This window comes from Micromonospora marincola (genome assembly GCF_056150385.1).
Genome location: NZ_JAXCFT010000012.1, coordinates 1 through 54919, shown reverse-complemented (window position 1 = coordinate 54919; position 54919 = coordinate 1). Strand labels below are relative to the sequence as shown.

Annotated in this window: 58 protein-coding genes (1 of these 58 cut by a window edge); 23 read left to right on the top strand and 35 right to left on the bottom strand. The window is 73.6% G+C overall.

Features of this window, described 5'->3' with window-relative positions:
• Window positions 1–1080 carry the end of an ABC transporter permease gene (locus tag SM450_RS22725; RefSeq protein ID WP_474621775.1) on the top strand. The gene continues 1470 nt to the left of window position 1, outside the view, so 1080 of the gene's 2550 nt are visible here — the last part of the coding sequence; its start codon lies beyond the left edge, outside the window; its stop codon occupies window positions 1078–1080.
• Window positions 1081–1132: 52 nt separating this feature from the next.
• On the opposite strand, the gene SM450_RS22720 is transcribed toward SM450_RS22725, so the two are convergent.
• The 3 genes from SM450_RS22720 to SM450_RS22710 form a co-directional block, all read right to left on the bottom strand.
• A complete protein-coding gene (locus SM450_RS22720; RefSeq protein ID WP_474621774.1) occupies window positions 1133–1771 on the bottom strand; it encodes an HAD family hydrolase in 639 nt (212 codons plus the stop codon).
• A gap of 115 nt (window positions 1772–1886) precedes the next feature.
• Complete coding sequence (locus SM450_RS22715) at window positions 1887–2636, bottom strand: neutral zinc metallopeptidase (RefSeq protein ID WP_474621773.1); 750 nt, start codon at window positions 2634–2636, stop codon at window positions 1887–1889.
• Between the two features lie 164 nt (window positions 2637–2800).
• Window positions 2801–3004 carry a hypothetical protein gene (locus SM450_RS22710; RefSeq protein ID WP_474621772.1) on the bottom strand — a complete coding sequence of 68 codons (204 nt, stop codon included), beginning with the start codon at window positions 3002–3004 and terminating at the stop codon, window positions 2801–2803.
• A gap of 251 nt (window positions 3005–3255) precedes the next feature.
• Here SM450_RS22710 and SM450_RS22705 point away from each other — a divergent pair, with 251 nt between their 5' ends.
• The 3 genes from SM450_RS22705 to SM450_RS22695 are packed head-to-tail and all read left to right on the top strand — an operon-like array spanning window position 3256 to window position 4929.
• Window positions 3256–3915: an HNH endonuclease family protein gene (locus SM450_RS22705; protein WP_474621771.1), complete on the top strand. Its 660-nt coding sequence runs from the start codon at window positions 3256–3258 to the stop codon at window positions 3913–3915.
• A 29-nt stretch (window positions 3916–3944) separates the two neighbouring features.
• Window positions 3945–4541 carry a GNAT family N-acetyltransferase gene (locus tag SM450_RS22700; protein ID WP_474621770.1) on the top strand — a complete coding sequence of 199 codons (597 nt, stop codon included), beginning with the start codon at window positions 3945–3947 and terminating at the stop codon, window positions 4539–4541.
• Window positions 4542–4593: 52 nt separating this feature from the next.
• Window positions 4594–4929, top strand: coding sequence for a YnfA family protein (locus SM450_RS22695; protein WP_474621769.1), 336 nt, complete (start codon window positions 4594–4596; stop codon window positions 4927–4929).
• 42 nt (window positions 4930–4971) lie between these two features.
• Here SM450_RS22695 and SM450_RS22690 read toward each other — a convergent pair whose 3' ends face one another.
• Window positions 4972–5772: an alpha/beta fold hydrolase gene (locus SM450_RS22690; RefSeq protein WP_474621768.1), complete on the bottom strand. Its 801-nt coding sequence runs from the start codon at window positions 5770–5772 to the stop codon at window positions 4972–4974.
• Between the two features lie 34 nt (window positions 5773–5806).
• Window positions 5807–6166: a DUF4097 family beta strand repeat-containing protein gene (locus SM450_RS22685; protein WP_474621767.1), complete on the bottom strand. Its 360-nt coding sequence runs from the start codon at window positions 6164–6166 to the stop codon at window positions 5807–5809.
• Between the two features lie 226 nt (window positions 6167–6392).
• Between SM450_RS22685 and SM450_RS22680 the strand changes: the two genes are divergently transcribed.
• On the top strand, window positions 6393–7091 hold the full coding sequence (locus SM450_RS22680) for a GbsR/MarR family transcriptional regulator (protein WP_474621766.1): 699 nt from the start codon (window positions 6393–6395) through the stop codon (window positions 7089–7091).
• A gap of 1 nt (window position 7092) precedes the next feature.
• Here the strand turns inward: SM450_RS22680 and SM450_RS22675 are convergent, their stop codons facing one another.
• On the bottom strand, window positions 7093–8601 hold the full coding sequence (locus SM450_RS22675) for an FAD-binding oxidoreductase (RefSeq protein WP_474621765.1): 1509 nt from the start codon (window positions 8599–8601) through the stop codon (window positions 7093–7095).
• A gap of 433 nt (window positions 8602–9034) precedes the next feature.
• A complete protein-coding gene (gene metH, locus SM450_RS22670; protein WP_474621851.1) occupies window positions 9035–12538 on the bottom strand; it encodes a methionine synthase in 3504 nt (1167 codons plus the stop codon).
• 252 nt (window positions 12539–12790) lie between these two features.
• Here metH and SM450_RS22665 point away from each other — a divergent pair, with 252 nt between their 5' ends.
• Window positions 12791–13660 (top strand): PAC2 family protein, encoded by an 870-nt coding sequence (locus SM450_RS22665; protein WP_281589820.1) that lies wholly within the window; start codon window positions 12791–12793, stop codon window positions 13658–13660.
• A gap of 113 nt (window positions 13661–13773) precedes the next feature.
• On the top strand, window positions 13774–14565 hold the full coding sequence (locus SM450_RS22660) for a GntR family transcriptional regulator (protein ID WP_474621764.1): 792 nt from the start codon (window positions 13774–13776) through the stop codon (window positions 14563–14565).
• A 62-nt stretch (window positions 14566–14627) separates the two neighbouring features.
• Here the strand turns inward: SM450_RS22660 and mshC are convergent, their stop codons facing one another.
• From mshC to SM450_RS22640, 4 genes are all read right to left on the bottom strand, one after another.
• Window positions 14628–15866, bottom strand: coding sequence for a cysteine--1-D-myo-inosityl 2-amino-2-deoxy-alpha-D-glucopyranoside ligase (gene mshC, locus SM450_RS22655; protein WP_474621763.1), 1239 nt, complete (start codon window positions 15864–15866; stop codon window positions 14628–14630).
• Between the two features lie 67 nt (window positions 15867–15933).
• A complete protein-coding gene (locus tag SM450_RS22650; RefSeq protein ID WP_474621762.1) occupies window positions 15934–16752 on the bottom strand; it encodes an SCO1664 family protein in 819 nt (272 codons plus the stop codon).
• Window positions 16749–17348: a DUF3090 domain-containing protein gene (locus tag SM450_RS22645; protein WP_474621761.1), complete on the bottom strand. Its 600-nt coding sequence runs from the start codon at window positions 17346–17348 to the stop codon at window positions 16749–16751. The genes SM450_RS22650 and SM450_RS22645 overlap by 4 nt, the downstream gene beginning before the upstream one ends.
• Before the next feature lie 112 nt (window positions 17349–17460).
• Entirely contained in the window at window positions 17461–18165 is a 705-nt protein-coding gene (locus SM450_RS22640; protein WP_474621760.1) for a histidine phosphatase family protein, read from the bottom strand.
• A gap of 1153 nt (window positions 18166–19318) precedes the next feature.
• On the opposite strand from SM450_RS22640, the gene SM450_RS22635 reads away from it, so the two are divergent.
• Window positions 19319–19894, top strand: a complete 576-nt coding sequence (locus tag SM450_RS22635; protein ID WP_474621759.1) for a hypothetical protein — start codon at window positions 19319–19321, stop codon at window positions 19892–19894.
• A gap of 55 nt (window positions 19895–19949) precedes the next feature.
• Here the strand turns inward: SM450_RS22635 and SM450_RS22630 are convergent, their stop codons facing one another.
• Both SM450_RS22630 and SM450_RS22625 read right to left on the bottom strand, forming a co-directional pair.
• A complete protein-coding gene (locus SM450_RS22630) occupies window positions 19950–20786 on the bottom strand; it encodes an undecaprenyl-diphosphate phosphatase (protein ID WP_474621758.1) in 837 nt (278 codons plus the stop codon).
• Complete coding sequence (locus SM450_RS22625; protein WP_474621850.1) at window positions 20783–21835, bottom strand: LLM class F420-dependent oxidoreductase; 1053 nt, start codon at window positions 21833–21835, stop codon at window positions 20783–20785. The genes SM450_RS22630 and SM450_RS22625 overlap by 4 nt, the downstream gene beginning before the upstream one ends.
• A gap of 164 nt (window positions 21836–21999) precedes the next feature.
• Between SM450_RS22625 and SM450_RS22620 the strand changes: the two genes are divergently transcribed.
• Both SM450_RS22620 and SM450_RS22615 read left to right on the top strand, forming a co-directional pair.
• Window positions 22000–22971: an aldo/keto reductase gene (locus tag SM450_RS22620; RefSeq protein WP_474621757.1), complete on the top strand. Its 972-nt coding sequence runs from the start codon at window positions 22000–22002 to the stop codon at window positions 22969–22971.
• Between the two features lie 68 nt (window positions 22972–23039).
• Window positions 23040–23231, top strand: coding sequence for a DUF5703 family protein (locus SM450_RS22615; protein WP_107155556.1), 192 nt, complete (start codon window positions 23040–23042; stop codon window positions 23229–23231).
• 54 nt (window positions 23232–23285) lie between these two features.
• Here the strand turns inward: SM450_RS22615 and SM450_RS22610 are convergent, their stop codons facing one another.
• Window positions 23286–23939, bottom strand: coding sequence for a hypothetical protein (locus SM450_RS22610; protein WP_474621756.1), 654 nt, complete (start codon window positions 23937–23939; stop codon window positions 23286–23288).
• A gap of 59 nt (window positions 23940–23998) precedes the next feature.
• Window positions 23999–25318 carry a M20/M25/M40 family metallo-hydrolase gene (locus tag SM450_RS22605; protein ID WP_474621755.1) on the bottom strand — a complete coding sequence of 440 codons (1320 nt, stop codon included), beginning with the start codon at window positions 25316–25318 and terminating at the stop codon, window positions 23999–24001.
• Window positions 25319–25445: 127 nt separating this feature from the next.
• Here SM450_RS22605 and SM450_RS22600 point away from each other — a divergent pair, with 127 nt between their 5' ends.
• The 3 genes from SM450_RS22600 to SM450_RS22590 are packed head-to-tail and all read left to right on the top strand — an operon-like array spanning window position 25446 to window position 27356.
• Entirely contained in the window at window positions 25446–26063 is a 618-nt protein-coding gene (locus tag SM450_RS22600) for a hemerythrin domain-containing protein (protein ID WP_474621754.1), read from the top strand.
• A gap of 49 nt (window positions 26064–26112) precedes the next feature.
• Window positions 26113–27099 (top strand): LysR family transcriptional regulator, encoded by a 987-nt coding sequence (locus SM450_RS22595; protein WP_474621753.1) that lies wholly within the window; start codon window positions 26113–26115, stop codon window positions 27097–27099.
• 20 nt (window positions 27100–27119) lie between these two features.
• Complete coding sequence (locus SM450_RS22590; RefSeq protein ID WP_474621752.1) at window positions 27120–27356, top strand: hypothetical protein; 237 nt, start codon at window positions 27120–27122, stop codon at window positions 27354–27356.
• Between the two features lie 31 nt (window positions 27357–27387).
• On the opposite strand, the gene SM450_RS22585 is transcribed toward SM450_RS22590, so the two are convergent.
• Genes SM450_RS22585 through SM450_RS22575 form a run of 3 tightly spaced genes read right to left on the bottom strand, consistent with a single transcriptional unit; the run spans window position 27388 to window position 30506 of the window.
• Window positions 27388–27738 carry a DUF3140 domain-containing protein gene (locus SM450_RS22585; protein ID WP_474621751.1) on the bottom strand — a complete coding sequence of 117 codons (351 nt, stop codon included), beginning with the start codon at window positions 27736–27738 and terminating at the stop codon, window positions 27388–27390.
• Window positions 27738–27911: a hypothetical protein gene (locus tag SM450_RS22580; RefSeq protein ID WP_474621750.1), complete on the bottom strand. Its 174-nt coding sequence runs from the start codon at window positions 27909–27911 to the stop codon at window positions 27738–27740. Before SM450_RS22580 ends, SM450_RS22585 begins: the two co-directional genes overlap by 1 nt.
• 45 nt (window positions 27912–27956) lie before the next feature.
• The gene (locus SM450_RS22575) at window positions 27957–30506 is read right to left on the bottom strand and encodes an ATP-dependent Clp protease ATP-binding subunit (protein ID WP_474621749.1); all 2550 of its coding nucleotides are present in this window, start codon (window positions 30504–30506) and stop codon (window positions 27957–27959) included.
• Between the two features lie 113 nt (window positions 30507–30619).
• On the opposite strand from SM450_RS22575, the gene SM450_RS22570 reads away from it, so the two are divergent.
• The 5 genes from SM450_RS22570 (at window position 30620) to SM450_RS22550 (ending at window position 35668) form a co-directional block, all read left to right on the top strand.
• On the top strand, window positions 30620–30997 hold the full coding sequence (locus SM450_RS22570) for a hypothetical protein (RefSeq protein ID WP_474621748.1): 378 nt from the start codon (window positions 30620–30622) through the stop codon (window positions 30995–30997).
• A gap of 189 nt (window positions 30998–31186) precedes the next feature.
• Window positions 31187–31447 (top strand): hypothetical protein, encoded by a 261-nt coding sequence (locus tag SM450_RS22565; protein WP_281589849.1) that lies wholly within the window; start codon window positions 31187–31189, stop codon window positions 31445–31447.
• Window positions 31448–31456: 9 nt separating this feature from the next.
• On the top strand, window positions 31457–32335 hold the full coding sequence (locus SM450_RS22560) for a hypothetical protein (RefSeq protein WP_474621747.1): 879 nt from the start codon (window positions 31457–31459) through the stop codon (window positions 32333–32335).
• A complete protein-coding gene (locus tag SM450_RS22555) occupies window positions 32328–35000 on the top strand; it encodes an FtsK/SpoIIIE domain-containing protein (protein WP_474621746.1) in 2673 nt (890 codons plus the stop codon). The genes SM450_RS22560 and SM450_RS22555 overlap by 8 nt, the downstream gene beginning before the upstream one ends.
• Window positions 34997–35668 (top strand): hypothetical protein, encoded by a 672-nt coding sequence (locus tag SM450_RS22550; RefSeq protein ID WP_474621745.1) that lies wholly within the window; start codon window positions 34997–34999, stop codon window positions 35666–35668. Before SM450_RS22555 ends, SM450_RS22550 begins: the two co-directional genes overlap by 4 nt.
• A 112-nt stretch (window positions 35669–35780) precedes the next feature.
• On the opposite strand, the gene SM450_RS22545 is transcribed toward SM450_RS22550, so the two are convergent.
• Window positions 35781–37052, bottom strand: coding sequence for a cupin domain-containing protein (locus SM450_RS22545; RefSeq protein ID WP_474621849.1), 1272 nt, complete (start codon window positions 37050–37052; stop codon window positions 35781–35783).
• A 9-nt stretch (window positions 37053–37061) separates the two neighbouring features.
• A complete protein-coding gene (locus SM450_RS22540; RefSeq protein ID WP_091575306.1) occupies window positions 37062–37364 on the bottom strand; it encodes a hypothetical protein in 303 nt (100 codons plus the stop codon).
• Window positions 37365–37553: 189 nt separating this feature from the next.
• On the opposite strand from SM450_RS22540, the gene SM450_RS22535 reads away from it, so the two are divergent.
• Window positions 37554–38297 carry a PIG-L deacetylase family protein gene (locus SM450_RS22535; RefSeq protein WP_474621744.1) on the top strand — a complete coding sequence of 248 codons (744 nt, stop codon included), beginning with the start codon at window positions 37554–37556 and terminating at the stop codon, window positions 38295–38297.
• A 4-nt stretch (window positions 38298–38301) separates the two neighbouring features.
• On the opposite strand, the gene SM450_RS22530 is transcribed toward SM450_RS22535, so the two are convergent.
• The 9 genes from SM450_RS22530 to SM450_RS22490 form a co-directional block, all read right to left on the bottom strand.
• Window positions 38302–38730 (bottom strand): DUF2267 domain-containing protein, encoded by a 429-nt coding sequence (locus SM450_RS22530; protein ID WP_474621743.1) that lies wholly within the window; start codon window positions 38728–38730, stop codon window positions 38302–38304.
• Window positions 38731–38735: 5 nt separating this feature from the next.
• Window positions 38736–38921 carry a hypothetical protein gene (locus SM450_RS22525; protein ID WP_281589860.1) on the bottom strand — a complete coding sequence of 62 codons (186 nt, stop codon included), beginning with the start codon at window positions 38919–38921 and terminating at the stop codon, window positions 38736–38738.
• 104 nt (window positions 38922–39025) lie between these two features.
• Window positions 39026–39895: a DUF72 domain-containing protein gene (locus SM450_RS22520; RefSeq protein ID WP_474621742.1), complete on the bottom strand. Its 870-nt coding sequence runs from the start codon at window positions 39893–39895 to the stop codon at window positions 39026–39028.
• 25 nt (window positions 39896–39920) lie between these two features.
• Window positions 39921–40319 carry a TraR/DksA family transcriptional regulator gene (locus tag SM450_RS22515; protein WP_474621741.1) on the bottom strand — a complete coding sequence of 133 codons (399 nt, stop codon included), beginning with the start codon at window positions 40317–40319 and terminating at the stop codon, window positions 39921–39923.
• Window positions 40320–40515: 196 nt separating this feature from the next.
• The gene (locus SM450_RS22510; protein WP_474621740.1) at window positions 40516–41145 is read right to left on the bottom strand and encodes a nucleoside/nucleotide kinase family protein; all 630 of its coding nucleotides are present in this window, start codon (window positions 41143–41145) and stop codon (window positions 40516–40518) included.
• A gap of 102 nt (window positions 41146–41247) precedes the next feature.
• Window positions 41248–41853, bottom strand: coding sequence for a winged helix-turn-helix domain-containing protein (locus SM450_RS22505; RefSeq protein WP_474621739.1), 606 nt, complete (start codon window positions 41851–41853; stop codon window positions 41248–41250).
• A gap of 291 nt (window positions 41854–42144) precedes the next feature.
• Entirely contained in the window at window positions 42145–42786 is a 642-nt protein-coding gene (locus SM450_RS22500) for a winged helix-turn-helix domain-containing protein (protein WP_474621738.1), read from the bottom strand.
• 52 nt (window positions 42787–42838) lie between these two features.
• Window positions 42839–43330, bottom strand: coding sequence for a rhodanese-like domain-containing protein (locus tag SM450_RS22495; protein WP_474621737.1), 492 nt, complete (start codon window positions 43328–43330; stop codon window positions 42839–42841).
• Window positions 43331–43380: 50 nt separating this feature from the next.
• A complete protein-coding gene (locus tag SM450_RS22490; protein WP_474621848.1) occupies window positions 43381–43833 on the bottom strand; it encodes a cysteine dioxygenase in 453 nt (150 codons plus the stop codon).
• Window positions 43834–43943: 110 nt separating this feature from the next.
• On the opposite strand from SM450_RS22490, the gene SM450_RS22485 reads away from it, so the two are divergent.
• The gene (locus SM450_RS22485) at window positions 43944–44336 is read left to right on the top strand and encodes an ankyrin repeat domain-containing protein (protein WP_474621736.1); all 393 of its coding nucleotides are present in this window, start codon (window positions 43944–43946) and stop codon (window positions 44334–44336) included.
• A gap of 43 nt (window positions 44337–44379) precedes the next feature.
• Window positions 44380–45330 carry a DUF3500 domain-containing protein gene (locus tag SM450_RS22480; RefSeq protein WP_474621847.1) on the top strand — a complete coding sequence of 317 codons (951 nt, stop codon included), beginning with the start codon at window positions 44380–44382 and terminating at the stop codon, window positions 45328–45330.
• Here the strand turns inward: SM450_RS22480 and SM450_RS22475 are convergent.
• The 6 genes from SM450_RS22475 to SM450_RS22450 all read right to left on the bottom strand — a co-directional run bounded on the left by SM450_RS22475 (window position 45308) and on the right by SM450_RS22450 (window position 52441).
• A complete protein-coding gene (locus tag SM450_RS22475) occupies window positions 45308–46060 on the bottom strand; it encodes a class I SAM-dependent methyltransferase (RefSeq protein WP_474621846.1) in 753 nt (250 codons plus the stop codon). The two genes, SM450_RS22480 and SM450_RS22475, sit on opposite strands and share 23 nt — an antisense overlap.
• 326 nt (window positions 46061–46386) lie before the next feature.
• Window positions 46387–46893: a DUF2231 domain-containing protein gene (locus tag SM450_RS22470; RefSeq protein WP_474621735.1), complete on the bottom strand. Its 507-nt coding sequence runs from the start codon at window positions 46891–46893 to the stop codon at window positions 46387–46389.
• A 76-nt stretch (window positions 46894–46969) separates the two neighbouring features.
• Complete coding sequence (locus tag SM450_RS22465) at window positions 46970–47686, bottom strand: GAF and ANTAR domain-containing protein (RefSeq protein WP_474621734.1); 717 nt, start codon at window positions 47684–47686, stop codon at window positions 46970–46972.
• 196 nt (window positions 47687–47882) lie between these two features.
• A complete protein-coding gene (gene secA2, locus SM450_RS22460; protein WP_474621733.1) occupies window positions 47883–50177 on the bottom strand; it encodes an accessory Sec system translocase SecA2 in 2295 nt (764 codons plus the stop codon).
• A 111-nt stretch (window positions 50178–50288) separates the two neighbouring features.
• Entirely contained in the window at window positions 50289–52034 is a 1746-nt protein-coding gene (locus tag SM450_RS22455) for an ABC transporter ATP-binding protein (RefSeq protein WP_474621732.1), read from the bottom strand.
• A 53-nt stretch (window positions 52035–52087) separates the two neighbouring features.
• The gene (locus tag SM450_RS22450; protein WP_474621731.1) at window positions 52088–52441 is read right to left on the bottom strand and encodes a hypothetical protein; all 354 of its coding nucleotides are present in this window, start codon (window positions 52439–52441) and stop codon (window positions 52088–52090) included.
• A gap of 175 nt (window positions 52442–52616) precedes the next feature.
• Here SM450_RS22450 and SM450_RS22445 point away from each other — a divergent pair, with 175 nt between their 5' ends.
• Together SM450_RS22445 and SM450_RS22440 are read left to right on the top strand one after the other, a co-directional pair.
• Window positions 52617–53642, top strand: coding sequence for a glucosyl-3-phosphoglycerate synthase (locus SM450_RS22445; protein WP_474621730.1), 1026 nt, complete (start codon window positions 52617–52619; stop codon window positions 53640–53642).
• A 31-nt stretch (window positions 53643–53673) separates the two neighbouring features.
• Window positions 53674–54828 carry a glycosyltransferase gene (locus tag SM450_RS22440; protein ID WP_474621729.1) on the top strand — a complete coding sequence of 385 codons (1155 nt, stop codon included), beginning with the start codon at window positions 53674–53676 and terminating at the stop codon, window positions 54826–54828.
• Window positions 54829–54919 lie beyond the last annotated feature (91 nt).

Here is a 54919-nt window from a genome sequence, read left to right as displayed (position 1 = left end):
CGGACCGCGATCACCGCCGCCGCGCTGATGGTGGGCATCGCGTTGGTGACAGGCGTGACGGTGATCCTGGACTCGGCCAAGGGCAGCATCAGCGCTCTCGCCGAGGACAGGATCAAGGCCGAGCTGGTGATCTCCGGTCCCTTGTCCGGTCCCCGCCCGGCGAGCTTCGATCCGGCGGTGCTGGCCCAGGCCGCGGCGATCCCCGGGGTGCGGTTGGTCGACGGTGAGTACGGCGACATGGCCACCGTCGGCGGCAAGCGGACCTGGGTGGCGGCGTCGAGCGAGGTGTCCTCGCTGGAGCGGATCTTCGGGGCGAAGGCCACCGCCGGTGACATCAGCCGGCTGGCCCCCGGCCAGATGCTGCTCAGTTCGGACACCGCGAAGTCCCGCAACCTGTCGGTCGGCTCGACCGTGCCGGTGCAGTTGTCCCGCGGTGACGCGCGCACCTACACGGTCAGCGGCATCTACGAGAGTTCGCAGTTGACCAACCCGGTGGTGCTCCCGCCGCAGGCCGCCGTGGACTTCGCCAACCCGCAGCCCAGCCAGGGCTTCGTGCAGCTCGACCCGGGCACCCCGGTCAGCGCGGTCCAGCCGCAGATCGAACGGCTGCTGGCGGACAGTCCCGAGGTGTCGGTGGCGGACCTGGCCGCGTTCGTCGAGCAGAAGACCAGCCAGTTGGACACCCCGCTGCGGATGATCCAGATCCTGCTGGCGCTGGCCATCGTGATCGCGGTGCTGGGCATCATCAACACCCTGGCCCTGTCGGTGCTGGAGCGGACCCGCGAGCTGGGTCTGCTGCGGGCGATCGGCCTGCGCCGGGCGCAGACCATGCGCATGATCACCGTCGAGGCGGTGGTGATCTCGGTCTTCGGCGCGCTGCTCGGCGTCGTGGTCGGCACCGGTCTCGGCGCGGCAGTGGTGCGGGCGCTCAAGGACGAGGGCATCACCGACCTGATCCTGCCCTGGGGGCAGATGGTGACGTTCCTGGTCCTGGCCGCGATCATCGGCGTGGTGGCGGCGGTGCTGCCGGCCATACGCGCCGCCCGGATCAACGTGTTGGGCGCCATCGCCCACGACTGAGGTGTAAGGCGGGGGCCCTTCTTATCGCCTGGGCGATAAGAAGGGCCCCTTCCTAACGGTTGAGCAGAGCGGCGAGCAGTTCCAGGTCGACGGCGGTCAGACTCTCCGACTGGTGTACGCCGTCGGTCGGCGGCAGCGGCACCTCGGCCGGCACGGCCAGCACGGCCGCCCCGGCGGCGAGCGCGCTCGCCACGCCTGTCGGTGAGTCCTCGATCGCCACGCACCGCTCGATCGGCACGCCGAGCAGCTTCGCGGCGGTCAGGTACGGCTCCGGATGCGGTTTGGCCTCGCCCACCTCGTCGCCGCAGACCACCGCGTCGAAGCTGTCCCGGCCCAGGGTGTCCAGGGCGACCTCGACAAGCGACCGGCCGCTGGAGGTGACGAGCGCGGTGGGGATGCCGGCGGCCCGCACCGCCCCCAGCAACGCCAACGCGCCGGGGCGCCACTGCAGCCCGGTGCGGAACAGGTCCAGGATCCGCGCGCTGATCCAGTCGGCGCTTGCCTGCGGATCCCGTTCCGGCTGGCCGAGGTCGTCGTGCACGATCCGCATGGCGTCGGCCATGCCGGTGCCGACGATCGCCCGGCGGGCCGCGTCGGACAGCGTGCCGCCGTAGACGGCGGCCATCTCCTGCAACGCGACGTCCCACAGCTTCTCGCTGTCGACCAGGGTGCCGTCCATGTCGAAGAGCACGGCGGCGGGGTGTGGGCTGCTCAGCGGGGGCCTCCTTCGATGGGCGTACCCCGCCGATCCTGCCAGCCGGCCCCGACCCGGCCGGCACCGTACCCGATCGGGGTGATCTGTGGCATCAGCCGAGGCCGCAGGCATCCAGCGACTTCTCGTAGCCGGCGAAGAACTTCTCGCTGCGCTGTTCGGCGGTGCCGTGCGCGCCCTCGGCGAACCAGGGCTGGTCCGGGTCGTCGCCGACCGCGAGCAGCCCCTCCCGGAACTCGTCCAGGTCGCCGTCCTCAAGTTTCAGCGTCCCGTCGCGCACGCTGTCGCCCAGGTATGCCCCGGCCATGCAGTCGGCCTGCAACTCCTGCTGGATGGTGAAGTTGTAGCGGATGCCGAGGCGGGTCTGCACGCCGTGGGCGTACTCGTGGCCGAGCAGGTAGAACAGGAACGCGTCCCCGACCTGACGGAACGCCGACACCGACCAGTTCACGTCGTAGGCGATGAAGTCGCCGGCCGAGCAGTAGACCGCGTTGTTGCGCGGCAGCCCCTGCCCGCCGCAGGTCACCTCGCCCGCGCGGGTGTAGGGCACCACCCGCCGGATGGGCCGGAACCGCTCCCCGGAGGCGCGGAACCGGGCGGTCCAGTACTGCTCGGCGCCGGCGACGGCGTCGGAGAAGTCCTGCTTGAACTCGGCGACGCTCGTGGTCCCGTCCGCCCGGGTGGTCACCGCGCCAGGTGACGCCTGTTGCCCGCTCGGGCGCGGGGCGGGCTGCTGCGGCTCGCCCTGGTCGAGCCCACCGCCCATGCAGCCGGCGGCCACCACCACGGCCGCCAGCAGCCCGGCCAACGGCCCGAGCCGCCGACGTTCCACCCTGTCCCCCACGACTACCTCCCGGCTGTCCGACCCGTGTGAGACGCAGTACCCCTGCGCTCACCGGCTTGCAACGTACCGGTGCCGGGAAACGTTCAGTGTCGTGCATGCGCGGGAGGCGCCGACGGAGGATGTGGCCGACCACGCCCGCCACGACAGGGAGCGCAGGCGAGAAGCTAGTCCAGGCCGCGCATGATGTGCGGCTCGCCGTCGTCGTCGCCGAAGCAGCGGTGCAGCACCTGGGCGCGGGCCCACAGGTCGAGGCTGCTGGGCGGCCCGACCTGCGGCGGCCGGGGCGGCGCGGTCAGCACGGGGGCCGGGTCCGGCGGAACCTTCGACGTCGCCTGGTCGGTCATCTCCGCCCCTTTCGTCGTGCTCATGCTCGCCCTTCGGCGTCTCCGCCGCGTCAACGGGACGGCGCGGGTGGGGACGCGGCGCTCGGCGTGCCGGCGTCGGCCGTACTCCGGACGGTAGCCCGCCTGGCCGCGCCGCACACCCCTTATTCCGGACCCCGTAGCAGGTAGGGGGGATCGTCAGCAGATGTTCACGGAAGTTGAACTGGACCACCACTTCCACGTCTGTCTATATGAAAGGGCACAGGTAAGAGCCAATCCCGTTTGGATGGAGTCCCATGTCCCGCACCCTGCGCGCCACGGCCATCAGCCTCGCCGCGATCACGGCCACCACCCTCGGCCTCACCCAGCCCGCCCACGCCGCCGGCTACTCCGCCCCGCTCACCACCGCGGTCGCCGGCCTGAGCGTCGCCACCGAGGTCCGCACCGGCTACAGCCGCGACCTGTTCCCGCACTGGATCGACGCGGACGGCGACGGCTGCAACACCCGCAACGAGGTGCTCTACGCCGAAGCCACCACGAAACCCACCATCAGCGGCACCTGCACGCTCTCCGGCGGCCGGTGGTACTCCTACTACGACAACGCCACCTGGACGGCCACCGGCGACGTGGACATCGACCACATGGTCCCGCTCGCCGAGGCCTGGGACTCCGGTGCGCGGACCTGGACCACCAGCCGCCGCCAGGCGTACGCCAACGACCTGGGCGACGCGCGGGCGCTGGCCGCGGTCACCGACAACGTCAACCAGTCCAAGGGCGACCAGGACCCGGCGACGTGGCTGCCGCCGTACGCCTCGGCCCGCTGCCGCTACGTCGGCGAGTGGGTGGCGGTGAAGATCCGCTGGCGGCTGACCGTGGACAGCGCGGAGAAGAACGCGCTCACCAGTTGGGCGAACAACTGCCCGGCCGCCACCATCTCGGTCACCTACGCGTACTGAGGCCCGTCCGGCTGGAATGATGACAGGCGATGGGGGAGCACGAGGAGCTGACCACCGCGCGGCTGAGCCTGCGCCGCCCCACCCACGCCGATGTCGACCTGGTCCACGCCCTGCACACCGACCCCCGAGCCTGCGCGCACAACCCCTCCGACCTGCTGCGCGACCGCGCTGAGGCGGAGGAGCGCTTCCGGCGCTGGGACGGGCACTGGCGGGTGCACGGCTTCGGCTACTGGGTGGTGTGCCGCGACGAGCGGCGGCTCGGCTTCTGCGGCCTGAAGGTCATGCGGCTGCACGAACGCGACGTGCTGAACCTGTTCTACCGCCTCGACCCGGCCGTGTGGGGTGACGGCGTGGCCGGCGAGGCGGCCACCGCCGTCGTGCGCTGGGCCGGCACGCACCGGCCCGATCTCCCGGTGGCCGCCCGGATCCGCCCGCACAACATCGCCTCCCGGCGGGTCGCGGAGCGGGCCGGCCTGCGCCACGCCGCGCACCTGGACGTGGCGGGCGAGGACGGCCTCGACTGGATCTTCGTCGCCGGTGACTTGCATCAGGTGCAGCAGTTGGCCGACTTCGGCGTCATCCGCGACACGCTGCGGTCGCCATCTCCGCCGGCTGCGACGACCTGATCGCCTCCGCCTGCCGGCCCACGGACAAGATCGTGACGGTACGGTCGGACGCATGACGGTCACCCGTTCCATCCTGCTGTTCCTTGTCGCCGCGCTGGCCGAGATCGGCGGCGCGTGGCTGGTATGGCAGGGCTGGCGGGAGAACCGTGGGTTGCTCTGGATCGCGGGCGGCATCATCGCGCTGGGCCTCTACGGCTTCGTGGCGACGTTCCAGCCCGACCCGAACTTCGGGCGCATCCTCGCCGCCTACGGCGGCGTCTTCGTCGCCGGGTCACTCGCCTGGGGCATGCTCGTCGACAAGTTCCGGCCCGACCGCTACGACCTCGGCGGCGCGGCCATCTGCCTGGTCGGCGTCGCGATCATCATGTACGCGCCGCGCCCGAGCTGACCCGTACCCGCCGGGCCTGCCCGGCGGGTACGGTCTCGGCGCCTACCCGGTCGGGGCCGGGTCGTCGAGGGCGGCGACCTGACGGACCGCCGCGACGATGGCGGGCGCGTCCTTCTTGAGCAGCGCGCCGTGGTTGCTGGCGACCTTCGCGCTGATCCGGATGTTCGGGTTGCCAGCGGTCACCGCATCGAGCCCGGCGCGGATGCGCTCCTGCTCGTCGCCGCGGCTGCCGAGGGAGGTGCCCGAGGCGACCACGTAGCGCACCGGCACGGTGATCCGGTCGAGCACCGGGCCCAGTTCCCGTTCCCGGGAGAGCCGGCCCAGCTCGATGTTGCTCTCCGCCTGCTGGGCTGCGCTCATCCGGGGCGTCAGGCCGGTCGGGCGCAGCAGCGGCGTGAACCAGCCCATCCGCTTGAACAGCTTGCGGATCCGCACCTCCATGGCCTCGTCGAGCCAGTCGTAGGGGAACGCGCCGTCGACCAGGACCGCGCCCACCGTACGGTCGGGGTTGCGCTCGGCCCAGTGCGCGGCGACGACGGCGCCGTAGGACCAGCCGACGAGCAGCGCCCGGTCCACGCCCCGCGCCGCGAGCACGGCGTCGACGTCGCGGACGGCGGCGTCGAAGGAGTAGTCCGCCGACCGTTTCGAGTGACCGCGGGCCCGTTCGTCGTAGGTGATGTGCCGCCATCCGTCGCCCAGGCCGGCGACGACCCGCCGCCAGTAGCCCTGGGTGGCGAACTGGCCGTTGAGGTACAGCACGGGCACGCCGGCGCCGCCGGTGTCGGTGACCGCCAGCGCGGTGTCCTCGACGGGCACCAGTCCGGTCCACGTGTTCGTCGTCATGATCCTGCTCCTGCTCGTGAGGGGGGCCGGTGGCTCAGAGGCTGCGGGCGGTGATGTCACCGGAGCGGGTGCGGAGCACGACCGTGCCTCGTACCGCCTCGGCGATCCGGATGTCGCCCCGCTCGGTGCTGATCTCCGCGGCGCCGGTGAGCCGGCCCACCTCGACGTCGCCGTCGGTCGCGGTCAGGCGCACGCTCGCGGCCTCGTCGAGCTTGAGCTGCCGGTACGCGCCGTCGACTGTGACGTCGCCGAGGCGGCCGACGCCGCGTACCTCGACGGCCACGGAGGTGGCCTGGACGCGGGAGCCGGCGGGCAGTCGCACGGTGACCTCGACGGACCCGGCGGGGACGTCCAGGACGGCGGAGATCGGGGCGGGGGTGGCGAAGGTCTGCATCGTGCTCTCCCGGCGTTTCGTCGCGCGTTTCTTACACGCGAAACGCTACGTTGCTTTCCACATTGCTACAATATGCTCGTTGCACTTACGCGGCGTTCACGCAGCTCAGACACTTGCATTCGTTGCGGCGACCCTGGATCGAACGCAACGATACGGACGACCTGCGTTGCAATGGATGACGATGAAGGCTATGGTTCCCCGGGATGGCGACGGAAAGGGGACCACGATGCCCGGAGGCAGGCTCACCCAGCAGGAGCGGCAGCGGATCGCGTCCGGGCTGGCCGACAGCCTCGCCTACGCGGAGATCGCCCGCCGCCTCGACCGACCGACCTCGACCATCACGCGGGAGGTGATGCGCAACGGCGGTCCCACCGCCTACCGCGCCGACCTGGCCCACCGCGCCACCGAGCGCCGCGCCCGGCGGCGCGCGACCACCGCCCCCCGCGCCTCGGGCCCGCTCCCCCGCGACGCCGACGCCATCACCGAGTACGCCGAAACCCTGACCACCGTCCTCATGGCCTCGGGCCTGCCGACCATGGCAGCCCGGGTCCTGACCTGCCTGTTCACCACCGACGCGGGCAGCCTCACCGCCGCCGACCTCACCCGGCGACTCCAGGTCAGCCCCGCCTCGGTCTCCAAGGCGATCGCCTTCCTGGAAAGCCAGAGCCTGGTCCGCCGGGAACACGGCGACGGCCGGCGGGAGCGCTACGTCGTCGACGACGACCTCTTCTACCAGGCGACCATCGCCAGCGCGCGGGCCAACGACCAGCTCGTCGCCGTCGCCCGCCAAGGCGTCGCCCTGCTCGGCGCCGACACCCCGGCCGCCGCCCGCCTGGAGAACATCGCCCGCTTCCTCGACTTCATCAGCGAGAGCATCACCCGCGCCGCCGAACAGGCCCGCGACATCCTCCGCACCGCCGGTTAGGTCAGCACGACGCGGGCGGGATGCTCTGCTCGTACTGGAAGACGTTGTGCGGGTCGTACACCGCCTTGATCCGGCGCAGGCGCTCGACGTTCGGCCCCCAGTACGCGGTCTCCCACTCCTGCATGCCGATGTTGGGCACGTTGACGTAGGCACCGTCCACGTACGGGCGGAGCGCCTGACTGAACTCGGCGATCCACGCCTGGGCGGCCGGGGTGAGGGCGTCGCCGCTGTCCGGCACGCCCCGGGTCCCCCAGCCCGCGCCCGGCTCGGAGTAGAAGATCGCGTCGCGGTGCGGGAACGCCGAACCACCGAGCGGCTGCATCGCCTGCGCGCCGACGCCGAACGCCTGGGTGAAGAAGTTGCTGTCGTCGGTGGGCGCCACCGCCATGAACGAGCGGATGATCTCGATCGCCTCGGGCGGGAACGGCCGGCGGGTGAACTGGGAGAAGAACTTCCAGTTCGCGGGCTCGTCCTCGATCGGCACCTGGAACCCGGCGTAGACCTCCCCCCACCCGCCGATCTGCACGGTGACCTGCGGGCCGCCCACCGACAGGACCGGCTCCAGCAGCTTCCTGATCTCCGCGTCGGTGCCCTCGGCGAGTACGCCGAACAGCAGGATCTGCGACTTGTGGATCTCCAGTTGGGTGCCGAGGCGGACGTCGGTGAACGGCGCGCTGCGCTGCCACCTGTCGAAGACGCCCCGCAGGTCGTCCAGGCCGGACCAGGTCGCCTGAAGGTAGGCGACGCTACGCAGCGGGGCCACCCGGTAGGTGAGCGATGTGACGATGCCGAAGTTGCCGTTACCCGCCCCGCGCAACGCCCAGAGCAGGTCCGCGCGGTTCCTCAGATCCACCTCGATCGCCCTGGCGCCGTTCGCCCCGGACGCGACGACGATCTCCGCTCCGATCAGGCTGTCGCAGGCCATGCCGAGCCAGCGGGTGAGGAAGCCGAAACCCCCGCCCAGGGTCGCGCCGGACAGGCCCACGCTCCCCTCCGTACCGGTCGTCACCGCGAGCCCCTGCTGGGCGAGCGTGGTGACCGCCTCCAACTGGTTGAGCCCGGCGCCGACCCGCGCGGTGAGCGCGGCCCGGTCGATGTCGGCCGACTTCAACTCGCTGACGTCGATCACGATGCCGTTGTCCACGTTGGACCAGCCTTCGAGGCTGTGCCGGCCGCTGCGGACCCGCAGCGCGACGTTGTTCTGCCGGGACCAGGCGAGGGCGTTCACCACGTCCTGGGTGTTCTGCGCGAACACGATGACGAGCGGGTTGTGCACGAACAACTCGTCCCAGCCGACGCTCGCGGTCGGGTAGTCGGGATCACCGAAGCGCACGATCCGCCCGGTCAGTTCCACCGGCGGGCACTCGGCCCAGATGGGTGCTCCGGAGCCGTCGGTGCCGGTCGTCGCCTGGGCGGCCCCGGTGAACACGGCCGGGGCGACGACCGCCCCGGCACCCACGGCGGCGGTCGCCTGGAGCAGCTTTCGACGCGAGATGTCGGGCATGGTCATGGCCTCTCGATCGGGTCACACCTTCCGCTGGCGTGCGCCTTCACGCTAGAACCAGACACATGCTCACATAACCGGAAGAGGACGCGAAAACCCTTCCGGGTGACGCAGACCCGGCGCCGATGGGACAAAAGCTCTCCGTCAGGTGCCGATGGCCTCGCGCGCCGCACGCCGTGTCCACCCTCGGCCCACGCCAGATTTTGGGCGGTCGGGATGCCGCCACCTCGAAAATGGAGTGGGGTCCGCTGACGTAGCTGGATCAGGCTTCCGCCCGGGGTTCTAGCCTCAGGTGGTGACCCGTCTAGCTGACCGGGCTGCCCAACTCGCGGGGCAATGCCTGGCAGTGCCGCTTGATCCACACCAGCTCGGGGAAGTGGCGCCATCCGGGCGGGCGGGATACCGCCACCTCGCCGTGGTGGAGTGGATCAAGCGCGGGCTATTTGGCGTTGAAGTAGTTCGCGTCCGGGTGGTGGACCACGATAGCGTCGGTGGCCTGCTCCGGCACGAGCTGGAACTCCTCCGACAACTCCACCCCGATTCGCTCCGCGCCGAGCAACCCCACCACCTTCGCCCGATCCTCCAGGTCCGGGCAGGCCGGATAGCCGAACGCGTAGCGGCAGCCCCGGTAGTCGGTGCGCAGCAGGCCGGCCAGGTCGGCCGGATCGTCCTCGGCGACCGTACGCCCACCCGGCAGCACCAGCTCGGACCGGATCCGCCGGTGCCAGTACTCCGCGAGCGCCTCGGTGAGCTGCACCGACAAGCCGTGCACCTCCAGGTAGTCGCGGTATTCGTTCGCGGCGAACATCTTCGCCGTGTATTCGCTGATCGGCTGCCCGACGGTGACGAGCTGCATGGCCACCACGTCGAGCTGGTCGCCCTTGGGCCGGAAGAAGTCGGCCAGGCACAGCCGGCGCTCCTGCCGCTGCCGGGGGAAGGAGAACCGGGCGCGCTCGCTGTGCCCGTTCTCGTCAAGCACCACCAGGTCGTTGCCCTCGGAGTAGGCCGGGAAGTAGCCGTAGACCACGGCCGCCTCCAGCACCTGGTCGGCGATGAGCCGGTCCAGCCAGTAGCGCAGCCGCGGCCGGCCCTCGGTCTCCACCAACTCCTCGTACGACGGGCCCTGACCGCCACGGGCGCCCCGCAGCCCCCACTGCCCCAGGAACGTGGCCCGCTCGTCGAGCAGCGCCGCGTAGTCCGCGAGCGGCACGCCCTTGACCACCCGGGTGCCGAAGAACGGCGGTGTGGGCACCGTGGCGTCCGGCGCCACGTCGGAGCGGACCGAGGCGTCGTCCAGCTCGGGCAGCGCCTCCCGGACCTGCGCCCGCTGCCGCTCCCGCCGCTCCCGCCGGGCCGCCAGCGCCGCCTCCCGCTCCGGGTCGATTACCGGCGCGCCACCCCGCTTGGCCGCCATCACCCGGTCCATCAGGGACAGCCCCTCGAACGCGTCCCGGGCGTAGTGCACCTGGCCCGGGTAGATCGACCGCAGGTCGTCCTCCACGTACGCCCGGGTCAGCGCCGCCCCGCCGAGCAGCACCGGCCACCGCTCGGCGACGCCACGCGTGGCCATCTCGGCCAGGTTCTCCTTCATGATGACCGTGCTCTTCACCAGCAGGCCGGACATGCCGATGGCGTCGGCCCGGTGCTCCTCGGCCGCGTCCAGGATCGCGGTGATCGGCTGCTTGATGCCGATGTTCACCACGTCGTAGCCGTTGTTGGACAGGATGATGTCGACCAGGTTCTTGCCGATGTCGTGCACGTCGCCCTTCACCGTGGCAAGGACGATCCGGCCCTTTCCGTCGTCGTCGGCCTTCTCCATGTGCGGCTCCAGGTAGGCCACCGCGGTCTTCATCACCTCGGCGGACTGGAGTACGAACGGCAACTGCATCTGGCCCGAGCCGAACAGCTCACCGACCACCTTCATGCCGTCGAGCAGCAGGTCGTTGATGATGGACAGCGGCGTGCGCCCCTGCGCCATCGCGGTGTCCAGGTCGGCCTCCAGGCCGTTGCGCTCGCCGTCGATGATCCGGCGCTTGAGCCGCTCCTCAAGCGGCAACGCGGCCAACTCCTCGGCGCGGGTGGCCCGCGCCGAGGCCGCGTCGACGCCCTCGAAGACCTCGATGAACCGCTGCACCGGGTCGTAGCCCTCACGGCGGCGGTCGTATACCAGGTCCAGCGCCACCTCGCGCTGCGCATCCGGGATCTTCGTCATCGGCAGGATCTTGCTGGCGTGCACGATGGCCGAGGTCAGGCCGGCCTGGACGCACTCGTGCAGGAACACCGAGTTGAGCACCTGCCGGGCCGCCGGGTTCAGCCCGAACGACACGTTCGAGATGCCGGCGGTGAAGTTGACCCCCGGATAGCGGGCGGTGATCTCCCGGATCGCCTCGATCGTCTCGATGCCGTCGCGGCGCGTCTCCTCCTGGCCGGTGGCGATCGGGAACGTCAGCGCGTCGATCAGGATGTCCGCCCGGCGCAGCCCCCACCGGCCGGTCAGGTCGTCGATCAGCCGGCTGGCCACCCGTACCTTCCACTCCCGGGTGCGGGCCTGGCCCTCCTCGTCGATGAGCAGCGCCACGACGGCGGCGCCGTGCTCCTTGACCACCGGCATGACCCGCGCGTAGCGGGAGTCGGGGCCGTCGCCGTCCTCGAAGTTCACCGAGTTGACCACGCAGCGACCGCCGAGCATCTCCAGCCCCGCCTCGATCACCGCCGGCTCGGTGGAGTCAAGCACGATCGGCAGGGTGGACGCGGTGGCGAACCGGCCGGCCAGCTCCCGCATGTCCTGCGTGCCGTCGCGGCCGACGTAGTCGACGCAGAGGTCGAGCAGGTGCGAGCCGTCCCGGGCCTGGTTGCGGGCGATCTCCACGCAGGCCTGCCAGTCGGCGGCGAGCATCGCGTCGCGGAACGCCTTCGAGCCGTTGGCGTTGGTGCGCTCCCCCACCATCAGGACGCTGGCGTCCTGGGCGAACGGCACGTGGTGGTAGATCGAGGAGACACCGGCTTCCGGCTCCGGCGCCCGGGCCACCGGGCGACGCCCGCCCAGCCGCTCCACGAGCACCCGGATGTGCTCCGGCGTGGTGCCGCAGCAGCCACCGATCAGCCCGACGCCGTAGTCGTCGACGAACTGCTCCAGCGCGTCGGCCATCTCCTGCGGGCCGAGCGGGAAGTAGGCCCCGTCGGCGGTCAGCACCGGCAGGCCGGCGTTCGGCATCACCGACACCGGCAGGCGCGAGTGCCGGGACAGGTAGCGCATGTGCTCGCCCATCTCGGCCGGGCCGGTGGAGCAGTTGAGCCCGATCACGTCGACCCCGAGCGGCTCGATCGCGGTCAGCGCCGCGCCGATCTCGCTGCCCAGCAGCATCGTGCCGGTGGTCTCCATGGACACCTGGCAGATGATCGGCACGTCCCGGCCGGCGGCGTCGCGGGCCCGCTTCGAACCGACCACCGCGGCCTTGACCTGGAGCAGGTCCTGGCAGGTCTCGATGATCAGCGCGTCCACGCCGCCGGCGATCAGGCCGATGGCGCTCTCCTGGTACGCGTCACGCAGCGAGGCGTAGCTCGCGTGGCCAAGGGTCGGCAGCTTCGTGCCCGGCCCCATCGACCCGAGCACGAAGCGGGGCCGCTCCGGCGTGGCGTACGCGTCCGCGGCCTCCCGGGCGATCCGCGCCGCCGCCTCGGACAGCTCCCGGATCCGGTCGGCGATGCCGTACTCGGCGAGGTTGGGCAGGTTGGCGCCGAACGTGTTGGTCTCCACGCAGTCCGCGCCGGCGGCCAGGTAGGCGTCGTGCACCCCACGGACCACGTCCGGCCGGGTGACGTTGAGGATCTCGTTGCAGCCCTCGAGGCCGTCGAAGTCGTTCAGGGTCAGGTCGGCCGCGTGGAGCATCGTCCCCATCGCCCCGTCGGCGATGAGGATCCGGTCCGCCAGCAGGTCGCGCAACGAAGTAGACACAGGTCCAGGCTAGTGCGCCGCCGTACGCGGAGGGCGCCCCAACCGCCCCTTCCCACATACTGTCGGCTGAATCACCGCGTACCTTTCATCCGCTTCGACCGGGTGGTCGGGCCGGGCGACCGGCGCGGCCGACGGGCCGGCTCCGGCGGCGGCACGTAGGCTGGCGGACGTGAAGGACATCAGGGATGCGACCGTGCGACGGGGCAGCGCCGCTCCGGACGAGCAGGGTGAGGTGACGGCGTGACCGAGTTCGACGGGCTGCCGGTTCTGCGCTCACCGGTCGCCATCGCGGCCTTCGAGGGCTGGAACGACGCCGCGGACGCCTCCACCGCCGCCGTGGAACACCTGGAGCAGGTATGGCAGGCCCGGCAGGTGACCGAGCTGGATCCGGAGGAGTTCTACGACTTCCAGGTGAGCCGGCCGACCATCACGATGGCCGACGGGGAGACCCGGCGGGTGGAGTGGCCCACGACGCGCTTCATGGTGGCCAGCCCGGAGGGCACCGAGCGGGACGTGGTGCTGATCCGCGGCATCGAGCCGAGCATGCGCTGGCGCACCTTCTGCGAGCAGGTGCTGGAGATCTGCCACAGCCTGGAGGTCGAACGGGTGGTGCTGCTCGGCGCGCTGCTGGCCGACGTGCCGTACACTCGGCCGCTGCCGATCAGCGGCAGCGCGTCGGACGCCGACGCGGCCCGGCGCTACCAGCTCACCCCCACCCGCTACGACGGCCCGACCGGCATCGTCGGGGTGCTGCACGACGCCAGCTCCCGGGCCGAGGTCGACGCGGTGTCGTTCTGGGTGCACGTGCCGCACTACGCCAACAACCCGCCCTGCCCGAAGGCGACCCTGGCGCTGCTGCACCGGGTCGAGGAGGTGCTCGACCTGCCGGTGCCGATGGCCGACCTGGCCGAGGAGGCCGCCGAGTGGGAGCAGCGGGTGCGCAGCGCCGCCGAGCAGGACGCCGAGCTGGGCGAGTACGTGCGTGAGCTGGAGGAGCGCGTCGGCGACGCCGGCATCACCCCGTTGACCGGCGACGAGATCGCCCAGGAGTTCGAGAAGTACCTGCGCCGTCGGGGCGGTTCCGCCGGCCCCACCGCCGGTTCCTGGTAGTCCGCTTCCTCGAAGGCCGGGTCCTCGTCGGGCCCGGCCTTCCGCGTGTCCGGGGTGGCGCCGTCACGCCCTCTAGGGCATCCTAGGAACCTAGCTGTTCTGAGGAGGCGGGTATGCAGATCAACCCGGGCGCGGCCGAGTTCCCGCACCGGCAGATCGCCGCGCAGCTCAAGGCGCAGGTGCGCCGCGGCGACTGGGGGCCGGGCGAGCGGCTGCCGTCCATCCCGGCCATCGCCGAGATGTTCGGCGTCGCGAAGCAGACCGTCCAACGCGCCGTCGACCAGCTCCGCGTCGAGGGCATCCTGATCACCAAACCCGGCTCCGGTACGTACGTCCGGGGCACCCGGCGCCGGCTCAACCGCCTCGCCCGGGGCCGGTACGGCGGCTTCCGCGGCTACCACACCGACCTGGCCGCCCGATACCGCCAGCACCTCGTCTCGGTCGGTCGCGCCGCCGCCCCGCCCGAGGTCGCCGACGTCTTCGGCGTCACCGACGGCACCGAACTGCTCTGCCGGCGGCACCTGGTCCGCACCGACGACTCCCCGGTCGAGGTCGGCGCCTCCTGGTTCCTGCCCGCCGACACCGCCGGCACCTCCCTGGAACGGGCCGAGGCGTTCGGCCGGCCGCTCTACCAGGAGGCCGAGGAGGCCACCGGCCGGCGGTACGTCACCGCGGCCGACACGATAAGCGCCCGCCAGCCCAGCCGGGAGGAGGCCGAGATCCTCCAGATCCGCCCGGACACCCCTGTGCTGCACCTGCTGCACGTCGCGTACGACGAGCGGCGCAAGCCCATCGAGGTCGCGCAGGCCACCTGGCCCGGCCCGATGACCACGCTCACCGAGGAGTACAAGATCCCCGCGCCGGCCCCCGACCCGGACCCGGACCCGGGCCTCGTCCTCGGCTGAGCGCTACCACGCGTTAAGAAGGGGCCCCGCCTCTACCGAAAGCGTTAACAAGGGCCCCCTCCTTACAGGCGGATGCCGAGGAGGGCGTCGACGGTGTCGGCGAACAGGCGGGGGGCGGTCGCGTCGGCGCCGTCACCGGCTAGCGTGCGCTCGGCCCAGGCGTCGGCCACCGCCAGTGCGCCGGGGGTGTCGAGGTCGTCGGCGAGGCGTTCGCGTACCCCGGCCAGCAGCGCCTCGCCCGACGGGCCGGACGGCGCGGCGGCGGCCCGCCGCCAACGGTCCAGCCGCCGCAGCGCCTCGGCGAGCAACTCGTCGGTCCAGGTCCGGTCGCTGCGGTAGTGGCCGGTGAGCAGGGCCAGCCGCACCGCCATCGGGTCGACCCGGTCGGCCCGCAGGCGGGAGACGAAGACCAGGTTGCCCTTCGACTTCGACATCTTCTCGCCGTCCAGGCCGATCATGCCGGCGTGCACGTAGTGGTCGGCGAACGGCGCCGCGCCGGTCAGCCGCTCGGCGTGCGCGGCGGAGCACTCGTGGTGCGGGAAGATCAGGTCGTTGCCGCCGCCCTGCACGGAGATCCGGTCGCCGAGCAGGTTCAGCGCGATGACCGTGCACTCGATGTGCCAGCCGGGGCGGCCCGGGCCCAGCTCGCCTCCGGGCCAGGACGGCTCGCCGTCGCGGGCGCCGCGCCACAGCAGCGGGTCGAGCGGGTCGCGCTTGCCGGCCCGCTCCGGGTCGCCGCCGCGCTCCGGGAAGATCTCCAGCATCTCGGCGCGGGACAGGTTGGACTCGTAGCCGAACGCCGGGGCGGCGGAGATGTCGAAGTAGACGTCGCCGGTGCCGTCGTCGAGCCGGTACGCCGCGCCGTCCTTGAGCAGCACGAGCACCTTGTCGGCGATGTCGGGGATCGACTCGACCGCGCCGACGTAGTGCGCCGGCGGGATCATCCGCAGCGCCTCCATGTCCTCGCGGAACAGCGCGGTCTCCCGCATGGCCAGGACCTTCCAGTCCTCGCCGTCGCGCTCGGCGCGCTCCAGCAGCGGGTCGTCGATGTCGGTGACGTTCTGCACGTAGCTCACGGTCAGGCCGGCGTCGCGCCACATCCGCTGCACCAGATCGAAGGTGATCATGGTGGCGGCGTGCCCGAGGTGGGTGGCGTCGTACGGGGTGATGCCGCAGACGTACATCGAGGCGACGCCGTCGGGCCAGCTGGGGTGGAGCCCCTGTCGCGCCGAGTCGTACAACCTCAGTGGCGCGCCCGTACCCGGCAGCCGTGGCACCTCGTGTCCCGCCCAAGACTCCATGTCCGCCAGCCTAACGATCCGTCAGACACGCGGGTGCCGCCCCACGGGTGATCAACGCGACAGCGGTTCACATCGGCGGCCAGGGCATGGCCGGCCACTCCTCCGGGGGCAGCGGGAACCGGCCGGTGTCGCGCAGCCGCTCCACCCGCGCCGCCACCGCGGCGACCTCGCCGATGGTGAGATGGTCGGCCAATTCCTCGCCGAGCGCGCCGCGGAGAAGGCCGACCAGGCCGTCGAGCACCTCCACCGCGTCCGGTGGGAGCAGGCGCCCGGCCCAGCCCCACAGCACCGTACGCAGCTTCTCCTCGACGTGGAAACTGACGCCGTGGTCCACGCCGTAGATGCGGTCGTCCGCGCCGACGAGCACGTGCCCGCCCTTGCGGTCGGCGTTGTTGATCACGGCGTCGAGAACGGCGAGCCGGGCGAGCCGCGGGTCGTCCGCGTGCGCCAGCGCGTAGGCCGCGCCGTCGTCGTCGCGCGCCGCGGCGATCGGGAACCAGCGCGGCGGCACCGACTCGGCCGGCACGAAGCCGACGAGCGGCTCGGCGTCGGCCGGCTCGTCGATCCAGAGCTGGCAGGAGCCGGGACCGAACGGGCCGTCGCGCAGCACGGTCGGCGGCACCAGGTCCCACCCGGTGGCCCGGGAGACGAGATAGGCGGCGACCTCCCGGCCGGCGAGCGTGCCGTCCGGGAAGTCCCAGAGCGGGCGCTCGCCACGCACCGGCTTGTAGACGCAGTGCGCGCTGACCTCGCCGAGGGTGATGACACCGCGAAGCGTGGTGTTGGAGGCGTCGACGAGCCGCCCCTCCAGGGTCAGCTCACCGTCGGCGAGCAGCCGCAGCGCCTCGGCGCCGTCCTGTCGGGGCTGCAACTCCGACGACGTCACCGGTGATAGCCGTTGTGCCGGGGGCAGAGGTGGCCGGCCGGGTCGAGCGGCTGACCACAGAGCGGGCAGGGCGGCCGGCCGGCGTTTACCACCCGCTTGGCGCGTTCGATGAACTCGCGGGTCGCCTCGGGCGTCAGCCGCACCCGGAGCCGGTCGAGGTCCTCGTCCGGCTCGTCCGGCTCCTCGTCGACCTCGACCTCGACCTCGACGTCGTCGTCCGCGTCGCCCAGCTCGACCTCGACCTCCGCCTCGCCGACGGCGATCGCCTCGATCACCACGGTGGCGGTGTCCACGTCGAAGGCCAGGCCCAGCGTGCCGACCCGGAACTCCTCGTCGACCGGGGTGTCGAGCGGCTCGTTGTCGCCGAGCACCACAGGCGCGGCCTCCGGCAGTTTCACCCCGAACCGGCGTTGCGCCTCGGCGAGCAGCTCCTCAAGCTTCTCGGCGAGCAGCGACACCTGGACCTTCTCCAGCGCGACGCTGACCAGCCGGCCGCCGCCACGCGCCTGGAGGAAGAACGTGCGCTCCCCCGGCGGGCCGACCGTTCCGGCGACGAACCGCTCCGGCGGCTCGAAGGCGTGCACCTGGTGCGTCATACCCACGACCCTATCCGGCGCGCGGAAGCACCGCGCAGCCCACCGACGCCGAATCCGCCCAGAGCGCAACGCGCCCCGCCGCACCCGCCGCCAGCGGTCGCGACGGCCCGGCTCACCGGGCCGTCCCCGCGCCACCACCCACCGCGGCGTCCGACTCGGTGCCCCGGGCCGCCCGCCGGCGACGCTTGCCCGGCGGCGGGACCAGCGCCGACAGGTCGCCGCCGGTGTCGTTGAGCCGGACCAGGAACGGTCGCAGCGACGTGTAGCGGATCGCCGTCACCGACGCCGGGTCGGCCACGATCCGCTGAAAAAGATCCAGGTGTACGCCGAGCGCGTCCGCCACGATGGCCTTGATCACGTCACCGTGGCTGCACGCCAACCAGACCGCCTCGGGCCCGTGCTCGGCGGTGACCCGCGCGTCCCACGCCCGTACCGCCGCGACCGCCCGCGCCGACATCCCCGCCATCGACTCCCCCTCCGGGAAGGCCGCGGCGCTCGGGTGCTGTTGGACCACCGGCCAGAGCGGCTCCTTGGCCAGCTTCTTCAGCGCCTGCCCCTCCCAGGTGCCGTAGCCGCACTCGATCAACCCGTCCTCGACCACCGGCTCGGCTCCGGGCAGCGCCAGCTCCAGGGTCTGCCGGCAGCGGATCAGCGGACTGGTCACCACCGCCGCGAGCGGCAGCCCGGCGAGGCGCGCACCGACCGCGGTGGCCTGGGCCCGCCCGGTGTCGTCCAGCTCGACCGGTTGCCGGCCGGCCAGTCCGCCGTCGGCGTTAGCGGTGGTCCGGCCGTGTCGCAGAAGCAGAAGGGTCGCCACGCCCCCACCCTAGGCCGTGCCCACCCCCCGCACCCCGTCCCACCACCACAGGCGCCGAACGGCACGCCCTTCCGCTCCGTTGACCCGAAGACCGGTTGCCATTCCGTGGGCGCGACAAGGCGGACGGTCTTCACCGCCGGGTTCAGCACGCCGGTCCGGCCGAGGTGTGCACCCGCGCAACCGCGTGCGGCAATTCGTCACGTTCTCCACAGCCTTCTCACACGCCGCAAGCCAAAGAGCCCCGCAGCCCGGCCCCCTCCTGGGGCCGTGTCCCGCCAAGACCTCCGATGGTCACGTCGATCTTGGAGTTATGGCACCTCCGATATCACGTCAAAATCGACATTCTCTGGCACCCCAACTCCAAGATCGACGAGAGCCGGCCTCGGCCCACCCACCCTCAGGGGCAGGCGGGTGATCGTGAGGTTGGCGGCGGCAGGCCGGCTGACGGTTGAGCGGGATCGCGCGCCTGATCAAGGGGCTTGGCGTAGTCGTGGTCAAACCCGACGCGAACCCCTTGATCACGCTGGGCGGGCACCTCCGCCAGCACCCGAGGGCCGGGGTGCGGGTGATCATGAGGTTGGCGGCGACAAACCAGACAACCCGCCGCCGCCAACCTCATGATCACCCGAAGCCGGACGCCGAAGCCGGACGCCGGAGCCGGACGCCGGAGCCGGACGCCGGAGCCGGGGGCCGGAGCCGGGGGCCGGAGCCGGGGGCCGGGGCGGACGTCGGGGCCGGGGGCCGGGCTGGGGGCCGGGCTGGGGGCCGGACGCCCGGGGCTGAGGGCCGGGGGGCCGGGCTGCGGTTTGTGGAGGAGGCCGTGCGGCGGGATGGTGGTCAGTCGGGGGCGCGGGCGAGGGGTGGGGTTTTTGGGGGTTATGTTCGGTTTTAGGGAGTTCGGGGGTGTCCCCCGGGGAATGGGTCGGCGGGCGGGGGCGTTATATCGGGTGCACGGCTGAGCAGCGGAAATGGCCTGCCGGGACGCCGGAATGACGGCGGGTCGCCGGTCGTTGCACATGGTTCCGCCGCCACGACGAGGCCCCCGCCCCGTGGCCGGTCGGATCCCCCGAACCTGATGAGCGCCTGACGGTGCTTGCACACGACGCCGAATCCCCTTGGGCGCGTGTGTCGACCCCCGAATGGAGCTACCGCCATGAACACCATGCTGCGCAAGAGCATCCTCGGCATCGCCGGACTGACCGTCGCCGGTGGCCTCGCCGCGGGTCCGCTCAACCACCACGACACCAGCCCCACCGCCCGCGAGGTCGCCGTCACCGCGCAGGCCGACCCCGCCGCGCTCGTCCCGCACGGCGTGCAGGGCGCCCAGTCCCGGATCGACCTGACCGACGAGCAGACCGCGAACGCGAAGGCGATCATCGCGGCGACGAAGAAGGCCGGCCTGCCCGAGCGGGCCGCGGTCATCTCCATCGCCACCAGCCTGCAGGAGTCGAAGCTTACGAACCTGGGCCACCTCGGCGACCGCAACGACCACGACTCGCTGGGCCTGTTCCAGCAGCGCCCGTCCAGTGGTTGGGGCACGCCGGAGCAGATCACCGACCCCGAATACTCCACCCTGGCGTTCCTCAAGGGCCTGAAGCAGGTCGACGGCTGGCAGGACATGCCGCTGACCGCCGCCGCGCAGACCGTCCAGGTCAGCGCCTACCCGGACGCGTACGCGCAGTGGGAGCAGCAGGCCGCCGACCTCGTCGGCCAGCACTGGAACAGCTGACACCACGAAGGCCGGCACCCCGGGCGGGTGCCGGCCTTCGGCGTGCCGCGGAACGTCAGGTGGCGCTGATGGTGCCGGTGAGCAGCAGGCAGAGCACAAGCGTGCCGAGCGCCACCCGGTAGATCACGAACAGGTACAGCGTGTGGTGCGCGACGTAGCGCAGCAGCCAGGCGATGGCCGCGTACCCGATGGCGAAGGCGATCGCGGTGGCGACCACCATCTGCGCCACGCTCGGCGCGGCGGTGCCCGGCGCGGACGGCTCGAAGACGTCCGGCAGGCTGAACACGCCGGAGATCACCACGGCGGGGATCGCCAGCAGGAACGAGTACCGCGCCGCGGTCTCCCGGGTGAGGTTGAGGAACAGGCCGACGGTGAGCGTGCCGCCCGAGCGGGAGACGCCCGGGATCAGCGCCATGGCCTGGCCCAGACCCATCGCCACGCCGTCACGCATCCGGAAGTTCTCCAACGTGCGGGTCTGCCGCCCCCAGTATTCGGCGAACGCGAGCACGAGGGCGAAGAAGATCAGCGTGAAGGAGATCAGGTAGAGGTTCCGGCCGGCGGTGCGGATCTGGTCCTTGAAGAGCAGCCCCAGGATCCCGATCGGGATGGTGCCGACGATGACGTACCAGCCCATCCGGTAGTCGAGGCTGGAGCGCACCGAGCGGTCGACCAGGCCGAGGCACCAGGTCCGGACGATCCGCCAGATGTCCTTGAAGAAGTAGATGAGCACGGCGGCCTCGGTGCCGAGCTGGGTCACCGCGGTGAACGACGCGCCCGCGTCCCGGCCGAAGAAGATGGCCGAGGTGATCCGCAGGTGCCCCGACGACGACACCGGCAGGAACTCCGTCAGCCCCTGGACGATGCCCAGGACGATGGCCTCGACCCAGGTCACTCGCCGACCCCGGACAGGTCGAGGGCCTCGGCGACGGTGCGCAGCGTCTGCACGCCGCTGTCCCGGTCGGCCACGAACAGCGTCACCGACAGCGTGGTCACGCCCGCGGCGGCGTACTCCCGCATCCGCTCGGCGATGCGCTCCTTCGGGCCGAGCAGCGAGGTGCGGTCGATGAACTCCATCGGCACCGCCGCCGCCGCGGCACGCTGCCGCTTCGCCAGGTAGTGATCCTGCACCTCGCGGGCCGCGTCGCCGTAGCCCATCCGGATGGCGAGCTGGTTGTAGAAGTTCTGCTCGCGGCTGCCCATCCCGCCGACGTAGAGCGCGGCGTACCAGCGGACCAGCTCGGCGCAGGTGGCGACGTCGTCACCGACCACCACCGGCACCGACGGGACCACGTCGAAGCCGGCCAGCTCCCGGCCGGCCCGCGCCCGCCCGGCCCGGACCGAGGCGAGCTGCTCCTCGGCGAACTCCGGGGCGTAGAAGACGGCCAACCAGCCGTCGGCGATCTCGCCGGCCAGCTCCAGGTTCTTCGGGCCGACCGCGGCCAGGTAGATCGGGATGTGCTCGCGCGGCGGACGGAAGCCCAGCCGCAACGCCTTGCCCGGGCCGCCCGGCAGCGGCAGCGTGTAGTGCTCGCCGTCGTACGCGACCTCCTTGCGGGCGACCGCCAGCTTGACGATGTCGACGTACTCCCGGGTGCGGGCCAACGGCTTGGCGAACCGGACGCCGTGCCAGCCCTCGGAGACCTGGGGGCCGGAGACGCCGAGGCCGAGCCGGAACCGGCCGCCGGAGAGGGTGTCGATGGTCGCGGCCGTCATCGCGGTCATCGCCGGGGTGCGGGCGGGGATCTGCATGACCGCGGCGCCGACGTCGATCCGCTCCGTCTGCCCGGCCATCCAGGCCAGCATGCTCGGCGAGTCGGAGCCGTAGGCCTCCGCGGCCCACACCACCGAGTAGCCGAGCCGGTCCGCCTCCTGGGCGAGCGCCAGGTGGTCCGCAGGCGTGCTCCACGCCGTCTGGTATCCGAGGCTGAGCCCGAGTCGCAATGGTCCTCCCACCGTCCGCACCACAGGTCGCATCAGGTTACGCAATGCCGGTGACGCCACCGACCACCGGCTCGCCCGAACACGTCACACCGCTCTGCGGTCGCGCGGGAAGTTGACTGCGGCGAGGATATCCCGTGACACCAGGTTCGAAATAAGGTTCACGCATGCAACAGCGACCGCTCGGCCGAAGCGGGCTGGCGGTTTCGCGGCTCGCGCTCGGCACCATGACCTGGGGACGGGACACCGACGCCGACGACGCGGCGGCCCAGCTCAAGAGCTACCTCGACGCGGGCGGCAACCTCGTCGACACCGCCGACGTGTACGCCGACGGCGACGCCGAGGCGGTGATCGGCTCCCTGCTGGGCAGCCTGGTCGACCGCGACGAGATGCTCATCGCCACCAAGGCGGGGCTGCGGCCGGGCAGCGGCCGGCGCCGGGACGGCTCGCGCGGGCACCTGCTGCGCACGCTCGACGCCTCGCTGCGCCGGCTCGGCACCGACCACGTCGACCTCTGGCAGGTGCACGGGTACGACCCGGACACGCCCCTGGAGGAGACGCTCTCGGCTTTGGACCACGCCGTGTCCAGCGGGAAGGCCCGCTATGTCGGCGTGTCGAACTTCTCCGGCTGGCAGACCGCCCGGGCCGCCGCCTGGCAGGCCGCCTGGCCGGGGCGCGCCCCGGTGGTCGCCGCCCAGGTGGAGTATTCGCTGCTGGAGCGCGGCATCGAGCGTGAGGTGCTGCCGGCCTGCGCCGGGATGGGGCTGGGCGTGCTGCCCTGGTCGCCGCTGGGCCGGGGGGTGCTGACCGGCAAGTACCGCAACGGCCGGCCGGCGGACTCCCGGGCGGTGTCGCCGCACTTCGAGCGCTTCGTGGCCACCTACCTGGAGCCCCGCTGCTCGAGCATCGTGGAGGCGGTGGCCATCGCCGCCGGCGGGCTCGGCGTGTCGCCGACGGAGGTGGCGTTGGCCTGGGTCCGGGACCGACCCGGCGTCACCGCGCCGATCCTCGGCGCCCGCACCGTCGGGCAGCTCCTCGGCGCGCTCCAGGTGGAGCGGATGACGTTGCCGGATGAGATCGTCACCGCGCTCGACGACGTCTCCGCGGTGCCGGTCGGCTACCCCGAGCGCGACGGCTGACCCGCCGGAGCGATCCGGGTCACCGCCGGGGGTGGCGGAGGGCCCGCGAGCTGGGCAGCATAGGGGACATGGACTACGAATACGCGCCGCTGCGGTTGCCCTCGAATGTCGATCGGTTGACCGCCGCGGCGCAACTGGCGATCCAGGCGGAGTTCTCCGGGTGGGAGCTGGCCCGGGTGCGGCTCTACCGGGACGGCACGCGGCAGGTGATGCTGCGCCGCCGCGTGGTGAACAAGCCGCAGCCGGGCCTGTCGTACTGACGCCGGTCCGTCCCGGGGCCGCGCCGCGCGGTGCGGCCCCGGGACGGTCACGGCCTAGTGGGCGTGGTCGTGCTCCTCGTCGAGGTCCAGGAACGGGTGCTCGTCGAGGCGGCCGACCAGCCGGTCGTCGACGGCCGGCTGGAACGGGCCGACCGGGTCGTCGTCGTCGAACGACTCCAGGTCGACCGGGGTGCCGACCTCGCTGACCATGACCACGCCGTCGAGCGGCTCCAGCTCGGGCACGTCGAGCGCGGACAGCGAGCCGTCACCGCTCTGCAGCAGTTCCAGCACCGCCTCGCCGACCCCCTCCACCGGTGCCGGCTCGTCGTCCTCCGGGGTGCCCTCCCGGCGGGCCACCTCGGCGACCCGGAGCAGGGCCGCGACGCTCGGCACCCGGTAGTCGCGCCGCTGCCGCACCGAGATCACCCGCGGGTGCGGGTCGGTGGGCTCGCCGCCCTCGACCGCGCCGAAACGCTCGTCGGCCTCGTCCGGGTCGATCGACTCCACGTCCCAGGGTGTCACCTCGCCGAACGCGTCGAGCAGCCGCTCGTCGTAGGCGAAGGAGGCGTTGTTCAAGGCGACGTACGCCTGCCACACGGCATCGTCGTCGATCCGGCCCTGTGCCGCCCGGACGGCGGCCAGATGGGCGCGGGCCGCGTCGATCACCTGTTCGAGGGCGGCGTCCAGCTCACCGTGCTGGTCGGTCATGTGAGGCAGTCCCTTCGCGATGGGGGAGGTCCGCGCGGGCGGCGCCGCGGCGGGCGCGGTCAGCAGTTGCGGAGGAAGCGGTCGAGAACCCGCACGCCGAACTGTAGTCCGTCCAGCGGGACCCGCTCGTCGATGCCGTGGAACAGGCCGGAGAAATTGAGGTCGGCGGGCAGCCGCAGCGGCGCGAAGCCGAAGCAGCGGATGCCGAGCGCGGAGAACGCCTTGGCGTCGGTGCCACCGGACAGCATGTACGGCACCGGGTGCGCGCCCGGGTCCTCGGCGCGCAGCGCGGCGGACATCTGTGCCACCAGGTCGCCGTCGAACGTGGTCTCCAGGGCCGGCTGGCGCTGGACGTACTCGATGGCGATGTCCGGCCCGACCAGCTCCCGGAGCTGCCGCTCCAGCTCCTCGCTCTGCCCGGGCAGGCTGCGGCAGTCGATGGTGGCGGTGGCCCGGCCGGGGATGACGTTGTCCTTGTAGCCGGCGGCCAACCGGGTCGGGTTGGCGGTGTTGCGGACGGTGGCGCCGATGATGTTGGCGATCGGGCCGAGCTTGGCGATCGCGGTCTCCGGGTCGTCCGGGTCGATCTCGATGCCGAGCACGTCGCCGACCTCGGCCAGGAACGCGCGCACGGTGTCGGTCATCACCACGGGGAACCGGTGCCGGCCGATCCGGGCGACCGCCTCGGCGAGCGCGGTCACGGCGTTGTCGTCGTGCACCATCGACCCGTGGCCGGGCCGCCCCCGGGCGTGCAGGCGCAACCAGTCGATGCCCTTCTCGGCGGTCTCGATCAGGTAGAGCCGGCGGGACTCGTCGACGGAGTAGGAGAAGCCGCCCACCTCGCCGATCGCCTCGGTGCATCCGTCGAAGAGCCCGCGGTGGCGCTGGGCCAGGAAGTGCGCGCCGTAGTCGCTGCCGGCCTCCTCGTCGGCGGTGAAGGCGAGCACCACGTCGCGGCGGGGCCGGACGCCGGTGCGCTGCCAGTCGCGGACCACGGCCAGCACCATGGCGTCGAAGTCCTTCATGTCGATCGCGCCGCGGCCCCACAGGTAGCCGTCGCGGATCTCGCCGGAGAACGGGTGCGCCGACCACTCGTCGGGGTCGGCGGGGACCACGTCGAGATGACCGTGCACCAGCAGCGCGTCCCGGCCCGGCTCGCGGCCCGGGATCCGGGCCACCAGGTTGGCCCGGCCCGGCGCCGACTCGTGGATCTCGGCGTCGACGCCGACCTCGGCGAGTTTCTCCGCGACGTACTCCGCGGCGCGCCGCTCCCCCACGCTCGTGTCGTTGTCCCCGGTGTTCGTGGTGTCGATGCGCAGCAGGTCCCGGCAGAGGTCCACGACCTCGTCGGCGGGCTGGGGCGGGGAGGAGGTCGTCATCGCTTCCTTATACCAGCCGGACGGGTCGCGACGGTGGGCGCGGTGCGGACCGGTTTCGCGAGGCGCGCGGGCGGGTAACGCCGAACATCGATCCGGCAACCGTGCCGGCCACCACGAGGAGGGCACCGTGACCGTCCCCCTGCCGCCGCTGCCACCCGCCGCCGACGACGCCTACCGGCCGGGTGGGCGGAGCATGGCCGACCTGGTGGACGCCGAGCACCGCACCCTGCTCGACCTGGCCGACCGGGTGACCGAGCCGGGGCTGGACCCGGCCGGCCGCCGCCGGGTGCTCGACGTGCTCACCGCCGCCGTGTCCCGGCACCTCTCGGCCGAGGAGCAGTACCTGTTCCCCGCCGCCCGCGCCGCGGTGCCGGAGAGCGGCGAGCTTGTCACGCGCGAGATCGAGGCGGATGCCGCCCTGCTCGCCGCGCTGAAGGGACTGTCCGGTTCGGACGACGCCGCGGTCGCGGACGTGACCGAGCGGGTACGCCGGCACGTGGGCCGGGTCGCCGCGCTCGTCACCCCGCTGCGGGAGGTGGCAAGCGACGCGGAGCTGATCCGGCTGGGCAACCGGTGGGAGATCGCCGAGGAGGCGGCGCCCACCAGGCCGCATCCGGGCACGCCGGCCCGGCCGCCCTGGAACAAGATCGTCGAGCCGGCGGTGGGAGTGCTGGACAAGGTGCGCGATGCGGTCACCGGGCGGCGTACCCGCCTGGCGGACCTGGAGCATCGCCGGGACGCCTGAGCCGATCCACCCCTTCCCGGACACCCGTTCGTGGTCCTACCGTCACGGTATGAATCTGGAGCTGCGACACCTGCGGGTGGTGTGCGCGATCGCCGAGACGGGCAGCGTCACCAAGGCGGCTTCCCTGCTCGGCCTGGCCCAGCCGGCGCTGACCGCCCAGCTCCAGCGGATCGAGCGGGTCCTCGGCGGGCCGCTGTTCGAGCGGGACCGCCGGGGCGCCCGGCCCACCGCGCTGGGCGAGCTGGTGCTGGACCGGGCCCGGGTGCTGCTGCCGGCGATGAAGGGCCTCCAGGACGAGGCGGCCCGGATGGCCGGCGCGGGCGACCCGCTGCGCCGCTACCGGTTCGGTGGGGTGAACAGCCCGATCCTGGGCCGGCTCGTGCACCGGCTCGCCGCGGAGCGCCCGGACGCGCAGATCACCACGTACGCGTCCTGGTCGGTGGACGAGCTGGCGCAGATGGTGGCCGGCGGCCGGCTCGACTTCGCCCTGGCCGGCGTGTGCGGCGACGCCGCGCCGTCGCCGGTGTTCGGGTTGAGCTGGCGGGAGGTGGCCGTCGACCCGGTCCTCGTGCTGCTGCCGCAGACCCACCCGCTGGCCGGGCGGGACGAGATCGACCTGGTGGACCTGCGGCGGGAGCAGTGGGTGGCCGCGCCGGGCGACGGTTGCTTCGGCGACTGCTTCGCCGCCACCTGCGCACGCGCCGGCTTCACCCCCCGGAAGGTCTACGAGACGGACGTGCGGGCCGCCCTGGACCTGGTGGACGCGGGCGCCGCGGTGGCCCTGTGCCAGGCCACGTTCCGCCCGGTGGCGGGGCTTGTCACCCGCCGGCTGGCCGGCGCGCCGCTGCGCTGGCGGCTGTTGTTCGGCTGGCATCCGGAGGCGCCGGCGGCGGCGGTGGCGGAGCCGGTGCTCCGGACGGCGGTGGCCGCGTACACCGACGCGCTGGCCCACCACCCGGACTATCTGGCCTGGCTGCTGGCCCATCCGGACTTCGGGGCGCAGGCGCGCGGCGCGGACGGGGTGCGAACCGCCTGAACACGGGTATCACCGACGACATGACTGATCTGTATCCCGCCGCCGACGAGCGGGAGCTGCTGCGTCGGGCGGCCTCCGCGCACACCACCGCCGCCGCCGACGTGGAGGCGTTCCTGCGCCGGTTGCCGGAGGTGCCGGACCCGGCGGACGTGACCGAGTACGCCAACCTGCTCAGCCGCGAGGAGCGGGCCCGGGCGGACCGGCAGGCCGCGGCCGACGCCGCCGGCCTGCGACTGCCAAGCGTGGAGTCCGAGTAGCCCGGGCGGCGTGGCCGCCCGGGCCGCCGGCTCAGCGCTCGACAAGCACGTCGTGGCCGAGGTCGAGCAGCGCGTGCCGCCACTCGTCGTCGGCGTTGCCCCGGTCCGGCCGCTCGGCGCTGAGCTCCTGGATCCGGGTGATCGCGTCGCGCATCACCTCGATGTCCTCCGGCGTGAGGTCGACCTTGCGTTTGCGCAGCACGGCGAGGATCTGCCGGCCCGGCTCGGGCAGGTCGAGGTCCGGGTCCGGACCGAATGCCTCCTCCCCCGACCCGCGGGTGAGCAGCCACTGTCGCAACTGCTCGGAGGGCACGTTCACCTCGGCGTGGAAGTCGTCCCAGATCACCTCGACCTCGGGGTCGAGTCGTGCCTCGCGTGCCATCACGCCTCCTCCTCCGGTGGCGGCCCGGACGGCTCCGGTTCGCCCTCGCTCGTCGGTGTCCGCGGGGTCAGGCCCTCCGCCGGCACCCGCACCCGGGACGGGTTGGCCGTCGGCGCGACCTCGATCGGTTCGCCGGCCGCGGCGTCCTCCCGGGCCTCGTCGGGTTCGGTCATGTCCGCCCTCCGATCCTCACCTGCCGGCAGGCCCCCGGTGTCGGGTCATCGGGGGTGGGACGTGGTGGCGGCCGAATAGCCGCGCTCGCCTGCGGACACGTCGAAGACGAGCTGGTCGTCGCGGGCGTCCACGGTGACCTTCTGGCCCGGCGAGATCTCGTTCTCCAGCAGCATCCGGGACAGCCGGTTGTCCAGCTCACGCTGGATCACCCGGCGCAGCGGCCGGGCGCCGAACTCCGGCTGGTAGCCGTGTTCGGCGAGCCAGTCCACGCCGGCGGTGCTGACCTCGACCTGGATGTCCTGGGCGTGCAGCCGGCGGCGGGTCTCCTCCAGCAGCAGGCCGGTGATCTGGCGCAGTTGCTCGGCCTCCAGCCGCTGGAAGATGATGACCTCGTCGATCCGGTTGAGGAACTCCGGGCGGAAGTTCTCCTGCAACCGGCGCATCAACCGTTCCCGCAGCTCGGTGGACTCCTGCTCACCCGGATCGCCGGTGGCGAAACCGACCGTACGCTGGGTGCCGGTGATGAGTTCCGAGCCGAGGTTGCTGGTCATGATCAGGACGGTGTTCTTGAAGTTCACCGTCCGGCCCTGGCTGTCGGTGAGCCGGCCGTCGTCGAGCACCTGGAGCAGGATGTTGAACACATCGGGGTGCGCCTTCTCGATCTCGTCCAGCAGCACCACCGCGTACGGGCGGCGGCGGACCGCCTCGGTGAGCTGGCCGGCCTCCTCGTAGCCGACGTAGCCGGGCGGGGCGCCGACCAGGCGGCTGACGGTGTGCCGCTCCTGGAACTCGCTCATGTCCACCCGGACCATCCGGTCGGCCTCGCCGAAGAGCGCCTCGGCGAGCGCACGGGCCAGCTCGGTCTTGCCGACGCCGGTGGGGCCGAGGAACAGGAAGCTACCCATCGGCCGGTTCGGGTCGGCCAGGCCGGTACGCGAGCGGCGTACCGCCTCGGAGACGGCGCCGACCGCGTCGTCCTGCCCGATCACCCGCTCGTGCAGGTGCCCCTCCAGGCGCAGCAGGCGGTCGCGTTCCTCCTCGGTGAGCTGGGTGACCGGGATCCCGGTGGCCCGGGACACCACCTCGGCGATCTCCTTCGGCCCGACCTCGGGCACCTGGCTGGAGCCCTCGTCGCCGCGGGCGCGGCGGATCTGGTCCTCCAGCTCGGCGAGCTTGTCGCGCAGCGCGGAGGCCCGTTCGTACTGCTCGTCGGAGACCGCCTGCTCCTTGTCCCGGCGCACCTCGTCGAGTTGCTGCTCCAGGTCGCGCACGTCGGAGGCGGGGGTGCGGGTGCGCAACCGGACCCGGGCGCCGGCCTGGTCGATCAGGTCGATCGCCTTGTCCGGCAGGAACCGGTCGGTGACGTACCGGTCGGCGAGCTCGACGGCGGCGACGAGCGCCTCGTCGGTGAACCGGACCTGGTGGTGCGCCTCGTAGCGGTCGCGCAGGCCGCGCAGGATGGCGACGGTGTCCTCGACGCTCGGCTCGGGCACCAGCACCGGCTGGAACCGGCGGGCCAGGGCGGCGTCCTTCTCGATGCTGCGCCGGTACTCGTCGAGCGTGGTCGCGCCGATCACCCGCAGCTCGCCGCGCGCGAGCGCCGGCTTGAGCATGTTCGACGCGTCCATCCCGCCCTCGCTGCCGGCGCCGCCGGCGCCGACCAGGGTGTGGATCTCGTCCAGGAAGATGATCAGCTCGTCGCGGTGGGCCCGGATCTCGTCGATCACCTTCTTCAGGCGTTCCTCGAAGTCGCCCCGGTAGCGGGTCCCGGCCACCAGGCCGGACAGGTCGAGCTGGATGACCCGCTTGCCGATCAGTGTCTGCGGCACGTCGCCGTCGCAGATCCGCTCCGCCAGCCCTTCCACGATGGCGGTCTTGCCGACGCCTGCCTCCCCGATCAGCACCGGGTTGTTCTTGGTCCGCCGGGACAGGATCTCCACCGCCTGCTCGATCTCGTCCGCCCGCCCGATCACCGGGTCGATCTGGTCCATCCGGGCCAGCTCGGTCAGGTCCTGCCCGTACTGGTCCAGGGTGGGGGTGCCGCGGTCCGGGCGCGGGCCGTTCGCCGCGCCGCGCTCGGCGCTTGCCGCCTGCAACGACTCCGGCTGGATCCGGCCGGCGGCGAGCATCCGGCCGGCGGGCGACTCGGGGTTCAGCGGCAACGCCATCAGGATGTGCTCGGGGCCGATGTAGTTGGCGCCCATGGCCCGGGAGAGCTGGTGGGCGTCGAGCAGCGCCCGCTTGGCGGCCGGGGTGAGCGACAGGTTCGGTGGCACCTCGCCGCCGGGCGCGCCCTCGGCCCGCCCGCCGAGCGCGTTCACGAGCGCGTCCGGGTCGGCGCCGGCGCGGCGGACCAGGTCCCGCAGCGGCGCGCGCTGCAACGCCGCCCAGAGCAGGTGGTCGGTGTCCAGGTCGGTGCTGTGTTTCTGGGCGGCCCGCCGGGCGGCGTCGGCGAGCATCTCCCGGGCGTCGGCGGTCATCAGGCGGGTGATGTCGACCCGGTGGGCCGGCCGGCGGCCCCCCTCGCCCCGGCCGAAGTAGCGGGCCAGGAACTCGTCCCACGGGTCGTTGCCGAAGTCACCGGGTCCCATCATCTTCGTCCTCCGCAGTCGGTCGGCACGACCGGGACGCGACACGACACGGCACGGTCGGCGGTGGCTACCCGGCGGGGTGCGTGACAAACGCGACCGGATGGCAGGCTGGGGGCATGGAGAGCAGGCCGCTGCTTGTCGTCGACGGCGCGAACGTGGTGGGTTCCCGGCCGGACGGCTGGTGGCGCGACCGGGCCGGCGCGGCGGTGCGGCTGCGCGACGCCCTGGCGCCGCTCGCCGACGCCGGGGTGCCGCCGGAGCTGCCGCCGCCGGTGCAGGTGGTGCTGGTGGTGGAGGGCGCGGCCCGGCACGTGGCGGCGTCGCCCGGGGTCGACGTGGTGTCCGCCTCCGGGTCCGGCGACGACACCGTGGTCGAGTTGGTCGCCGCCGCGCCGGACCGGCGCCGGGTGGTGGTGACCGCCGACCGGGAGCTGCGCGCCCGGGTGACCGCGCTCGGCGCGGAGGTGCGCGGCCCGCGCTGGTTGGGCCGCTGAGCCGGCGCACCGTCCCGTGGCCGGGACCGGAGCGTCCGCCGGCGGGACCGGTGGACCCGCTCCGGCGCGGTCTTCGCGCTGCTCAGGGGCGGAATCGGACACGCGGGCAGGAACGGCGCGAGGGCGGATGTTCGCCCATCCGGTGGGATGGGTTGTAATGGAGATCTCCCCTGCCCCCTGGAGGTCCCTGTGGCGAGCGTCGCCGAGCTGAAGGCCGCCATCGATGTCGCTCTCCAGCAGATAGGTGACGGGCAGACAGCGGTGCAGGCGGCCGGCGAGAAGCTGGCCGAGGCGCAGCAGACCCTGGCCGGCGCACTGGAGGGCAGCGGCCACGAGACCGTCGAGGCGGCCCAGTCCTCGCTGACACAGGCCAGCCAGGGGTTGGAGGACTGCCTCGCGGCGACGCTCGTGGCGGTCGAGCAGGCCCAGCTCTACGTCTCGACGCTCTGAGGGCCGGCCGTGTCCATCGTCGAGGACATCGGCGCGCAGGTCCGCGCCGCCGCCGAGGAACTGCCGCTGGCGCAGCTCGCCGCCGCGCTGGAGAAGCTCGGCCAGGCGCAGGAGCGGCTGCGCTGGGTCCGCCAGGAGTCGGCCGACCCGATGGGCGTGCCGGAGCTGTCCGCCTCCATCGAGCACGCCGAGACGACCGGCTACGCGCTGCGCGTGGCGCAGGAGCAGCTCACCGCGTACCTGGCCGCGATCGGGCTGTCCCCCGACGGCGCGCCGGGCGCGCCACCGGGCGAGCGACGGCCCCGGCACGACAGGCCGCGCGGCGAGGCGCCGCCCGCGCCGGGCCCGGACGCCGGGCCGGACGAGCAGCCGGCGGTGAAACGGTGGTGGGCGGTCCGGGTGGCCGAGCTGACCGGCGGTCGGGAGGGCGCCCCCGACGAGCCCGACGAGCGGGTCGAGGACTCCCGGGAGCTGCTGCGCCGGGTGGTCGTCGGCATCCGCTCCGGCGACCGGGACCGGCTGCACCGCGAGCTGCGCCGGGCCCACGCCGATGTCGGGCTCGGCCTGGCCGCGATCGCCCCGCCGATGCTGCGCGACCTGGCCGGGGAGCTGCTCGGCCATCCGCCCCGCGCGGACGACCTGACCCGGCTGCGCCGCGAGCTGGACGGGCGGGTCCGCGACCTGCTGCCCGGCCTGCCACCGCCGGTGCTCGACACGCTGCTCACCCGGGTCTGCCGGATGCCACCGCCGCGCCGCGACGACGGGCAGGAACAGCCGCACGCCGCCGACCCGGCGGTCACCGCCGGGGTGGTCACCGGCGTGCTCCTGCAACGGCTCGGCCGGGACCTGCCAAAGGACACCGAGGAACGGGAGCCGTCGCGTGGCTGACGTCCGCGCCCAACTGGTGACGCGGGTCCGGGGGATGCTCTCCGACGCCCTGGGCGCCACCCGTACCCGGCTCGCCGCCGCCGACGCCGAGCTGGCCGCCGGCCGGGAGCGGCTGGACCGTACCCGCCGCGCCGCCGCCGCGGTGCCGGAGCGGGTCGGCGCGGCGCGCGACCGGCGGCTCGCCGAGATCGACGCCCGGCACACCGCCCGGCTGGCCGAGCTGGCCGGCCGCGCCGCCGTCGCCGCGCGGCGGGAGGCGCCGGGCGCGGCGTCCGCGCCGTGGGACCACTGGCAGGCCGCCCCCGCCGGGCGGGGCGAGCCGCCGGGCGCGGTCCGGATCGGCACGGTACGCATCCCCGGCGCCGCGCCGGTGCCGGCGCTGGTCCCGCTGCTCGACGCCGGGCACGCGCACCTGGCCGGCAGCGACCGGGACGGCCTCGCCGCGGTGGTGCCGGCGCTGCTGCTGCGTTCCGTCGGCCGGGCCGACCCGGGCGGGGTCCGGCTGTTCGGGTACGACCCGGAGCACCTGGGCGGCGGGCTGGCCGGGTTCGCGCCGCTCGGCACCGCCGGCCTGCTCACGTTCGTCGGCCCGGGTGGCCTGGGCCGGCTCCTGGACGACCTGGTGGAGCAGATCCGCCGGATCAACGCCACGGTGCTGGCCGGCGAGTACGGCTCGCTGCGTGAGCTGGCCGCCACCACCGGCCGCCGACCCGAGCCCTGGCGGGTGGCGGTGCTGCTCGGCGGCGACGAGTTGTCCCGGCACGAGCGGGGCCAGCTCGACCGGGTGGTGCGCACCGGTGCCGCCTGCGGGGTGCACCTGCTGGTTCGGGGCATCGACCTGCCCGACGACCGGACCGTCACCCGGATCGTGGTCGACCCGGATGACGCCCGGATCGCCGGGTTGCCGGTGGTGCTCGACGACCCGCCGCCACCCGCCCTGGTCACCGAGACCTGCCGCACGCTCGCCTCCCGGGTCAACGCCGGACCGCCGCCGACGCCCTTCACCGACCTGCTGCCCGCGCCGGACGAATACTGGCGGGAGGACTCGGCGCACGGGCTCAGCGCCCCGATCGGCGAGGGCCCGCACGGGCGGCCGGTGCTGCTCACGCTCGGCGACTACCCGCCGCACGCGCTGATCGGCGGCCCGTCCGGCACCGGCAAGACCAACCTGATCTTCGCCTGGATCGGCGCGCTCGCCGCCCGCTACTCCCCCGCCGAGCTGGAGTTCTATCTGCTCGACTTCAAGGAGGGGGTGTCCTTCGCCCGGTTCGCGAAGGGCCGGCGCGACCCGAGCTGGCTGCCGCACATGCGGCTGGTCGGGATCAACGTCAACACCGACCGGGAGTTCGGCCTGGCCCTGCTCCGGTTCCTCGCCGAGGAACTGCGCCGGCGGGCCGACGCGGCGAAGAAACACGAGGTCACCAAGCTGGCCGAGCTGCGCGCGGTCGATCCGACCGGGCACTGGCCACGGATCGTCGCGGTGGTCGACGAGTTCCAGGCGCTGCTCGCCGGCCGGGACGTGGTCGCCCGGGAGGCCGCCGACCTGCTGGAGGACCTGGCCCGGCGGGGCCGGTCGCAGGGCATCCACCTGGTGCTCGCCTCCCAGGACGTGCGGGGCATCGAGGCGCTCTGGGGCCGGCCCGCCCTGGTCGCCCAGTTCACCCTGCGCATCGCGCTGCCGAAGGCGCTGCGCATCCTGGCCGAACGCAACGACGCCGCGCAGTCGCTGCCCCGCCACCACGCGGTGGTCAACGCCGAGTCGGGCCTGACCGAGGGGAACGAGGTCGCCCGCATCCCGTCCGCGAGCGACTGGGAGACGTGGAGCGAGTTGCAGCACCGGCTGTGGCGGATGCGCCCGCAGGACGCCGCGCCGGCCCGGCTCTTCGACGGCGACGCGATCCCCCAACTGGCCGAGGCGCCGGACTTCCGCGCCCTGGGCACCCCCGAGCAGGGCGTGCCGCGCAACCCGGTGGCGTTGCTCGGGGAGATCATCGACGTGCAGTCCCGCTCGGCGGCGCTGCGGCTGCCGCGGGCGCCGGGGCGGAACCTGGCCGTGCTCGGCACCCGGGTGGACGAGGCGTGCGCGGTGCTCGACGCCGCCGCCCGCTCGCTGGCCCGGCAGTACCGCCCCGGCGCCGCCCGCTTCTCCATCGCCTGCCTCGACCCGGACGCCGACCCGGCCGCCCGGGCGCTCTACGAGGACCTGCCCGGCGACGCCTCCTGGTACGACGAGGAGACGGTGCCCGAGCTGATGGCCGAGGTGGGTGACGGGCTGGCCGCGCCGGGCACCCCGCGTACCCCGCACTTCCTGCTGCTGTACGCGGTGGACGCGGCGGCCGGATCGCTTGCCGGCAGGGCCGGCACCCGGAGCGGGTTGGCGCAGTTGCGCCGGATCCTGCACGACGGGCCGGAACGCCGCACCCACGTGCTGGCCTGGTGGCGCGGGGTGGCCCGGATGCGGGCCGACCTGGGCGGCGCCGGAGCCCGCACGGACCAGATCGGCGCCTGGGTGGCGCTCGACGTGCAGGGCGGTGAGCTGGGCTCGTCGCTCTACCCCGGCAGCGGCGGGCCGGACTGGTATCCCCGGCCGTGGCGCGGTCTCTTCTTCGACCGCGCGGTGCACCGCACCGGGCAGGTGATCATCCCTTATGGTCCATCGCGATGAACGAACCTGTCTCCCGTGAGACGTACAGCGCCCAGATCCGCCGGCTCGCCGAACTGACCGCCCGGGTGTCCGCCCAGCGGTCCGAGGCGCACACCTGGTACGCCCAGCAGGTGGCCGCCGCCGACCGCGCGGTCACCGAGGCGGCCGAGGCGGTCCGGCGGGCCGAGGCGGAGGTGACCGAGGCGCAGCGGATGGTGGACCGGGTGGACGGCGAGGTCACCCACCTGTGGGCACAGCTCCGCGACCGGCTGGGCATGAGCGTGCGGCGGTTGGGCGACCCGCCCGGGCCGGCCCGGGACGTCGCCGGTGACCCGGTGCCGCTGCTGACCGGCGTGCGGGAGCTGCTGGAGCGGACCGGCGCGCCGGGCGAGCTGCCCGGTTCGGTGAACCCGCTGCTGATCGCGTGCGGGGTGGGCGGCGCCCTCGTGGCATACCTGCTGGGGATCGGCGCGCGGGCGCTTGGCGCCGGCTCGGGCGGTGACCTGGCGGTCGGCCTGCCCGTGCTGGCGCTGGTGATCACGCTGCTCGGCCCGCTGGTCGGGCTGGCGCCGGCCCGGCTGCTGGCGGACCGCCGGCACGCGGTGCTGACGCCGCGCCCGATGATCCTGGTCGCCGCCAGCGGCCTGGCCACCACCCTGCTGCTCCTGGTGGTCACCTACACCCGCTGACCCCACCCCACCCGGGCCGGCCCGGTGATCATGAGGTTGACGGCATCAACGCCGATCAACACCGCCGTCAACTTCATGATCGCCGCTTGCCTTCCCGGGGTCGCGGCGGCTGTCAGGCGGGGGTCAGGACGGCTTCCTTCAGGAGGCGGCGGGTCAGGACCAGGCGGTCGGCGTCGTCGTCCAGACCGGGCAGGTCGCCGACCCGGGTGACCTCGCCGGCCAGCAGCGCGCGCAGCGCCGCCTCGCAGGTGCCGGGCAGCGTGACCGTGCGGTCGACCAGGCGCAGCGCGACCGTGCCGGCGCCGGTCGGCGTGAGCTGCCAGCGCAGGCCGGTCCGGACCGCGACCCGGCTGTCCGGGCTCAGCCGGGCCAGCGCCTCGGCCTGGGCCAGCGGCCGGATCGGCGCCGGGCGGGCGGCCGGCCACACCCGGTCGCGCAGCCGCGCGGCCACCGCCGCCGGTTCGGCCCGCAGCAGCCAGTCGCGCAGCGCCTCGACGGTCTCGGTGAGTTCCGGCTCGATCGCGTCGGCGTCGGCCAGGTCGAGGCCGAACGGCAGGCCGGCGCGCAGCCGGGCGTCCTCGGCGGCCAGGGCCAGCAGCTCCTCGACCATCGCGTACCGCGTCAGCGCCCGGATCCCCACGGTCAGGTGCAGCGAGCTGGACTCCTGCGCCTGGGCGCTGTGCAGCCAGCCGCGCGGCAGGTAGAGCGCGTCGCCCGGTTCGAGCACCACGTCAAGCGCGGGCCGGCCGTCGGCGGTGGCGGCGACCTCGTCGGCCCGGCCGCCCCAGGGCTGGCGCTCCAGCGGGTCGGCGAGCACCGGCGGGTGGATGCGCCAGTGCTTGCGGCCGTCGACCTGGAGCACGAACACGTCGTGGGTGTCGTAGTGGGTGGCGAAACCCTGGCTGCCGGCCGGGGTCAGGTAGGCGTTCACCTGCAACGGCTGGGCCAGCGCGGCGCCCAGGTCGCGGGCGAAGTCGACGAGCGCCGGCCAGGTGCGGTGCAGGCCCTGGAGCACAAGCGTGGCGCCGTCGGCGTAGAGCGCCAGCACCTTGTCGTCGCGCACCTGGTCGCCGATCTCGGCGCCGGCGCCACCACCGCCGGTGTACCGCGCCGCCGGCACGAGCTGCCCGTCCTTGGCCACCCGCAGGAACGGGGTACGCAGGCCGCGGCGACTGAGCAGTTCGTCGGCGTCGGCGGGGCTGAGTAGGTCGGCGAAGCCGTCCGGGTTGGGCAGCTCGGCGGCCCGGGACAGCAGCGGGCCGCGGCCCCAGTGGTCGGCGACGAACTTGGCCGGCTCGACGGCCACGCAGCGGGCAAGCGCCGCGGCGGCGGAAAACGGACCCGCCGGGTGGCCGTGGCCACCCGGCGGGTCGACGTGCGTCATGGTCATCGCTCAGGCGCTGCCGTCGGCGCCGCCGTCGTGCTGACCGGGGGTCGCGCCGCCGTCGGCCGGACCCTCCGCGCCACCGTCCGCGCCGCCGTCGTGCTGACCCGGGGTCGCACCGCCATCGGCCGGACCCTCCGCGCCACCGTCCGCGCCGCCGTCGTGCTGACCCGGGGTCGCACCGCCATCGGCCGGACCCTCCGCGCCACCGTCCGCGCCACCGTCGTGCTGACCCGGCGTCGCGCCACCGTCGGCCGGACCCTCCAGCCCGCCGCCGCCGCTGGTCTGGATGTCGTCGTCGTTCAAAGCCATGGGTGCTCCCTCGGTGTGCCGCCCCGCGTGTTCCCGGGGACCGTCTGCAGCGGGTGGTACCCCACATTCGATCTTCTCTAACCACACCGTAGACGTCCGGACCGGCACGCGCGGACGCTTTGCGCCGGGTCGGCGCGCCGACCCGGTCGGTGTCAGGATGGCGGGAGGCACACGCGAGGAGGTACGCACGTGGGGCAGCCCGAACCGCTCACGCCGCTGGCCGAGGACTGGCAGCGGGCCCTGGCCGTGGTGGCGCACCCGGACGACCTGGAGTTCGGCGCCGCCGCCGCGGTGGCCCGCTGGACACGGCAGGGCAAGGAGGTCGTCTACTGCCTGCTCACCAGCGGGGAGGCGGGCATCGACGGGATGCCGCCGGAGCCCTGCCGGGCGCTGCGCGAGGAGGAACAGCGCGCCTCCGCCGCCGTGGTCGGGGTGTCCGACGTCGAGTTCCTCGGCCTCCCGGACGGGCTGCTGGAATACGGTGTGCCGCTGCGCCGGGCGATCGCCGGGATGGTCCGGCGGCACCGGCCGGACGTGGTGCTCACGAACAACTTCCGGGAGACCTGGGACGGCGAGTACGCGCTCAACCAGGCCGACCACATCGCCTGCGGCCGGGCCACCCTGGACGCGGTCCGCGACGCCGGCAACCGGTGGATCTTCCCCGAGCAGTTGACCGACGGCACGCAGCCGTGGTCCCGGGTCCGCGAGGTGTGGGCGGCCGGCTCGCCGGCGGCCCGGCACGGGGTGGACGTGACGGCCAGCTTCGAGGCGGGCGTGGAGTCGTTGCGGGCGCACGGGGCCTACCTCAGCGGGCTCGGCGACGGCGGTTTCGACGCCGAGGAGTTCCTCGAGGGGATGGCCCGCCCCGCCGGCGCCCGGCTCGGCGTGCGATACGGCGCCGCGTTCGAGGTGTTCCGGATCGACCTGGCCTAGGCGGTCAGGGGATCAGCTGACCGAGGTCGCGCGGCAGGTTCGCCTTCACGTCCTGCCACTCGCCCTGGGTGACGTGCCGGCGCAGCGTGTCCAGCACGACCTGCACCACCCGCCGCGGGCCGCCGTCGGTGTCGTACGGGAAGCCCTGGCGGACCTCGTAGAGGAAGTCGTCGCGGTTGAGTTTGATCGGCACGTTCTCCGGCTGCCAGCCGTCGAAGTAGATGCCCCGCAGCAGCACCGGCAACTGTTGGGCGAACTCGGCGCTCTCCCCCACCGGCATCCGGTCACGCAGCAGGTGCAGCACCGTGCGCAACGCGGCGTACGACTGGTTGCGCCGGTCGGCCGGCCAGCCGTACGCCGACTCGATCTCCTTGAGGATCACGTTCGTCTTGTCGAGCGAGGACTCGAACGCGGACATCAGATGCTCAGCCATTTAGCTCACCCCCGGGCGTCGGTCTCCCAGCGTCGGTCGTCGGCGCGTCGCGGCGGCCCGCTCGGCCCCCGCCAGAGCCGGGTCGGGCTGAAGCGGCCGGGCCGCCCCGCACGCCCGCGTGGCACACCGGTGTCGCCGACCACGTGCAGGACGCCGCCCCGGCGTCGATCCGCCACCACTCGTACCGTCATGACCCACCTCCTCGTCGCCGCGCGCGGTCCGGCGGGCCGCGCGCACCGCCCATGCTGCGCGGCGGTCGGGTGAGCCGGCCTCACCCGGTGCGGGTGAGGCGTGCTCAGGCCCCCAGCAGGTCGATGAGTGTGGCGGCGTTGCGCTGGGCGTGGTCGCGGTAGCAGTTGTTCATCAGCACGTGCGTCCGCTCGGCCTGGCCGGCCAGGTCGCGCAGCTTCGGCGCCCAGGCGCGCAGTTCCCGGTCGGAGTAGTCGTAGCCGAACTTCTCGTGGATGTCCTTGCTTGTCCACTTGTCGCTGTGCCCGTGGAACCGGACCACCGCGAGGTCCGCGGTGGCGGCCAGCACCGGCGGTACGGACGACCGGTGGCCCTGCGGCATGTCCACGCAGACGAGCGGCAGTTCGTGCCCGCGCAGGAACTCAAGCGTCTCGTCGGCGTTGTCGCCGTCGAACCAGGAGGCGTGCCGGAACTCGAAGACCGCGCGGAGCGGGGCGCACCGCCGCGCCACTTCGAGCAGGTACTGCTTGTTGTCCCGCTTGATGGTGAACCAGGGCGGGAACTGGAACAGCAGCGCGCCCAGCCGGCCGGCGGAGACCAGCGGGTCGAGGGCGGACAGGAACCGGGTCCAGACCTCCTCGTACGCCTGCGCCGGCAGGTCGCCCGGGTAGACGGTGCGCTTCTCCGTCTGTGGTCGCAGGTCCTTGTAGAGCGCGGAGACCCGGGTCGGGTGGCCGGTCAGCAGGCTGAACGCCTTGACGTTGAAGGTGAAGCCGGGTGGCGTACGGTCCGCCCACAGCCGAGCGGTCCGCTCGGCCGGCGGCGAATAGTAGGTGGCGTCCACCTCGACCAGCGGGAACCGGCGGGCATAGAAGGACAGCCGGCGCTCCGGGGTGTCGGCGTCCGCCGGGTACCAGCCGGAGTCGAGCAGGGTCCGGTCGGTCCACGACGCGGTGCCCACCTTGATCTCACCCATGGGACCGGCCGGCGACCGGGCGGGCTCAGGCCGCCCGCCGCTCCCGGTGCTGCTTGCACGTCACGCAGGAGGTGGCGGACGGGAAGATCTCCAGCCGTTCCACCGGGATGGGCGCGGCGCAGCCCTCGCAGTAGCCGTACGTGCCCTCGTCGAGCCGGGCCAGCGCGCGCTCGAACTGGGCGCGCCGCTCCAGGATGGTGCGCAGCAGGGACTGCGCGGTGTCCCGCTCGGCGGTCTTGGTGCCGCTGTCGGCCTGGTCGTCGCCGGCGGTGTCGCCGACCTCGACCAGGCGCAGCACCTGGCTCTGCGCGACGGCGTGGTCGTACTCCGCGGTCAGCTCGTCGTACCGGGACCGCAGGGACTGCCGGATCTGGTCGACCTCCGTCTGGGAGCGGCCCGTGGCTGTCGTGTCGTGGACGAGCATCGCTGCCTGCCTTTCCTGCGGTCTCACACCTGGTCCTCCGCAGCGGCGAGCGCCGGCGGACCCGGTCCGGGACGTCTGTGGGCGGGCGAACTCACCCGTGCCCTGTGAGCCGGGCGAATACCCCTGCCCCCAGCGGGCCAAACCGGAGATTTCCTGTCACTTTCCGGTGAGTTCGTGCCCGGGTGCGCCGGTCGGCTCAGCCGGTCTCCACGAGGGCCGGGTGGCGGGGGTCGTCGGCGCGTACCACCACGTCGGCGAAGGAGGCCGGGGCGACCTCGTCGGCGTAGCGGGCGAATGCCGGCAGGGTCCAGCGCCACGCCGGGTCGGTGCGCCGGGCCAGCGCCGCCGGGGAGAGCACCAGGTGCACGGCGACGTCGAACGGCAGCGTGCCGCCGAGCAGCAGCGCGCCGCTGACCAGGACCACGCCGCCGGCCGGCACCCGCCGGTAGGTGGCCCGGCTGGCCCGGTCGGCGTCGGCGTCCCAGAGCGAGGGCAGCAGCCGGCCGTTGCCGTCCGGGCCGGCCGGGTCGAGCACCTCGCGGCGCAGGCCCGGTTCGTCGAGCCAGCCCTCGTAGTACGCGTCCGGGTTGGTGCGCCCCTGTTCCAGGCGGACCGAGGCGGGGCGGAGGAAGTCGGCGGACCGGACGTGCAGCACCGGCCGTCCGGCGGCGCGCAGCGGGTCGACGAGGGCGGCGGCGAGGGCGTCCGGTTCGGCGGCCGGCGGCCCGTCGACTGCCACCCGCAGCCGCCCGGGCGTCTCGGCGTGGGTGAGACGCCCGACCAGTTCGGCGACGAGGCGGTCGGGGCTGATCGGGCGGACACGCATCCGTCCATCCTGCCCGGCCGGCCGCGCGGACCCACCACGAGTGCGCGTCCGGGCGGTCGGGGCTCCGTCCGGCGAGCGGGCTCTCGGCGGGTGGTGGGAGGGTCAGCCGGTGCGGTCGATGGTCACCCGGGCGTCGTCGGCGAGTCGGTAGCCCACCCCGTAGACGGTGGTGACGAGCGGCACGTCCACGCCCACCTTGCCGCGCAGCCGGCGCACGTGCACGTCGACGGTGCGGACGCCGGCGTGCTCGTACCCCCAGACGGCGTTGAGCAGTTGCAGCCGGGTGAAGACGCGGCGCGGGTGGGCGACCAGGTGCAGCAGCAGGTCGAACTCCAGGCGGGTAAGCGGCAACGGCTCGCCGTCGCGCAGCACCGACCGGGAGGAGGCCAGGATGTGCAGCGTCGGGATGGTCGAGGCGAGCGGGCGCGAGGGGGTCCGGCCGTTCGGCACCTCGGGGCGGCGTTCCGCCGCGACGACTCCCGTGCTGATCACCGCGTCGCCGTGTTCGAGCAGCTCACGGGCCGCGTCGATGAGCCTGCGGGCGGCCGGGGCGAGCGACTCCTCGCAGGCCAGCGGAATGTTCAGGGTCACGGTGAGCATGGGCGTGGCGGTGTTGGCGGGGCGACGTTGGCCGCCGGGCGGACGGCCGGGGACCGCGGGTTGGGACGTATGCCATCCGGCGCGCGACGAGGCGGGGCTGACCGACATGGTCCTCCTTGGCTGGTCCGGGTATCTCCCCACGGCCCGGGACACCGCTTCATCGATGCTTCCCGGCGCTCGCATGGGGGTCAAGGGGCCACTGCGTTGCATGAATGTGACAATTGACGAACACACCGGAGCGGAGTGCTCGCTCTGCGTACGAGGCCCGTTGATTACAGCAGAGCGGCGAAACGCGGCGTTACGGGGGGTCCCCGCCCGGTTCACAATGGCCGGTAGGGCACGGAACGTGAACGCGGCGTACCCGGGAGCCGGGTACGCCGCGTGTCGGCGGGCACCGGCTCACGCGTCGCGGTCCACCTCGATCGGGGCGTCGTCGGCGAGCCGGTACCCGACGCCGTACACGGTGGTCACCAGCGGTGTGTCCGGCCCGAACTTGGCCCGCAGCCGACGGACGTGGACGTCCACCGTCCGCGCCACCGCGTGCTCGTAGCCCCACACGTTGGCGAGGAGTTGCCGCCGGGTGAACACCCGGCGCGGATGCTCGGCGAGGAAGAGCAGCAGGTCGTATTCGATCCGGGTGAGGGCGACCTCGACGCCGCCGTGCCGGACCCGCCGGGTGCCGGTGAGGATGCGCAGGCCGCCGGACGATTCCGGCGACGCGGTCGGCGCCGCCGGTAGCGACGCGGCCGACGCCGGTCGGCGCTCGGCCGGCGTCTCCCGGGGTTCGGCCGGTGGGGCGGCGACGGGGCGCAGGCCGAGCACGGCCCGGGCGGCCCGGTGCTCGTCGGGGCGGACCAGCTCCTCGCCGGCGGCGGCGAGTTCGTCAAGCAGCTCGACCAGCCGGGCCAGGCCGGGCGTCAGCGGGCCGGCGCCCAGGTCGAGGGTGACGGTCAGGGTCGGTCCGGTACGCGGCCGGGGCGGCAGGGCCCGGTCGGTGCGGCCCGGTCGGGCCGGACGGGTGTTGAGGGCGACGACGGACATGGGAGCCTCCTGTGCGGGCGGTCGCCCCGCCCCGCCGGGTGCGGCGGGACGGTCAGCGGAGCGCCCGGCCGGCGGTGACCGGGGGCGCGGTGGACGAGGATCGGGGCGGCGGGGTGGGACGGAGGGCGGGCAGGCCGGCGATGCGCCAGGCGGCGAAGCCACCCACCACATCGGTGGCGCGGCGCAGGCCGATGTCCTGCAACGCGGCGGCGGCAAGCGACGAGGTGTAGCCCTCCTGGCAGAGGACGACCACCGGCACGTCGTAGTCGACCGCCTGCGGCAGCCGGGCCGGGCAGCGCGGGTCGAAGCGCCACTCCAGGACGTTGCGCTCGACGGTGAGCGCGCCGGGCACGGTGCCGTGCGCGGCCCGCTGGCCGGCCGGGCGGATGTCGACGAGCAGCGCACCGCCCCGGTAGGCCAGGTGCGCCCGCTCCGGGTCGAGGCGGCGCAGCCGGGCGCGGGCGGCGGCGAGGAGTTCGTCGATGCCCCGGGAGCCGGGTGGGGGGACCGGACAGCTCTCGGCGAGGGCGGGGGTCAGCGCCATGGCGGCGTCCTTCCGTTCGGCGGGGATCGGGATCGGGGTGGCCGGCCGGCTCACCACGCGACGCCGGCCTCGGCCACCTCGGCGACCCGGAGCCGCCCGGCGTCGAGGCGGTAGCGGGTCATCCGGCGCAGCGCGGGCCGGTAGACGTGCACGCTCACCGCGGGCTGGTCGCCGCGGTTGGTGACCTGGTGCACGTGCCGGGCGCCGAACCGCCGGCCGGCGCCGGCGGCGAGCCGGTGCGGGCGCAGCCGACTGCCGCTCACCGTCTCCTCGGTGAGCACGCCGGCGACGACCAGGAAGGCGCCGGACGAGCCGCCGTGGTCGTGCAGGTCGGTGCCCTGCCCCGGCAACCAGCTCAGCGCCCACACCTCGTGCTCACTGTCGGCGTGCAGCCGCGCGTACCACCGCTCGGACCGGTCGAAGCGCAACGGCACCGGCCACCCGGTCGGGTCGGCCCAGTGGGCGGCGACGGCAAGCAGGTCGGTCGGGTCGTTGCTGGTCATCGGCGGGTCGTCCTCACGGTGCGGATCGGCGCGTGCCCCCACACTTTAGACGGTAAACCCTATAGGTTTAGTAGGTAATACCGAATGCTGGGATGCCCTAGGCTGGGCGGGTGCCCGACGAACTGGACGCCGCCGCCATCGACTTCGCGCACCGGATGTTCGACCTGGCCCGCAGCGGGGCGACCGAGGAACTGGCCGCCAACGTGGACGGCGGACTGCCGGTCAACCTCACCAACGCCAAGGGCGACACGCTGCTGATCCTGGCCGCCTACCACAGCCACCCGGAGACCGTCTCGGCGTTGCTCGCCCGCGGCGCCGACCCGGCCCGGGTCAACGACCGGGGGCAGACCGCGCTGGCGGCGGCAGTGTTCCGGCAGAACGCGGCGGCGGTCCGGGCGCTGCTCGACGCCGGCGCCGACCCGGACCACGGCGGCCCCTCGGCGGTCGAGACCGCCCGGTTCTTCGCGCTGCCCGAGATGCTGACGCTGCTCGGCCGGGACTGACCTGCGGTATACAGAGCCGGTGGAGGAACCCGCACCCGAGCAGATGCGCACCGCGGCCACCGCGCTGCTGGCGGCGCTCGACGAGCCGGCCCGCCGGCGCGCCCGGCACGACTTCGACGACGAGCCGGCCCGGCGGTGGCTGGAGTACCGACCCCGCGCCCGGCCCGGCGTCCCGGTCGCCGACCTCGACGTCACCGCCCGCAAGGCCGCCCACCGGCTGCTCGCCACCGCGCTGAGCCCGCCCGCGTACGCGCAGGCGATGGCCGTGGTGGCGCTGGAGGAGGTGCTCGACCGGGCCGAGGGCTGGCGGCGCGGCCGGCACAGCGGCGACTACTGGGTGGCGGTCTTCGGCGACCCGGCGCGCGACGACCGCTGGGGGTGGCGCTTCGAGGGACACCACCTCTCGGTGAGCATGACCGTGGCCGACGACAGGGTCTCCCCCGCCCCGATCTTCCTCGGCGCGAACCCGGCCACCGTCCGGCACGCCGGCCGCCCGGTCTCCCGGCCGCTCGGCCCGGAGGAGGACCTGGCCCGCGAGCTGCTGGACGCGCTCGGCCCGGCCGGGCGGGCCGCCGCGCTGATCGCCGAGGAGGCGCCGGCCGACATCATCAGCGCCACCCGGGCCACCGCGCCCGGGCGACTCGACCCGCTCGGCGTGCCACGGGGTCGGCTCGGGCCGACCGGCCGCGCCCTGCTCGACCGCCTGGTCGCGCTCTACCTGGACCGGCTCCCGGCCGACCTGGCGGCCCGCGAGGCAGCCCGGCTCGACGGCGGCGAGCTGCACTTCGCCTGGGCCGGCCCGGTCGAGCCCGGCCGGCGGCACTACTACCGGGTGCAGGGCGACGACCTGCTGATCGAGTACGACAACACCACCGACGACGGCAACCACGCGCACACCGTGCTGCGCCGCCCGGCCGCCGACTTCGGCGGCGACGTGCTCGCCGCGCACCACGCCGCCGCGCACCGCCCGGTCACCGGCGACGCGCCTCGATGAGGAACCGCCGCGCGTGGGCGACGAACGGCCCCTCGGCGCGGATCCGCTCGTCCAGCCGGCGCAGTGCCGCGCGGTGGCGCTCCACCGTGAAGCCGGGCACGGTCCAGACCACCTTGCGCAGGAACCACACCACCGCGCCGATGTCGTGGAAGACGGTACGCAGCGTGGCCGCACGCAGGTCCACCACGGTCAGCCCGGCGGCCTGGGCGGCGGCCACCGCGTGCTCCGGGTGCCGGTGCGCCGGTGGCGGCAGCGGCCCGAGAATCGCCTCGCTGAGCTCCCGCACGGTGCCCGGGCCGATCTGCTGGGACAGATAGCTGCCGCCGGGGCGCAGCACCCGGGCCACCTCGTCCCACCAGGTGTCCACCGGATGCCGGCTGACCACCAGGTCGAACACGGCGTCCTGGAACGGCAGCGGCGGCCGGTCGGCCACCCGCACCACGGACGCGCCGACCCGCCGCAGGTTGCGCCGGGCCACCGGCACGTTCGGCGGCCACGCCTCGGTGGCGACCAGCAGCGGTGGTGGCACCGGCGCCTCGGCCAGCACCTCACCGCCGCCGGTGTCGATGTCCAGCGCGGCCCGGGCGGCGGCCAGCCGGGCGCCGACCAGGCGCGCGTAGCCCCACGGCGGGCGCTCCTCGGTGGCGCGACCGGCCAGCCAGGAGAAGCCCCAACCCTCGACCGGCGCGGTCGCGGCCTCGGCGACCAGCTCGTCGAACCCCCGCGCCATCGTCATGGACGCAGCCTGCCGTCGCCGCCGAGGGCTGGCAACGCCTTTACCCGGCAGGCCGGCTCACCGCCACACACCCCGGCCGCGCCGTACCCCGCACGGAGATCTTGGTACGAAATGGCCCCTATAGGGGCCGATTTTTACCAAGATCTCTCCTGGTCTCGCGACTTGGAAGAACGATCCCGAGAAGTGGGAGCAGGTGCCCCGGCGGCGGACCGGGCCGGGGGCCCACCGGCCGCGACGGCACGGCCGGGGTACGGCGCGCGGCGATGCGCCACGTCGGCGGAACGGGCGGCCCGTGGCGAGCGGTCCGCGAGTGGGAACCGTCAGAACGGCCGGGGACGGGCGATCTCGACGGTGGCGCCGGGGATCTCGGCGAGCGCCTCCAGCCCGGTCGGCTCGGCGGCGTGGCTGCGGTCGGACCGCTGCATCAGCCGGGCGCCGAGCGCCACCCCGACCGCGCCCACGACCAGCGCCACCAGCTCGGTGACGAGCTGGCCGGTGGTCGCGCCCCGTTGCGGCGACTGCGCCCGGACCAGGCAGGTCAGCAGGAACAGCCCGGCCATCACCGCGTTCACCACGTTGAACGTGAGCGCGGTCCGGTCGGCCCGGCCGGCGCGCACGTCCCAGAGGTCGACCATCCCGGCGACCGTGGTGAGCGCGGCGGCGACAAGCGCGGCGACCGCCGTCCAGTAGCCCACCTCGCCCAGGAACGCCGGCCCACCGACCACGTCGGCCAGGTCGAAGACGGCGGCGCTGACGAAGAGCCCGAACGGAAACGTCACAAGCATCGGTTGGATGGGGTGCCCCTGCACCCGAAGTCGGCTCTCCATCGCGTCCTCCCCACGTCGGCGCAGCTCACCAGTCCAGAGTGCTACCCGACACCCCGCGGAGTGAAACGACTGTCGTTCAGTTGTCCCGGGGACGGGAGACGGTGAGCACGAGCCGCTCCGCCACCTCGCGCAGCGGAATGTCCAACGAGGAGGCGGCGCTGCGCAGCACGTCCAGCGCCTCCGGCGCGGGGCAGCCCCGCTGCGTCATGATCACGCCGACCGCCTGCCCGACCACGCCCTCGGCCAGCAGCGCGCCGTCGAGCTGACCCGCCCGGGCGGCCACCCGCTCCCGGTCGCGGACCGCCGCCAGCAGCAACCCGGCGTGCTCGGCCAGCAGCATCGCGGTGAGCTGGTGGCTCGGCGTGAGCGCGCCGGGCGACTCCGCGTACAGGTTGATCGCGCCGATGACGTGGTCGTCCACATCGACCGGCGCGGAGATCACGCCGTGCACGCCGAGCGCCCGGGCGCGCGCGCACCAGGCCGGCCAGCGCGTCTCCTCCTCCAGCGCGCCCGCGATGGTCATCTCCCGGCGGCGGATGGCGCTCAGGGCCGGCGTGTCCGGGCCGTGCCGCAGGTCGTCCAGCTCGGACCGCTGCGCGTCGGAGGCGGCCACCCCGGCGGGCTCACCGGCGCGCAACGCGGTGAAGCCGCAGCAGTCCACCCCGGGCACGGCGGCCCGGGCGATCCGGACCAGCCGGTCCAGCGCCTCGTCGAACTCGGCCACGGCGATCAGGCCGGCGGTCAGCTCACGCAGCAGCGCGGCGGTCTCCAGCACGCCCAGGTCCTCGGTCATCGGATGGCAGGTGTCGAGGTTCACCGCGCCGCGGCCCCCACCGCCCGCGCGGTGTCCCTGTCCGGCGCCGTTGCCTGTCCCATGTGCACCCTCTCTCTGGCCGAGCCTCGGCCTACTACCCTCCCAGACCGCCGCCGAAACCGCGCAAAAAGGCCCCTTCCGGCCGTATCGACCGGGAGGGGCCCTGCGCCCGGGGTCAGCGGGACCCGGAGATGAGCCGCCGCCCCACCGAGGCGATCAACCGGTCCAGCTCGGAGCCGAACGGGTTGTCGTGCACCAGGTACGTCCAGGTGGCGGTGGGCCGCACCAGCTTGGACGAGTCCGGCTCCCAGCCCTCGTCGAACTCGGTCTCCTCGAACGTGGCGACGGTCCGCGTCTCGATCTCGGGCATCAGCGCGTTGAACGCCGGCACCGCGCTGCGGTGGAACTCGTCGAGCGGGTCGAGCCGGCCCAGCGCCCGCAGGTGCACCCCCTCGCGCACCTCGGACAGCTCGGCCAGGTGCTCGGCCCAGAGCCGGTCCAGGTGGTAGAGGGCGATCTTGCGGGCCACGTCGGCGAGCAGGTCCTCGTCCATCTCGCCGGCCTTCTCCGGCACGCGCTCCAGCAGCATGAGCGCGGCGATGTCGCTGGTCAGCAGCCGCTCCCGCCGCTCGGCGAGCGCCTTGCGCTGCTGCTCGATGACGTGGCTGTAGCGCCACGTGTTGCGGTGGATCTCGTGGTTGACGCCCTCGGCGACCCGCTGGGCGTGCTCCACGGCGTAGTCGACCACCGGGTCGGTGACCAGGCCGTCGGCATTCATCCGGGGCGACGCCGGCACGGTGTCGCCGGCGTGCCGCACGACCAGGTCGTCCTCCAGGCTGACGAAGAAGGTCGACCCGCCCGGGTCGCCCTGCCGGCCGGCCCGGCCGCGCAACTGGTCGTCGACCCGGCGGCTGTCGTGCCGGCCGCTGCCGATCACGTACAGGCCACCCAGCTCGGCCACCCGGTCCCGGTCGGACTGGTCGCTGCCGCCGAGCCGGATGTCCACGCCCCGGCCGGCCATCTGGGTGGAGACCGTCACCGCGCCGTACGCGCCGGCCTCGGCGATGATGCCGGCCTCCTCGTCGTCGTTCTTGGCGTTGAGCACCACGCTCGGCACCCCGGCGGCGGCAAGCGCGGCGGCGAGCGCCTCGGACTCCTTGACGTCGAGCGTGCCGACAAGCACCGGACGCCCCGCCTCGTGGCAGCGGGTGATCTCGTCGACGAGCGCCTCGTCCTTCTCGGCGCGGGTGGCGAAGATCCGGTCCGACTCGTCCTCCCGGACGCACGGCGTGTTCGGCGGGATCACCGCCACCTCCAGGCCGAAGAACTCGCGGAGCTGGTCGCCGACGAGCACCGCGGTCGCGGTCATCCCGCAGACCGTCGGGTAGAGCGCGATGTACGCCTGCACGGTCACCGTGCCCAGCACCTCGCCCTCAGCGGTGGCGTCCAGCCCCTCCTTCGCCTCGACCGCGGCCTGGAGCCCGTCCGGCCAGCGCCGCCGCTGGGCGACCCGGCCGCGCATCTCGTCGATCAGCTCGACCGAGTCGTCCCGCACGATGTAGTCGACGTCGCGGTGCAGCAGGGCGTGCGCGTGCAACGCCACGTTCACCGCGGAGAGCTGCCCGACGTGCTCGGCGTCGTACAGGTCGATGCCGCCGAGCTTGGCCTCGACGGTGGCCAGGCCGAGCGAGGTGAAGGCGACGCTGCGGCCGTCCTCGGCGACCGTGTAGTGCCGGCCCTTGCGCAGCCCCCGCACCAGCGCGGCGGCGGCGTGCACCGGATCCTGCTCGCCCGGGACCGCGCCGGCGAGCACCATCGGCACCCGCGCCTCGTCGATGAGGATCGAGTCGGCCTCGTCGACGATCGCGGTCTTCAGCGTCGGCTGCACCCGGTCGGCGACGTCGGTGGCGAGCTGGTCGCGGAGGTAGTCGAAACCGGCCTCGCTGACCGCGACGTAGGTGACGTCGCAGCCGTACGCGGCGCGCCGCTCCTCGGGTGTGGACGCCTCGTTGACCCAGCCGACGGTGAGCCCGAGCCGGGTGTAGACCGGCTCCATCCACTCGGCGTCGCGGCGGGCCAGGTAGTCGTTGACGGTGAGCACGTGCACCGGCCCGTTGCCCAGCCGCACGTGCCCGTACGCGGCGACGGCCGCGGTGAGCGTCTTGCCCTCACCGGTGGCCATCTCGGCGACCTTGCCGGAGAGCAGCGCCATGGCGCCGAGCAGCTGCACGTCGTAGGGGCGCTGGTCGATCCCGCGGCGGGCCGCCTCGCGGCCGACGGCACAGATCTCCTCGTATTTCTCCGCCCGGCCGGCGGCCTCGGTCAGCTCGGCGTCGGAGAGTTTCTCCAGCTCGGCCTCGCGAGCCTCGATCGCCGGCAGCAGCTTCTCCAGCGGGGCCAGATCGACAGTCGTCCCCGGGCGCTGGAGGAACTGGCGGAACCTGGTCTTCAACCGTTGCGACACACCCATGAGCCGCAACGGTACGCGAACCGCAGCCGATTGTGACCCCCGCCCGGCTCGGCGGTCGGAACGTGTCCGGGTTGCGACCGGTCACCGCAGGTCAGGACCGGTCCGGGCGAATCAGTCCACGAGCAGTTGGTGCGCGGCCAGCTCACGGTAGAGCGGGCTGACCGTGGTCAGCTCGTCGTGGGTGCCGACCGCCACCACCCGGCCGCCGTCGAGCACCACGATCTGGTCGGCGTCCACCACTGTCGAGAGGCGGTGCGCCACGATCAACAGGGTGCGGCGCACCGCCACCGCGTCGATCGCCCGGCGCAACGCCGCCTCGTTGCGCGCGTCGAGGTTGCTCGTCGGCTCGTCGAGCAGCAGCACCGGCGCCCCGGCCAGCAGCGCCCGGGCGATGGCCAGCCGCTGCCGTTCCCCGCCGGAGAGCAGCACGCCACCCTCCCCGACCTGCACGTCCAGCCCGTCTGTGGTCCGGTCGCCCAGGTGCGTCAGGTTCACCTCGGCGAGCACCGCGCGCAGCCGGTCGTCGGTGGCGTCCGGAGCGGAGATGAGGAGGTTGTCCCGCAGCGTGCCGGCGAGCACCGGCGCCTCCTGCTCGACGTATCCGAGCCGGGCGCGCAGCGCGTCCCGGGGCAGCTCCCGCACGTCCACCCCGTCCAGGCGGATCGCGCCCTCGTCCACCTCGTAGAAGCGCTCGACGAGCGCCAGCACGGTGGACTTGCCGGCGCCGGACGGGCCGACCAGGGCGGTCCGGGTGCCGGCCGGCACGGTGAAACTCACCCCGCGCAACACCGGCGCACCGCCGGGATAGCCGAAGCCGACCCGGTCGAACTCGACCCGGGCCGGCACGTCCGCGGACGGCGTGCCCGCCGCGGCGGGACTGTCGTCCGCGTCCTCGCCCGGCACGGCGAGGATCTCCTCGATCCGGGCCAGCGCGCCCAACCCGCTCTGCAACTGCGTGTACGCGCGGGCGCCCTGGCCCAGCGGCATCACCAGGAAGAACAGGAACATCACGAAGGCGACCAGGTCACCCACGCTTATCGACCCCGACGCCACCCGCGCCCCACCCACGGCCAGCACCAGCAGGAACGCGCCCTGCACGGTGATCGTGCTGGCCGGGCCCACGAGCGCCTCGGCCCGGGCCACCCCCAACCCGGCCTCGTACGCCGCGGTCGCGCTCGTCACCACCGTGTCGGTCTCGCGGCCCTCGGCGCGGCTGGCCCTGATGGTGCGCGCCGCGGAGATCGCCCGCTCCACGGCCGAGGTCATCTCGCCGACCCGTTCCTGTGCCCGGCGGGCCAACCCCCGCACCCGGCGGGCGACGGTGACCGCGAAGACCACGCCGACCGCGACCGCGGCAAGCGTGACCCCGAACAGCAGCGGGTCCAGCAGCAGCATGGCGGTGCCGGCGCCGACCACCATCACCGCCCCGGTGACGGTCTCGAAGAGGCCGGACGTGATCACCGCCCGCAGCAGCGTGGTGTCGGCACCCACCCGGGACAGCAGGTCACCGGTGCGACGCCTGTCGTACTCGACGATCGGCAGGCGCAGCACGTGCCCGGCCAGGCGCCGGCGGACGCCCAGCACGAGACCCTCGGCGGTGCGCTGCAACAGGTAGTCCCGGAGCCCGCCGAGCAGCGCGGCGACCACCACCAGGGCGACGAGCGCGACCACGAGCAACGCGGCCGGCTGGCCGGCGGTGATCCGGTCCAGCACGGTGCGGGTGAGCAGCGGCTGTGTCAGCGCGGCGACGGACCCGGCGAGCGACAGCCCGCCCACCGCGGCGAGGGTGCCACGATGGGCACGCAGGTAGGGCAGCAGCGCGGCAAGCCCCGGCATCGGGCCGGCTTCGACGGTCATGACCGAAACGGTAGCGGGGCGCCGCACGGTTCCGGCGTCCCCGCGCCGCCGCGTCAGGCGGTCAGCACGACCTGCAACTCGGAGCGGCGCCGCTGCGCCAGGTCGGTGAGCAGGGCCGGCGCCTCGTCCAGCGGCGCCACGGCGGAGACGAGATTCTCGCGGATCTCCTCGCCGTACCGGCGCAGCAGCTCGATGGTCTCCGCGGAGAGCCGCTCCCGGTCCCAGGCCGGGGCGAGACCGCGCGGCACCCGGCCGATCTGCGCGCAGCGCAGCGACTGACGGTGGACCTGGAGACGGCCGAGCGGATCGCCGCCCTGGTGCGGCGGCGCGGGCTGCTCACCGGCGCCGGTGAGCACGCGGGCGTGGCGTTGCGCCACCCCGCCCGCTCCGACCAGTCCCACCCGCATCCGACCGCCCCTCACCGTGACGTCGACACCGCGCGGAGCACTCCCCCGGCCGGTGTCCCGGCAAACGCGACCGGCCGCGCAACGTGACGTTCATCCGCTTGATCACGTAGTTGGGCAGGATCCGGTTAGCGCGGGTCCGGAACAGGGAAAACTGAAGCCCGCGATTCCGCCACTGATGGGGGTGCCCGTGCGGGAATCAGATTCGACCGTCTCACCTGTGGTGGAGGCGTGGGCCACGTACCGGACCAGCACGGCCGACGACTGGCCGGCCCGCCGGCTGGTGCGGGCCAAGGGCACCAGCCGGGTCAGCGTGGTGCTGCCGGCACGCAACGAGGAGGCGACGGTCGGCGCGATCGTGTCGACCATCCGTGAGCACCTGATGGACCGGGTGCCGCTCGTCGACGAGCTGATCGTGGTCGACTCCCGGTCCACCGACCGGACCGCCCAGGTGGCCCGCGCGGCCGGCGCCGAGGTGGTCGGCCAGGACGCGATGACCCGCGGGTTGCCGCGGCTGACCGGCAAGGGCGACGCGCTCTGGGCCGGCCTGGCCGCGGCCGAGGGGGACGTGGTCGCGTTCGTCGACGCCGACCTGCGCGAGTTCCGGCCGCACTTCGTCACCGGCCTGCTCGGCCCGCTGCTCACCGATCCGAGTGTCGACTTCGTCAAGGGCTTCTACCACCGGCCGCTTGTCGGCGCGACGAGCGTGGAACCCGACGGCGGCGGCCGGGTGACGGAGCTGATGGCCCGTCCGCTGCTCAACCTGTTCTGGCCGGACCTGGCCGGCTTCGTGCAGCCGCTTGCCGGCGAGTACGCGGGCCGCCGTGCGGTGCTGGAGCGGGTGCCGTTCGTCACCGGGTACGGCGTCGAGACGGCGATGCTCATCGACCTGCTGGACCTGGTCGGGCTGGACGCCCTGGCCCAGGTCGACCTGGGCGAGCGCAAGCACCGGCACCAGGACACCGCGGCGCTGGGCCGGATGTCGGCGCAGATCATGCTGACCGCCTGGTCCCGGCTCCAGCGGCGCGGCTGGGCGGCGCCCGGCACGGCGCCGACCCCGCTGCTGACCCAGTTCCGCAGGGGCGGCTCGGAGACGCTGCCCAACCTGGACCGGGAGATCGTCGTCACCGACGTCTCGGTCGAGGAACGCCCGCCGCTGGAGCAGTTGCGCCATCGGATCCCCCGCCGGCGCGTGCCCGCGTGACCTTGACGTTCGAGCGAAGAAGAGGCGGCGCATGACGCTCACCGTGCTGATGAACGCCGGTCCGTGGCTGTCCGTGCCGCCGCCGGGCTACGGCGGGATCGAGAACGTGGTCGCCACGCTGGTGCCGGAGCTGCGCCGCCTCGGCGTGCGGGTGGTGCTCGCCTCGGTGGAGAGCAGCACGCTGCCGGTGGACGAGAAGATCGCGGTCTTCCCGGAGGGGCAGTTCAACGCGTTGCAGCGGCCGTACAACCAGGTCTGCGGCGTCTCCCAGGCGCATCTGGCCCAGGTGGTGCGGGCGCTGCACCGCCGCGACGACATCGACCTGGTGCACGACCACGTGGAGGCGGTCGGGCTGGCCACCCTCACCGCGATGGGACCGGACGCGCCGCCGGTGCTGCACACGCTGCACTGGGACCTCGCCAAGCACCCGGAGCTGTACGGCACCCTGGACGGCGGCGACCGGGTCCGGGTCAACGGCGTGTCCGCCTCGCAGCTGGCCCGCGCGCCCCGCGCGCTGCGGGAGCACTCGGTCGGCCACGTGCACCTGTCCACCCCGCTCGCCGTCGACGCGGACCGGCGGCCGGCGGTCGACAAGGGCGACCACATGGTGATCCTCGGCCGGATCAACCCGGGCAAGGGGCAGGACCTGGGCGCCCGGCTGGCCCGGGAGGTCGGCTTCCCGCTGGTGCTGGCCGGACCGGTCGGCCCGTACCACCGGCCGGCGGACCTGGCCGCGGCCGGCGACGAGGCGCGGCAGAACCCGGACGTGCGGTTCTTCCACGACCACGTCGCGCCGTACGTCGACGGCGAGCTGGTGCGCTGGGTCGGCACCGTGGCCGGGCGGGAGCGCGACGACCTGGTCGCCTCCGCGCGCGTGTCGCTGTTCCCGCTGCGCTGGGAGGAGCCGGGTGGCACGGCGGTGGTCGAGTCGCTGTCCCTGGGCACCCCGGTGGTGGCCACCGCCCGCGGCTGCCTGCCGGAGCTGATCGCGCACGGCCGCACCGGCCTGCTCACCGCCGACGAGGAGGAACTGGGCGACCTGGTGCTGGCCGCCGGGACACTGGAAGCCGGCGAGTGCCGGCGTGAGGCGGCCGAGCGGTTCACCCCGGCCCGGATGGCGCAGCGGTACGTGGAGCTGTACGACCGGGTCCGCCAGGGCGCCGCGAAGCCGTTGCAGCCCGCCTGACAGTGAGGATGGAGGGGTGGGGTCACCCGGCCTGGTCTGACTCACCGCCTGACCGACGTTGCTGTCCTGAAGGGGATTCGTCGGCCTGGTC

Excerpts from the sequence above, each read along its gene's own strand:
- SM450_RS22710 (WP_474621772.1), bottom strand. The coding sequence starts at position 3,004 with ATGAGCACGACGAAAGGGGCGGAGATGACCGACCAGGCGACGTCGAAG.
- SM450_RS22705 (WP_474621771.1), top strand. The coding sequence starts at position 3,256 with ATGTCCCGCACCCTGCGCGCCACGGCCATCAGCCTCGCCGCGATCACG.
- SM450_RS22700 (WP_474621770.1), top strand. The coding sequence starts at position 3,945 with ATGGGGGAGCACGAGGAGCTGACCACCGCGCGGCTGAGCCTGCGCCGC.
- SM450_RS22695 (WP_474621769.1), top strand. The coding sequence starts at position 4,594 with ATGACGGTCACCCGTTCCATCCTGCTGTTCCTTGTCGCCGCGCTGGCC.
- SM450_RS22690 (WP_474621768.1), bottom strand. The coding sequence starts at position 5,772 with ATGACGACGAACACGTGGACCGGACTGGTGCCCGTCGAGGACACCGCG.
- SM450_RS22685 (WP_474621767.1), bottom strand. The coding sequence starts at position 6,166 with ATGCAGACCTTCGCCACCCCCGCCCCGATCTCCGCCGTCCTGGACGTC.
- SM450_RS22680 (WP_474621766.1), top strand. The coding sequence starts at position 6,393 with ATGCCCGGAGGCAGGCTCACCCAGCAGGAGCGGCAGCGGATCGCGTCC.
- SM450_RS22675 (WP_474621765.1), bottom strand. The coding sequence starts at position 8,601 with ATGACCATGCCCGACATCTCGCGTCGAAAGCTGCTCCAGGCGACCGCC.
- SM450_RS22660 (WP_474621764.1), top strand. The coding sequence starts at position 13,774 with ATGCAGATCAACCCGGGCGCGGCCGAGTTCCCGCACCGGCAGATCGCC.
- mshC (WP_474621763.1), bottom strand. The coding sequence starts at position 15,866 with ATGGAGTCTTGGGCGGGACACGAGGTGCCACGGCTGCCGGGTACGGGC.
- SM450_RS22645 (WP_474621761.1), bottom strand. The coding sequence starts at position 17,348 with ATGACGCACCAGGTGCACGCCTTCGAGCCGCCGGAGCGGTTCGTCGCC.
- SM450_RS22635 (WP_474621759.1), top strand. The coding sequence starts at position 19,319 with ATGAACACCATGCTGCGCAAGAGCATCCTCGGCATCGCCGGACTGACC.
- SM450_RS22620 (WP_474621757.1), top strand. The coding sequence starts at position 22,000 with ATGCAACAGCGACCGCTCGGCCGAAGCGGGCTGGCGGTTTCGCGGCTC.
- SM450_RS22615 (WP_107155556.1), top strand. The coding sequence starts at position 23,040 with ATGGACTACGAATACGCGCCGCTGCGGTTGCCCTCGAATGTCGATCGG.
- SM450_RS22610 (WP_474621756.1), bottom strand. The coding sequence starts at position 23,939 with ATGACCGACCAGCACGGTGAGCTGGACGCCGCCCTCGAACAGGTGATC.
- SM450_RS22605 (WP_474621755.1), bottom strand. The coding sequence starts at position 25,318 with ATGACGACCTCCTCCCCGCCCCAGCCCGCCGACGAGGTCGTGGACCTC.
- SM450_RS22595 (WP_474621753.1), top strand. The coding sequence starts at position 26,113 with ATGAATCTGGAGCTGCGACACCTGCGGGTGGTGTGCGCGATCGCCGAG.
- SM450_RS22590 (WP_474621752.1), top strand. The coding sequence starts at position 27,120 with ATGACTGATCTGTATCCCGCCGCCGACGAGCGGGAGCTGCTGCGTCGG.
- SM450_RS22585 (WP_474621751.1), bottom strand. The coding sequence starts at position 27,738 with ATGGCACGCGAGGCACGACTCGACCCCGAGGTCGAGGTGATCTGGGAC.
- SM450_RS22580 (WP_474621750.1), bottom strand. The coding sequence starts at position 27,911 with ATGACCGAACCCGACGAGGCCCGGGAGGACGCCGCGGCCGGCGAACCG.
- SM450_RS22575 (WP_474621749.1), bottom strand. The coding sequence starts at position 30,506 with ATGATGGGACCCGGTGACTTCGGCAACGACCCGTGGGACGAGTTCCTG.
- SM450_RS22570 (WP_474621748.1), top strand. The coding sequence starts at position 30,620 with ATGGAGAGCAGGCCGCTGCTTGTCGTCGACGGCGCGAACGTGGTGGGT.
- SM450_RS22550 (WP_474621745.1), top strand. The coding sequence starts at position 34,997 with ATGAACGAACCTGTCTCCCGTGAGACGTACAGCGCCCAGATCCGCCGG.
- SM450_RS22545 (WP_474621849.1), bottom strand. The coding sequence starts at position 37,052 with ATGACGCACGTCGACCCGCCGGGTGGCCACGGCCACCCGGCGGGTCCG.
- SM450_RS22540 (WP_091575306.1), bottom strand. The coding sequence starts at position 37,364 with ATGGCTTTGAACGACGACGACATCCAGACCAGCGGCGGCGGCGGGCTG.
- SM450_RS22530 (WP_474621743.1), bottom strand. The coding sequence starts at position 38,730 with ATGGCTGAGCATCTGATGTCCGCGTTCGAGTCCTCGCTCGACAAGACG.
- SM450_RS22525 (WP_281589860.1), bottom strand. The coding sequence starts at position 38,921 with ATGACGGTACGAGTGGTGGCGGATCGACGCCGGGGCGGCGTCCTGCAC.
- SM450_RS22520 (WP_474621742.1), bottom strand. The coding sequence starts at position 39,895 with ATGGGTGAGATCAAGGTGGGCACCGCGTCGTGGACCGACCGGACCCTG.
- SM450_RS22515 (WP_474621741.1), bottom strand. The coding sequence starts at position 40,319 with ATGCTCGTCCACGACACGACAGCCACGGGCCGCTCCCAGACGGAGGTC.
- SM450_RS22510 (WP_474621740.1), bottom strand. The coding sequence starts at position 41,145 with ATGCGTGTCCGCCCGATCAGCCCCGACCGCCTCGTCGCCGAACTGGTC.
- SM450_RS22505 (WP_474621739.1), bottom strand. The coding sequence starts at position 41,853 with ATGTCGGTCAGCCCCGCCTCGTCGCGCGCCGGATGGCATACGTCCCAA.
- SM450_RS22500 (WP_474621738.1), bottom strand. The coding sequence starts at position 42,786 with ATGTCCGTCGTCGCCCTCAACACCCGTCCGGCCCGACCGGGCCGCACC.
- SM450_RS22495 (WP_474621737.1), bottom strand. The coding sequence starts at position 43,330 with ATGGCGCTGACCCCCGCCCTCGCCGAGAGCTGTCCGGTCCCCCCACCC.
- SM450_RS22490 (WP_474621848.1), bottom strand. The coding sequence starts at position 43,833 with ATGACCAGCAACGACCCGACCGACCTGCTTGCCGTCGCCGCCCACTGG.
- SM450_RS22480 (WP_474621847.1), top strand. The coding sequence starts at position 44,380 with ATGCGCACCGCGGCCACCGCGCTGCTGGCGGCGCTCGACGAGCCGGCC.
- SM450_RS22475 (WP_474621846.1), bottom strand. The coding sequence starts at position 46,060 with ATGGCGCGGGGGTTCGACGAGCTGGTCGCCGAGGCCGCGACCGCGCCG.
- SM450_RS22470 (WP_474621735.1), bottom strand. The coding sequence starts at position 46,893 with ATGGAGAGCCGACTTCGGGTGCAGGGGCACCCCATCCAACCGATGCTT.
- SM450_RS22465 (WP_474621734.1), bottom strand. The coding sequence starts at position 47,686 with ATGACCGAGGACCTGGGCGTGCTGGAGACCGCCGCGCTGCTGCGTGAG.
- secA2 (WP_474621733.1), bottom strand. The coding sequence starts at position 50,177 with ATGGGTGTGTCGCAACGGTTGAAGACCAGGTTCCGCCAGTTCCTCCAG.
- SM450_RS22455 (WP_474621732.1), bottom strand. The coding sequence starts at position 52,034 with ATGACCGTCGAAGCCGGCCCGATGCCGGGGCTTGCCGCGCTGCTGCCC.
- SM450_RS22450 (WP_474621731.1), bottom strand. The coding sequence starts at position 52,441 with ATGCGGGTGGGACTGGTCGGAGCGGGCGGGGTGGCGCAACGCCACGCC.
- SM450_RS22445 (WP_474621730.1), top strand. The coding sequence starts at position 52,617 with ATGGGGGTGCCCGTGCGGGAATCAGATTCGACCGTCTCACCTGTGGTG.
- SM450_RS22440 (WP_474621729.1), top strand. The coding sequence starts at position 53,674 with ATGACGCTCACCGTGCTGATGAACGCCGGTCCGTGGCTGTCCGTGCCG.